Genomic DNA, 57,671 nt, shown 5'->3' on the forward strand with positions numbered 1-57,671 from the left:
AAAACTCTTGGAATTGGGAGTGAAATTATGTTCAACTAAGCAAATCAAAAATTATTTTGCTCACTGCTGTTACTGTACCTCTTAGTCACGCAAAGTGCTGTATCAAGGTCTTTAATTGTTTTCATTGTTTTTACCTCACTTTTGGACGGGATAACAACTTGTTAATCTGGGGAAAGTTTCACCTGAGCGGACGATCCAAGCTGCTATAATCAGAGATTCACCTACTTCGGTTTTCAGCAAGAATTTCATGTTATAATGTTTTCCGTATTCATTGTTTTTTTGAATAACAACATCTTCGTTGATAGCAGCTTCTTTTAAAGCCTGTTTGAGCATTTCAGCATTTTCTAGGGTAATGCCTAACTTACTGGCAAACAAAATAGCTTTATTTTTTCTTTCTTGGTGATTCAGATTTAGAGAATATTCTTCTATTTTATTGCCTAGATCTGCTAGATGACCATTGGGCAGTTTCACTATTAATAACTTTTTTTGAAGGACAAAATAGAATATTAGTCGGCTACAATAATCGACTTTTACTCAAATGTCAATTATATCGTCTTTGAGCTGGGTGGCTGGTTTATCAACATTATTGATGGGTGGCAAAATGGATCGGTGAATCTGCCCTTCCTTTCAATGCCCAATGCCCAATCCCCGATGCCCAATTCTCAATGCCAATAAAAAAGCCAGGGATGGATCTCCCCAGCTCGAAACATAGCACAATTAGTTTTGAGAGTTGGTAGGGCGATGTTTCAGAATCGACCCCACCCACTTTTACCCAAATTAAATCAGGGTAATGTCAGAAGCCGTAATGCCCGGTCTGCCATTCAGAATTGCCAGCGTAACTACTCCGCCAGCAGTACCAAAACCGTTAGAGTCATATCCTAGTCGTCCAGTTTCATTTTCATAAAAGACGAACGGCTCTGTCGCGCCCGCCCCGGCTGGACCAAAACTGCCGTTGTAAGTCCCACTCTCAAGCGGCAAGAACGCCTTCGAAGAAATTCGATTCGTATTATCCAGTACCCTCAAGTTGGGGAAGCCGTTGGAGCCATTGATTTGGAAGATAAACTTGTCTTGGCCACTCGTAAAATCGCCGATTTGGTCTGTGTCAGTACCCACGGCGCCCTCGCCGAAGTTGTTGTAGTAGAAGCTGTCATTACCCGATCCGCCAATCAGCGTGTCAGCACCAGGCCCCCCGCCGAGAGAGTCGTTACCGTCGCCGCCGATCAAATAGTCTTTTCCAAAGCCGCCCAGCATGGTGTCGTTCCCGCCACCGCCATTTAAGGTATCGTCCCCGGCTCCTCCGAGGGAGTCGGTAGCATTGAATGAGTCGCCGAACAGGATGTCATCCCCGTTACCAGTAGTGATCACATCAGTGCCGTTGCCACCAATAATGAAGTTGCTGCCTAAGGTATCGCTAATCAAGTTTGGCGCTGTAAGACCGGTAAAGCTGACGCCGCTAGCGTAGGAGATGAAGTCGTTACCCGCAACGTTGCCAATCACGCGATCGCGATTGCTGCCAAAGATGATGGTGTCACTTCCCTCGCCACCGTTCATGAGGTTGGTGACGGTGAAGCTGCTGCCAGTAGTAGGATTGGTGTAGCCAATTAACAGATCGCCGCCCAGACCGCCTTCGAGAGTAATCAAAGCAGTACCAGTACCAGCAAAAATGGCCTTGGTAGCATCGATAGTATCGTTGCCATCTCCACCGGCTGCGTTAGTAAAGGTACCGCTCAGGCTGTCGTTGCCTTCACCGCCGACCATTGTATCCGTCGCAAAAGCTGCAACGATCGTGTCATTGCCTACTCCGCCGTCGAGCAAGTTGCGACCCGCGAAGCCGGGAAATGAACTCTGGGCGCCTCCGCTCAAAGTTAGATTCGATACCCTGGATGACTCGATGAAGTCGTCGCCTGCACCTCCCAAAGCGGTATCCTGCGTGGCAAAAACCCTGATCGTGTCGTTGCCGTCGCCGCCCTCAAAGAAGTTTCTGCCGGCTTCAAACTCGCCGATCGCCCCGGTGATAGAATCGTTGCCGCCACCACCAATCAAGGTGGTTCTCTCAATGCCGATCGTAATGACGCTGCCCTGAGCAAACGGGCTTGTCTGGGTACGGTTGGTAATGAATAAGATGTCGTCGTCCAGATCGCCCGACAGGTAGCTGTTGCTGGCCACACCTCTTAGGGTGTCATTGCCTTTACCGCCAAAGAGACTGTCTCTTACATTGATACCTACAACCAAGTCGTCGCCCAAATCACCCCGCAAGTAGTTGCTGCCTTCATTGCCAGCGAAGCCTCCGGTTAGGGGAAGACCGAGGTTGTTGCCACCGCCTGCGATGAAGAAGCCGATCGAGTCATTGTCCTTACCGCCGTAGAGGGAATCTGCTCTCTGCGCCCCTCCCAGCATCGTATCTGCGCCCTCATTACCAAACATGAGGTTAGCTTCGACAGTACCTTGGATCAAGTCTTCTCCCAAACCGCCGTACAGGCTAGCGCGGGCTTCAGCGATCATGGTGTCATTGCCTGCATCGCCAAACAGCAAAGCCGGAGTCCGCTGAGATCTGATTGAATCTTCGTCCTCGCCGCCGTATATGGTATCGTTCGGGCCAACTGAAATCAGAGTATCGTTATCGCCTTGGCCAAATATTAAGCTGCCGCCCAGGGTGGAAGTTCTAACGAAATCCGCCCCGGCTCCGGCGAATACTGTATCCGGGCCTAGCCCCGGAAGGTTTAAATCTAGTTGATTAGAATTGTCATCTAACGTTGTCATAAAGCTTCACTCCTCTACTTGTTGGTCATCGCTGGTGCGACTACAGACACTGCCTAGAACACCGAATGTTTGGATTCCGCTGTAGTTTAACCTGTTTGCCAGCCGCAAGTCTAGCCTACTGGCGTTAACCCTGTCTAGACTTTCTCCCTCGCGGATTTTTTGCTTGTAAGCTTTTATTTTCAAAGTCTTCACCCTTTAATAATCCTGGTGCACTGTCTCAGGTGCTCACGCTCCATAAGACGCGGCTCATATTCTTAATGTTCCATTCTGGGTTTGCGGTCGGGGATCGCGTCCGGGGGAGGAAATTAAAGATTAAAAAAGGCAGATCTGGGTGATCGGGAAGACAAGGAAAATTGGGAGATTTTTACTTGGTAACAAGGCTTTGTGGCAATTTCCGGTTTTCCAGGCAGGGCCGTCATTTAATAATTCTGGCCCGGATTGAACTCGGTACCGCTCCGGGCTTTAAAAGTCTACGCCCCGCTTTAGTTCTACGCCCCGATCGCCGTAGTGTTTGTGACAGTATACCTCGGAGTGTACGCTTGCCAAGTCAAAGTAAGCGTGGGGTTTGTGGCAGCGCCCGGTGATAATGATTTCTGTATCCCGCGGCTTGCGTAGCAGGGCTTCGACGATCGGCTCTACCGGCAGCAGTTCTAAGTCTACTGTGGGATTGAGTTCGTCGAGAATAATCGTTTTGTACCAGCCGCTGGCGATCGCACATTTGGCGATTTCCCAGCCGCGTTCTGCTTCGATGCAGTCTAGCTCTTGCTGTTGCCCCCGCCAAACTATAGCATCTCGGCCACACCGCTGGTGATCTACTAGCTGCGGGTAGCTTTGGCGCAAAGCTGCGATCGCCGCATCTTCTGTATAACCCGTGCCACCTTTGAGCCATTGCACGATTAACACCCGGTGAGATTGGTCTTGACTGATACCCCTACCTATTGCCTGCAAAGCTTTGCCCAAAGCGCTCGTAGACTTGCCTTTCCCCGCTCCAGTGTATATTTCGATACCTGAAATATGATGCTCTGTCGCTGCGGGGTGATAGTGGGGCTTCATTTCTGAGTGTAAGTCGGCAATCTCCAGCAAAGCTTCGGGGGCCGCTCGGCCTGTGGCGATGACTTCTAAATATTCTGGTTTGTTTTTGAGGGTTTGGACTACTTCGTCAACTGGCAGCAAACCCAAGTCCAATACGGGGTTTAGTTCGTCTAGTACCACGACGGAATAGAGCTCGCTGGCGATCGCTCCTTTGGCGATATCCCAGCCTCGCTGAGCTTCGGCGCGATCGAAGCGGGTGATTGCTTCGGCCCCAAAATATTCGGCTCTGCCGGTACGCACTTGGTCGATCAAATGGGGAAATGCCCGTTGCAAGGCTTCTATTGCCCCGTCTTCGTCGTAGGAGCGGCCGGGGCCTTTGAGAAAGCGCAGCAACAAAACTCGCGTGGGCGAGTCAGAATTGATACCCAGCCCGATCGACCGCAACACTACTCCCAAAGCTGCCTGAGACTTGCCTTTACCAGCGCCGTCGTAGACGTGAATCTGACCCGCGGCGCGTTCCGACCGGGATGAGGCTGTCCGAATACCAATGCCATTCCTTACCATAATCAGCAGTTGTTTGAGTCTGTAGCGGGGTGGGTATTCGATCGCGCGCCTTGAATGTTTAATTTTTCCATTCTTTTGGCGGATCTCAACAGATTATACGATAACTTCTAACCCCCAATCTTTTAAGCAGCGATCAAACGCAATCAGGTGCTCAAACCTCCGGTTAAGATTATTCCGTTTGTGCTGTACAATTAAAATTTAACACGGACTGATATACCTAAAGGCTTATGATTGCGAGTGTTTTCCCATTTCGGACTGTTTTGGTGCAAATTTTAATTATGTTTTTGGCGATCGCGATCGAATCGTGGTTTTTGCAAAAACTACTTAAACTCGGCCCCAAAACCAGCATTGAATATACAGCCATCCTCAATCTATCTTGTACTTGCGTAGGCTGGTTAGTTTTCTTCGGCATTGAAAGCGTTCTTAGCAAAGAATTGCGGGAACAGCTTATCGGTTATATTTTATTAGGACGTGGGGATAATGTTTACGCTCCAATAACTATGATAGCACTCTCAGTATTAGCAGTAACATTTGTAGCTAAATGGCAGGGATTAGAATTCATAGAAAACATGGTTTCCGGCAATAAAAAAGCTTCCAAACCTCAGTTTTTAGGGCCACCAACCCTCACCCGCCGTCCTCCCAAAAAAACTTTTCAAGTAACTACCCAGTTTGGGGGAATTTTAATCGCCCACACTGTTAGCAATCTCGTTATTTTAACCGTGTTGTTTTTACAAAGCGTCTATTGAAATTTATGATGAAGCAATTTTTTGATGCCACTCAGCAACTCACTAAGCTGACGAACAACCTTTGGGAAACCAATAAAAAAATCCAAAAGGCGATGATTCCGCCTAAAGTTGTTCACTGGAAGACTCCTTTACTACTCAGCATCTTTTTAGCTTTGCTGACAGTGGCCGCAGTCACTGACTGGCGGACGAGAACTCTGCTTTTTGACATGAGCTGGTTATTATTTACACTTTCAATGGGTTTGCTGACCAGCCAGCAACCTTTTGTGATAAAAGGAGTAAGTCTGAGTCCGTGGGTGACAAGCATCTTAATTGGCTTGTGGTTACTGATAAGATTACCGTCGGATAGGAAGGAAATAGCATGGATATCCGGCCCACTTATAGCAGTAGCAGTTCTTGCTACAATAGAGATTTGGAATAGCGAGTCAAAACGGGAAGGTATCAGGTCGTTGGTGCGCCCTCAGTTTTTGATGATTACTCTAGTTCACCTGCTGTTTTCCTGTTGGTTTGCTTTTCACTTTTTAATTCAAGGTTGGATACAACAGTATCCGAGCGTTTTATCTCAAGATTTGAGGCAAAGCGATTATGTGGTGACATTTCAACAGCCAACTATTAATCGCTCCCGAGGAGTTGTCATCCTCAATGAAATGGAGCGATACCTGCGAAATGAAGCGGGCACAAAACCGTGGGCGCAAGTAGAGCAAATGTTAATAGATATTGACAACGAGCGATTTTTTCTGCGGAATCAAGCCTTAAAAACAACTGGGGTAGTCGCAGAAGATTCGAGGTGGGATGTCAAAACTTCGATCGTCCAAGGAGATTCCCGCTATCAGTTAGAGATGCAGGCAACTTGGCTGGGGCTGGTTTTTAGACCGGAAATATATTCGTTTACCAAATCTTGCGAGGTGTTCAATATAGGCAATAGGGCGACTGTAACCTGCGATGCGATCAAACGCTCTCAACCCGGACAGAAAAAAGATGGAACGGCGGGGGACAGCCAAGTTTGATTCTTTCTCTGTTAACTAATTGCGAGCGGTATAGCGGGAGAGTAGGAGAGTCTAAGAGTGGGAGCTTCTGAGAGGCGGAGATGGAAAAAATCCTCTTTCTTCCCTCTTCCCTCTTCCCTCTTCCTTACACTAAAGTATGGCGAAAGTTTCCAGTGGGTTAATAACTAGATGAATTTGAGAAGAATCTTGACAGTCGCGACCAATGTATTTTGGGAAGTAATTCGCGATCGCATCCTTTACTTAATTATTATTTTTGCTCTGTTGATGGGCGCCTCGGTACGGTTGATACCGGAATTGGCGGCGACAACCGAAAAGAAAATTATCTTAGATATCGGTTTAGCTGCTATGAGCATTCTCGGTCTAATTGCCACAGTTTTTGTGGCTACCGGATTGGTCAACAAAGAAATTGAAAAGCGCACTGTTTATCTGTTAGTTGCTAAGCCGATAAGTCGGGCTGAGTTAATTGTGGGCAAGCACTTAGGGCTGTCGGCGGTGCTGGCGGTGCTTGTAGGGGCAATGACGGTTATCTATCTGGCTATTCTGAGTTTGAGCCGCATTCCTTTCCCTTTGGAAAGCATTTTAATCGCTTCGTTGTGTGTCTGGTTTGAGCTGTGTCTGATGGCTGGTGTCGGGATTTTATTTGGGGTTTTTAGCAGTTCGCTGTTGGCAACTTTACTGACATTTGGCGTTTATTTGATGGGACATTCGACGCGGGATTTAGTGGCTTTGGGCAAGTTAACTAAAAATCCTGGCATTGAACAATTGATGATGGGACTTTATTTGGTTTTGCCGGATTTAGCCAGATTCAATTTGAGAAACGATGCTGTTTACGGACAAGTTCCTTACTTGGCAGGTTTGATTACAGATGCTGGCTACGGTTTGCTGTATGTGGTGCTGCTGCTGTCAATTGCGATCGCCATATTTTCCCGCCGGGAATTTTAAAGCGCGCATTCCGCACCTTGAGGGTAATGGTTTGTAGTGAAGACTAAAATCCTCACTACAAAGAATTTTATTATCGACTTAGAGCGCTAAGATATAGAGAGGGTTATCGCTCGCCAATTTCGACTAAAACTCAAACTTTTATTGGTAAAATGAGGTGACTTATGACTACTATAATTCATAAACCGATATCCCCGCTCAAGATTACTTGGCCACTGCTACCCGATGATTTCATCCTACCAGACGACCCTGTAGACGATATAGACCATCCCTTGCTAGCTAACGGTTTGCGCCAGTCTGTATTGGATTCCCCGGAACTAATGCAAGACGCACTAATAGTTTCTAATTTTGCTTTGTGTGCTGCTGTGGACGATCGCACTATTTGCAAAGCCCCAGACTGGATGTACGTGCAGCCGGTTCAAAAGAGGCCTCACAACTATCCCCGCCGCAGTTACACGCCTCATACCGAAGGAATAGTCCCTTTTGTAGTGATGGAATTTCTATCAGCTACTTACGGCGACGAATACTCTGTCAAACACACAGAAGAAATCGGCAAGTGGTTTTTTTACGAACAAGTAATCAAAGTTCCTCGCTATGTCATTTTTCGACCGCATACAGGCAGAATAGAAGTTTATGCGCTTGAATCCGAGCGTTATGAAAATCAAAATCCTGATGAAAACGGCCGTTATTTAATACCTGGATTAAATCTATTTTTGGGAGTGTGGCAGGGAACTCGCGAAGGTAGAACAGGATATTGCCTGCGCTGGTGGACGGAGGGCGGAAAACTGCTTTTGTGGCCGGAAGAAAGGGCAGAAAATGAACGCCAGCGAGCCGATCGCCAACAGCAAGACAAAGAGTTAGTCTAAACGCTGCTGGAACAGGAAAGACAGCGAAATCAAGAGCTTTTGGCTCGATTGGCAGCCCTCGGTCTCGATCCCGAATAGCATGAGAAGTCTGAGGGAAGTCGGAAGAATGAACAGGTTCGATGGAAGAAGAGAACCCGATAGAAATATGCTTTCTTCATCCTTCTTTCTTGAGTTTACTGTCTTACTTATATGTTGGTAAAACAAGGTAAAATTATGTTAATAGAAAAACTCGAAGAATTAAAAAATATTTTCGCACAAATGGAACGGGCTTTGATTGCCTACTCCGGCGGAATTGACAGCACTTTGGTAGCCAAGATCGCTTTTGACGTGTTGGGCGACCGCGCTTTGGCAGTGACGGCTGTTTCGCCGTCTTTACTGCCCGAGGATTTAGAAGATGCGCGCATTCAAGCAGCAGAAATTGGCATTGCCCATCAGGAAGTAGAAACTCAGGAAATGGGAAATCCCAATTACACTTCTAACCCAGTTAACCGCTGCTATTTCTGCAAAAGCGAACTGCATGATACTTTGAAACCTCTAGCACTAGCAAAGGGTTATCCTTATGTGGTTGATGGGGTTAATGCTGACGATTTAAAGGATTACCGTCCCGGAATTCAGGCTGCGAAGGAACGCGGCGCGCGATCGCCTTTAGCAGAAGTAGGCATGAGTAAATTGGAAGTGCGGCAGTTGGCCAAAGAATTGGGTTTGCCTTGGTGGGACAAACCGGCTCAACCTTGTTTGAGTTCGCGCTTTCCTTACGGCGAAGAAATCACCGTTGGAAAGTTGCAAAGAGTGGGGCGCGCCGAACGGTATTTGCGCCAGTTGGGACTGAAAAATTTGCGAGTGCGATCGGACGGAGATACGGCCCGCATTGAGTTACCAGCAGAGGAGATTAAGCAGTTTGTGTTAAATGCGGATTTGCCTGCATTAGTCGCGGTGTTTCAAGAGTTTGGTTTTGTTTACGCGACTTTGGATTTGGAGGGGTTTCGCAGTGGCAAATTAAATCAGGTTTTGCAGCCGCAGTTGTTGCAGGCAAAAGGTTGATTAATTTTCCCGAATACAAAAAATTTCTCATGATTGATGTAGTTTGGGAAATGGACAAAGGGGAACCATGGCAATCGAACCTTTATAGTGGCGTTGCTTAATCAGGGTATGAAAAAAATAACTTTAAAATCCCAAAGCTTTGTGGATACTCGTTTCTATGACGGTCATATTTAGCGTTTCATACCGTAAATCAGCAACGCCTAGGATGTTTGCCGTAGATTTGGGATGTGCCATGTAATAGCAAATCCGGTTTTAATACCCTCTTTATTTCTTAATCCCCCTTGATATCATTTCCGGTTACACTCATACATGATGTTGACTGTTGACGGTTGACTGTTGACGCCGTGAACAGTCAACCGTCAACCGTCAACAGTCAACTCGAATTTACTATTCCGATGCTAACGGATTTGATATGACTCGGAATTCGTTTGACAAGCGAATTTCTTGATAGTACAATCCCCCGAATTTATCCGTGGCGTCAATCCAAAATCTAAACTCTAAAATCTAAAATCGAATGACTCTATGCAGCGGTTTCAACCGCCGAGTCATAAAGAGGGTGGCTAACTTTCAACGCCCGATTCTTATCAAGGAGTAGTTGGCTGAATTTGCTGTGGCTGCATTTGCTGCTGCTGATTTTGGAGCTGAAGTTGCTGCTGCTGGATCTCAAGTTGCCGATTCTCAAGATCGATTTGTCGCTGTCTGTCTTCGAGTTGCAAGCGTCTGTCTTCAAGTTGCAGCAATCTGTCTTCAGCTTGCCGCTGTCTTTCTTCACGTTGTATGTCTCTTTCTAGCTGTCTGTCTTCACGTTGCTCTTGTCTGTCTTGACGTTGTTCGCGAATCTGTCTGAGCTGATTTCGCCGCTCGAAATCTCCTCCCAAAAATAAGTTTTGAAAAGCGTTGATAGTTGCTTGAAACCCAGTAAAAACGCCGCTAACAGCGCTGATCCCATTTGCAACTCCTGTTATTGGCTGCAAAAAACTGTTGATATTATCTCCTACCCTAGCATAGCCCGATCGCGCTACCAGAATCACATCGTCGTTCCGGAGAGTGGGGTTATTATTAGGATTCAACCCTTGAGCAAAATCCACCTCAATCGTGCGACGAGAAACAGTACCGTTGGGGTTCAAACGCAATAGTTCTACTCTGTCTTTTTTAGCCCGCAATTGATTGAAACTGCCTGCAGTCAGCAAAGCTTGGTGCAGGGATGTACTAGGCCGCACCTGCAAAGCCCCAGGCCTAATTACTTCTCCTACAATATTGATGCTAATCGCGTTCGGCGAAAAACTGCTATTTGCGACTTGAGAAACTTCAGCTAAGTCTACGGTAGCTGCTGTCGGGATAATTACGCTATCTCCTTCTTGCAGCAAAATATCTTGAGTTGCGTCGCCTTTTTGCAGCAAATCCCACAGATTTACCATGATAGTTTGTTCATTGCCACCTCTGACTCGGCGGCGGATTTGCACGCGGCGAATGTCAGCTTCTGTAGTGATACCACCAGCAATTTTCAATGCTCTAGTTATTGTTGGTAAGCCTACAACTGCTCCTTGCTGTTGGTCGATAGCTACAAAACTCAACTCTGTTTGTTGGTTGCTCGATCGCACATCCGAAGCAAATACAGTATAAGGCCCCGGCCGGTTTACTTCCCCGACAATTACCACACCAATTGGTTTAGTAATATCAGCGGAAAAATTAGCACTGGCTCTTTGACGAACTTCTTGAGTATTCAGGGCCCTTGCTGTCGGTACAAAAATTGTATCTCCATCTCGAATCGTGACATCTTGACGCAAATTTCCCGTGTCTAAAAAATCCTGCAAATCAACATTAGTAACTTGCTCCGGCCCACCTCTGTTGGAACGACGAATTTGGACATTTCGCATATCTCCTGCTGATGTCACCCCTTGTGCAAGTTGCAGCATTTCCATCAAAGTCGGGAATTTTACTCCTCCTCCTTCTCTAGTGGGATTAATCTTGTAGGAACCCGGGCGAGTAACTTCACCCGCAAGACCTATATTTAGGGGGCGAGCGACGATCACAGTCACGGTAACAACGGGAACATTGATGAAGGGTTCGTATCGCTGGGTAATCACATTAGCGGCTTGTTGCAGCGTCAACCCTTGAATTGAGACGCTGCGAATAATTGGCAAATTGAGCGTCCCATCAACTAACACTTGATATTCTCTGCTGAATTCAGGGACACCGAAGATATCTAAAGCAATGCGATCGCCCGGGCCTAAAGTATAAGCTGCTTCTGGTGTCAGCGAACCAGAATTGCCGATCGGCGGCAAACTCGAACCCGGAGGTGGCGGCGGTACTCTCGGTTGGTTTGGGTTCCTAGCGGGCGCAGGATTTCTGACGGCAGGTAACTGAGCTCTACTGGGCAGCGAACTCAATAGCACCAGGAGTGCTGACAAACTCAGACTTGTAGCGGTTTGAATGGTATGTTTCATCTTTCTTCCCTGGTTGCAGCCTGCCAATGAACAAGAGCAATTTAGCTAGTGGATTTTAGTTTATTTTCTCTGCTGTCCAGTGTAGCCTCGCTGTGCTGCAAAATCCACAGGTGCAAGCATAAAAATTGTGCGATCGTACTTAACTATTTTGTGCCTTGTTTGTAAAGAAAGTGTAAAGCCCGCCAACTGTTGTCAGGATTAATATCTCGTTTGAGCAAAATTATTCATACATAAGTCCGCATACAAATCAACCCGCCACAGAAAGGAGATAGGAAAAAACCACCCTGATTTGAGGTAAAATATTAGATAATTCTATCTGCAGGACAAAGACAAGTGTCACTAAAATTGGATAAAGTAATTCCCTGGGGGCGCTGCTTGGATGAATACATAGGAATGTTTAGCTTGACCTCAAGTGACCTCAAGCTAGCAATTCTTGATTGTGCGGGCGGCCCGGCGAGTTTCAATGCCGAAATGACTCGCCAAGGTAAAAAGGTAATTTCTTGCGATCCAGTTTATCAGTTTAGTGCGGTGGAAATTGGCGATCGCATCCAAGAAACATATCAAACTGTAATTGACGGTGTTAAAGCCAATTTAGATGGCTACCTGTGGAACAATTTTGAATCGCCGTACCAGCTAGGCGAAGTGCGAATGAAGGCGATGCAGGAATTTTTAGAAGATTTTCCATCAGGCTTACAGCAAGGTCGATACATTAATGCTGAGCTGCCAGTTTTGCCTTTCGAGAACGGTCAATTCGATTTAGCTTTGTGCAGCCATTTCTTATTTTCTTATTCTCACCTACTTTCCGAAGAATTTCATCTGGCATCAATTACAGAAATGTGTCGCGTGGCGAAGGAAGTCCGGGTATTCCCTCTATTGCAGAGTTTTAGCGGGGAGGAATCCGATCACTTAAACCCGATTATCACAGAATTGAAAAAGAGAAATTTTAGTGTAGAAATTCAAGAAGCTCCTTATGAGTTTCAAAAAGGCGGAAATAAGATGCTGCGAGTTAGCAAAAAAAGCTCAGCATAAAGCAAGCCTAACTTATTAGGCTGTTATGGAAACCAAATAACAGCCATTAATTCGCCAACTATTATCAAACTGTTTTTCCATGAGATAAATGGCTCGGATTGGGATGCCTTCCGAGTCCAGCAACAGCACCGGCTGAGCGGGAATTCCTTCTACAGTGGCGAGGTTTTCAAATAATACCGATCGCGGACGGTAGACAGCTTCATAGGCAATTTTTACCATCTGCATAAAGTTTTCTGCTGTGCGAAACTGCTGCTGAATGCCGGGAGTCGCGAAGGAAAAAGCCCCAGCAGCATCGTCTTTTTGAAATGCTTGCAGTTGCTGTTCTACGACTGAGCGAATGGTAGCGCGATCGCTGTCACTGATGACCATATTTTTAAGGATTTGTCAAGAGATGGGAGTGTCGAATAGTTACTATTATAGCGCTCCCACTTAAAGGCGATTTTGTGGCGGGATGGCTGGGAAGCTGTCAGGGCGAGAGAGGTTTATTCAAACCCCCAGCGGACTACAGACATTAGTGGTAAAATTGGTTAAAGACTTTAAGAATTGTCGAAATGTTAAGCAGCGCCGCATTGAGGAAAACAGGGTCGGGGTGGGAATTTGCAAATGAAGAAGCCTTAGAGGATTTTGTCGAAGTTCACTTGCAAAGTTTGCTCGGTTTGACAGTCATCAAGCGGCAATTCACTGTCAACGAGCAAAGATGCGATATTATAGCGGTGGACGAGAATAAACGGTTAGTTGTGGTGGAGTTGAAAAACGGCGAAGATAGATATGTCGTTCAGCAGTTAACCCGTTATTACGATGCTTTGTTGGAACACAAACCTTTTGCTGATCGCGTGGATTACCAGCGACCAGTTCGCTTAATAGCAATTGCGCCAAAATTTCACAGGGATAATTTTACAGACAGGAAGTATCACGGGCTATTTTTTCAGTTTTTGCAATTTGCTATCGTTCCTGACGGGGAAAAATTATATTTACAATTGAAAGATGTAGATGCCGAACATATTGCACGAGTAGAGATTACATATCGAGAACAATACAACAACGAAACTCTATCTGAACCGCCAAGGTTGCTTTTAAAATTTATCCAAGAATGTAATGAAACTGAACGCGAAGGAGTTTTGAGCGTTCGCAGACAGATTCTCGGCTGTGATAGACGGATCAAGGAACTTACTGATTCTAGTAGTATTAAGTATGGTTTCGGCAAAAATAAATTGATTGCTGAAGTTAGATTTGATGCCAGACGAAATAGCCCTGCAATGTTTTTATGGCTCCCACTTCCCAGAGGATACAACAATAATAAAATCCTAGCTAGAATGAGAATTTGGACGGATTGGGAAATAGTCACAGATACAGGTTATATTCGGAAGGGAATTGGCATAATGGTTAATGAGGATGAGTACAAACTAGGTAGGGTTTCTCCTTCAGCTAAGTTAATGCCTGATACCTCCTATAGGGCATTAGGTGCCAGGGAGAAATTTTTGAACGATCCAGCCTACAGAAAGAATTATGTTATGAATAATTTGGCATTTTATGTGAGCAAGTATGGACGAAACTACCGTCACGGTTCGCCCTTAGCGATGTCCATAACATACTATTTCAAGATAATTGGAAAAAGTGACGAAGCCACTTCTTTAGAAAGAATAGTTAATTTAGCTTTAGAATCAAGATTGGTAAAACTCTAAGGAAGAATTAACAAATCCGATGGCGCCCCATCACCCCTTACCCAATTCATCATCCATCTGCGTCTATCTGCGTGCATCTGCGGTTTAAAAAAATCTCATCAATAGATTCGCAACAAATCCAATTACCAAACTTTGATATAATCTTAAATCAAGAAGCCAAACTCAAACCAACTCATGCCACAAACAGTCTGGATCGCACGACACGGAAACCGCATCGACTTCGTTAACCGGGACTGGTTTCTCGCCGCAGAACGCCGCTACGATCCTCACCTTTCCGAAGACGGTCACGTTCAAGCCAAACAACTAGCCAATCGCCTCAAAGGTGAAGGAATTTCTCATATTTTTGCTTCCCCTTTTCTGCGAACTGTCCAAACAGCAAATCACGCGGCAGAAGCTCTCGATTTGTCAATTAAACTAGAGTGGGGATTGTGCGAATGGCTGAATCCGGAATGGATGACAGAAATGCCGGAAACTGAGTCCGTCGAAGCTTTGTGCAGGCGTTTTCCCAGGATTGATGATTCCTACAAAGGCGGTATTGCTAATTATCCCGAAACTGGGGAAGCTTGTCTCAAAAGGGCGGGGGAAACGGCTAAACGCCTCGTGGCTGAGTTTCCCGAGGATATGTTATTAGTAGGTCACGGTGCGTCGGTTTTAGGCACTGCGATCGGGCTGGCGGGCTGTGCAGAAACGGAAATTAACGCTTCTTTGTGCTGTTTGGTGAAAGTGGTGCGGGGTGAGGGAGAATGGTCGATCGCACTTAATGGCGATACTTCTCACCTGACTGACTCTGAAACCGTGATCCGCTTTAATTAAAGTTGAGATTCGTGCGAAAAACCGCATTTTATGCTATGTGTGTAAGGTGCGCGGCAGAAGAGAACCCTACGTTAATCTGATTAGTCCGAATCTGGGTGTTATTGTTTAATCTCGATCGCACATTTTAAATCGAAAATCTTAAATCGGTATGGCAGGACACAGTAAGTGGGCGAATATTAAACGCCAAAAAGCTAGAGTTGATGCCGTTAAAGGCAAGGTTTTTGCTAGAATATCTCGCGAAATTATTGTCGCGGCCCGCAGCGGAGTTCCCGATCCCGCTGGCAATTTTCAACTGCGGACGGCTATTGAAAAAGCCAAGGCGGCGGATATTCCTAATGAAAACATAGAAAGGGCGATCGCCAAAGGTGCTGGGTTGGCCGGGGGAAGTTCCGAATTAGAAGCTATTCGCTACGAAGGTTACGGCGTTGGCGGGGTTGCTATTCTAATTGAAGCGCTGACAGACAATCGCAACCGCACAGCGGCTGACTTGCGAGAAGCTTTTACTAAAAATGGCGGCAACTTGGGCGAAACTGGTTGTGTGGGCTGGATGTTTGACCACAAAGGAGTTTGTACGGTACGCGGGCCGATTGATGAGGAACAATTGTTTGAAGCGTCGCTAGAGGCGGCTGCGGAATCTTATAATTTGATATTAATTGATGAGGATACTGAAGGTGCAGAGGTATTTACAAGCGTCGCTAATTTGGAACAATTGGCTGATGTTTTGAAACAAAAAAATTTTGCAGTTTTGCAGTCGGAAACTCGCTGGATTCCCAGCAATACAGTGGAAATAGACACTCCTGAAAAAGCTCGATCGCTCCTTAAGTTAATGGATGCACTGGAAGATTTGGACGACGTGCAAAGTGTGACGGCGAATTTTGAAATGACAGATGAATTGATGTCTTTGAGTATGGTATAACGATCTAAATCACCAGATTTTTGCCATCCGCAAGACAAATCCCGGTAACTCTGGATCTGCGCTGACTGTTTCAGGATTATCCAAGATTTCAGGTTCGCGATGGGGACGGTAGATGTAGACTTTTCTGTTTTTGCGATCGAGCAAAAAGCCGAGTGATACACCGTTCTCAATATATTCTTCCATCTTGTTTTGCAATCCGTTGAGACTGTCACTAGCAGACCGCAATTCAATCACAAAGTCTGGACAAATCGGTGCGAATGAGGCTTTTTGTTCTTCTGTTAAGGCATTCCAGCGCTCTAGTTTAATCCATGAGGCATCGGGGGAGCGGGTTGCTCCATTCGGCAAGGTAAAGCCTGCACTGGAGTCAAACGTTTCACCTGTGCCATCTTGTTCTGCCCAGTTTGCAAGTTGCTGAGCAATTTTAATGTTGCGATTCCCTGTATCTGAAAACGCTGGTGACATAATGATAACTTCCCCACTGGCTGTACGCTCAATTCTCAAATCGCGATTAACTATACAGAATTCATAGAACTGTTCAACAGTCATCGATTGGATCGCAGGGAAATTGACCGTCAGTGGGACGCTTTCCGTTTGAATTAGCAGCGTCGTCATGGTTTTTCCTTTTTTTGGTGCAGGGGTGATAAAATGCCTTGAGCTTATCATATCTTAGCTTGGCGATCGCAAGTCTTAGTCGATCGGCGAATCGGAGGCTTGTATCCGTTTTTGGGCGGTGTCAATAATCTTTTTTCCCAGTCAGCAAATAAGTAACCATGTATCCCTTGCCCTTAATTTGAATGGCGCCGCGCTTCTGAAAAGTATATTTATGTTTTAATATCTCGTAGGTTTCGGCGGTGACTTGAATGCAGCCGGTAATCCCGTGGGATTCCATGCGCGAAGCAATATTTACTGTGTCGCCCCAGAGGTCGTAAATAAACTTTTTTAAGCCGATAACGCCGGCAACGACAGGGCCACTGCTAATCCCGATCCGAATGCTAAAAGGTTCCGAATGTTCTAAACTCAGGAGCCTAATTTCGTGCAGCATATCGATCGCCATGTTCGCAACCGCCTCGGCGTGATCGTCTCGGGCTGTAGGCAAACCGCCGACAACCATGTAAGCGTCACCAATAGTCTTAATTTTCTCCAAACCGTGGCGATCGGCCAAGTGGTCAAAAGCCGAAAAAATATCGTTGAGTACTTCCACCACTGCCGTCGCTGAAATTCTCGACGAAAGCTCTGTAAACCCCACAATGTCGGCAAACATCACAGTTACTTCCGCAAAACTTTCGGCGATATTGTGTTCATTGTCCTTCAAACGCAGGGCGATCGCTGCCGGCAAAACGTTTAGCAGCAGTTGCTCGGATTTAGCTTGTTCGAGTTCCAACTGTAGGTAAGCAGCCTGCAACTGTTCAGCTTGACGAATTCTTTCTCCGGCTAGCTTTTCGATTTGCGCGGTGCGACTCAAAGATGTCAGCATATATGTCACCGGAATCAGAGTCCACAGCATCCCCATCGTCAGAGTTCCCCAAGAGCGCCAGTGCTTGCGAAGCCGGCGAATTTCCGGCGTTGCCGACACGTACATAGACCACTGGCGGCCGCTAATTTTCAGCCGCCTTCTGCAAGCTGTATAGTTCGGGCCTGGATTGTCAAGAATCGGGCAGTTTTGCAGGAGAGAGGGTTTCGCAGCGGCTGATGCTGGAAGCACTTGTTGGCTGGCGGATTGGAACTGCACCGCAAATTGCTGAATTTGTCCGTTACCAGGCAGATTTTTGAGAACCGGATTCCCCGTTTGCGGTAACAGCGACCCTGCTTCCTGCTTGTCTGGAGCCTCGCTAACGAGATAAATATTGAGGTAGTCGGTATTGCGTCCTTTTAAAGAGGTTTGGAAAATATCTTTGCCTCGAAATACGCCCAGAACAAATCCTTGTAGCAGTTGGCGACGGGATTCCAGGGTAGTCGGTTTACTGCTGTTTTCGTAAATCGGAACTATAGCCAAAAGACCCTGTTCCGGGGAATTGCCCTGAGTTAAGCCGATGTAGTTGGTGACAATCATTTCTCCTGTATCGCGCCCTCGATCGAGCGCGGCGCGGATTTCTCGGTGGGAGGCGAGGTCAAAGCCTAATGCTGTCTCGTTTCCGGCTGGTGGTTCGACGTAGAAAGCCGGGAAGTATTCGGAACGCTGGAGGGCCTTGCGGAGTTCTCCTCGCGGGCCACGCTCTGTAATCTCGAAGCTGGGGTCGGTTTCGGTTCTAGCTTTGGTTTCGTAGTTGCGCCGCTCGGAATTGGGGACGCGGGGGGCCCAAGCCAAGAGTTGCAGGCTAGGGTGGACGGATAGGGGACGGGCGACAAACCGGGCAAAAGAGGAACGCTCGACGGTGCTGAAGGCTTTCATGTAGTCGCTGAGGGCGAGAACAGTATCTAAGTCGGAGTTGAGCTGGCGTTCGATGCCGATCGAAATATCGTCAATGCGGCGGTGCATTTCGTAGTCGCGGCGCTTGTCTTCCCAGTCCCAAACCAAGGCGAATGTCAAAACCGACAGCCCGACACCCAAAGCCAGCGTCAACCCGGCTGGAATGTAGCGAGACCAGGATAAAGGTAGTTTTTTCAGCATAATTGCCTAGCGAATAAGGGCAGCAGATTAGCACACCGCTGAGTGCGATTTGTTCCGGCCTCTGAGTGCGGTTAATTCAAAACCCTGATAACTCAAGCACCGACGGCAATTGGGAATTAAAAGTTAGATATTTAAACCTTTAGATTAATGGAAGATCGCTCAGCAGGGGATTTCAATCCAAAATTCCGCTCCCTGTCCGGGCGCTGAGATGCACCGCAGGCTTCCCTTATGTTTTTCTACCACAATTTGATGGCTGATGGATAATCCTAAACCAGTTCCAGAGCCTACGGGCTTGGTGGTGAAGAACGGGTCAAATAGCCGCTTGCGAACCTCTTCGCTCATTCCCGGGCCACTGTCGGCGATGCAAATTACCATGCGATCGCAATCACTGAGCTGGGTTTTACTGTGGCTTTTCAACCCAGCTTTTTTCATGAGGGTCCGAATCACGATCGTCCGAGGTTCCGGTTGGTTTTCTAGAGCATCGATCGCATTGCTGATAATATTGAGAAATACCTGGTTTAACTGCCCCGCACAACAGTAAATTTTTGATATTTTTCCGTATTCTTTAATAATTTCAATCCGGCTTTTTTTACTTGCCTGATGCAATCTGTGCTGCAAAATCAACAGTGTACTGTCAATTCCTTCATGAACGTCTACTAACTTCATTTCTGATTCATCCAGCCGCGAAAAGTTCCGCAGCGACAACACAATATTACTGATTCTTTCTACTCCTACTCTCATAGAATTTAGCATTTTTGGCAAATCTTCCTTCAGAAAATCTAACTCTAAGTCCTTAACTTTTTTAGCAATCTGAGGCCCTGGGGACGGATAGCATTCCTGGTAGAGACTTAACAGTTCAATTAAATCGTGAAAATAGTTGTAAGTATGAGAAATATTGCCGTTAATAAAAGTGGCAGGATTGTTGATTTCGTGGGCAATCCCAGCCACCATCTGACCGAGACTCGACATCTTTTCGGATTGAACTAATTGGATTTGAGCGTTTTGTAGTTGTTCGTAGGCTTCTTGCAATTGGGCGGCTTGTTTTCTTAATTGAGATTCGGAAGCTTGGAGTGCGGCGGCGGAAATTTTGCGGTTCGTTATATTTTCAATCATCCCTAAGTTGTAAATAGGTTTTCCTTCGCCGTCTCGAATCAAAGTAGCTGTCACATTTACCCAAACAATTTTACCTGTAGCGGTAATCTGGCGCAGTTCGATTTGATAGTGAGTAATTTCTCCCCGCTCAAGAGAATCAGCAACTTGGAGATTTTTTGGATAATCGTCGGGATGCCCAAGTTCTATAAATGTTTTGCTCAGCAATTCTTCGGCGGTATATCCCAGCATTTCGTAGTAAGTTTTATTAACTCGCACTAACTTGTTATCATCTAAATTAGCTAAGTAGATAGCGATGGGTGCATCTTCAAAAATTGTGCGAAATAGTTCCTCGCTGGCCCGGACTTTAGCTGCTAGGGAAAGCCTATCGGTGATGTCTTCAAACGTAGACAAAATACCGACAACATTGCCGGAATTGTCGTGTAAAGGTATTTTATTTGTATCCAGACAGCACTGGGTGCCGTCAGCTTGCATTTTGGATTCTATAATGTGATATTCTGGGGTGTTGGTTGCCATGATACGGCGGTCGCAGGCTCGAAAAAATTCTGTTTCTTCCGGCTTCCAAGGCATATCGAAGTCTGTGAGACCGGCGATTTCACTGGGGTGATTGAAACCTGCGACTTTGGCAAAGTTTTTGTTGCCTCCCAAGTAAACTAAATCTCGATCTTTCCAGGCGATTAACTGAGGGATGTTATTGATTACCAACCACAGCATTTTTTGGGATGTTTCCAAGGCTTCCGTGCGTTCTAGGACGCGCTTTTCAAGTTCTTGATTGGCTTGTTGCAGGGCGATTTTTGACTCGCTGAGGGCGATTTCTGCTAGCTTGCGATCGCTAATGTCGATTGTCACCCCCTCCCACAGTATATCGCCGCCCGGTTGCATTTCGGGGCGGGCAATGCCGCGAATCCATTTCACTTTTCCCGATCCGGTTACGATCCGCCCTTCATATATCCAAGGTTTGAGAGTTTGGCCGGAAGTTGCGATTGATTCTAATAGATTTTTTAGGTCTTCTGGATGCACCGTTGCCCAAATTAAATCCGAGTTTTGTTCAACTTTTTCTGGCTCTAATTCGTAGAGTTCCCAACAGCCGGAACTCACATAAATGAATTCATTTGAACCGTCGGGATGCAGCAAGTATTGATAAATCATTCCCGGCACGTTGGCGGCCATTTTTTGGAATCTGGCTTCGCTTTGGATCAGTGCTGATTCTGCAAGTTTGCGATCGCTAATGTCAATCAACAAGCCATCCCAAATAATGTTATCTTTTTCGCCAAGTTCTGGTCGCGAAGCCCCGCTAATCCACTTAATCCGATCGCCCGGAAAAACAAATCTGCCTTCCCACCGCAAAGGCTCTAAAGTTTTAGCTGAGATAGCAACAGATTCCTGGAAGCTTGGCGCATCGTCTGGATGAATCATTTCGAGCGCGGGAATAGCTGAGTTTTGGAGTACCTCTGGTTCTAATTCCCAGAGTTCGCGGCAGCCGGAACTGACGTAGGGGAATGACATAGTGCCGTCTGCTGCTAACTGAAATTGATAAATCATCCCGGGGACGTTGGCGGCTAGTTTTTGGAACCTCGCTTCGCTTTGCCGTAGTGCTGTTTCTGCTTCTAGGCGATCGGTAATATCGTAAAATGCCGATAAAATTGCGGCTTCGCCATTAAAATTAATTGCTCGCATCGACATTTTTACCCAAAACAAACTGCCATTTGCTTTCTTGAGGCAGATTTCTTCGCGGTCGCTAAAGCCGTTTTGTTTGACTAATTCTATCAATTGAATGTTGTCGTTGATATTGGCATAAAATTCAATTTGTTTTCCACCAACAATTTTTTTGTAACTCAAACCTAAACTTTCACCAAGAGCAGGATTTGCATACAAAATAACGCTGTCTTCGAGGCGCGTAATTAACATGGGAACGGGAGTCGTACTGGCGATAACGCGCAATCTTTCTTCGCTTTCTTCCCTGGCTGTTTCGGCTGCTACTCTTTTGCTAATATCGTTCTGAACTCCGATAAAATGAGTCAATTTTCCCTCATTGTCTAGGATGGGGGAAACCATTAATTCGTTCCAAAAAGGAGTTTTGTCTTTGCGATAATTTTTGAGAACTACCTGAATTTCCGTTCCCGCTTCCAAGCTGCGGCGGAGTTTATTTAATTCGGCATGATCGGTATCGGGGCCCTGCAAAAACCGGCAGTTGCGTCCAATAACTTCTTCGGCACTGTAACCTGTCAGTTTCTCAAAAGCAGGATTGCAGTAGATAATAGGTGTGTCAGGCTTAGTAGCATCCGCTATGAGGATGCTGTTGCTCGACGCTGCGATCGCCCGTTCTAGGAGAGACAGGTTGAAAGAGTCTGTTGTCATCTGTAGCAATATCCAAACTCCTTTGGAGCGGACAGAACAATAGAAAATTATAAATAGCTTGAGCCATTATTATTCTATAATTTTATTTTTAATTTAGCTTTTTTAACAAAGTCAGCAGCCCAAAAAAGCCGATGGGGGAGACGACTAATACCATTTTAGATTTTAGATTTTAGATTGGCAATGACTGATTCCATTATGGTTTGGGGCACGGGCATACAATTGCCTTTTTGCTTGAAAGTAAGTAGTATAACAGAAGGCATTCGGTACTTATCCAGAAAACAGAAGGTGAAAATACCGAAGGCGACAAGAAAACAGAAGGTGAAAACACTGATATGTTGAACTTTTTTTATTCTCCTCCTTCCATCCGGTTCATCAACCCTTTTAAATTGACAAGCTAATGCAAGAACCCTGAGCAGTTTTGCTTACTTCAATTCTGGCTTGAAAAGCTTCTTTGAGGTGCGGCATATGGGTAACGGTGAGGATGCAGGCGAAGTCGGAGGCGATCGCATTAATTGCAGCAATCAGCCGATCGCACCCTTCAGCATCCTGAGTCCCGAACCCCTCATCAATAATCAACATTTGCAAAGCCGTACCCGCCCGCTGAGACAGCAGTCTAGCCAACGCCAGCCGAATCGCAAAATTAATCCGAAAAGCTTCACCGCCAGAGTAAGTTTCGTAGGCGCGAGTACCGCGAGCATCAGCAATTAAAATGTCCAAAGTGTCAATCAATTTAGTTGCTTTTTTAGAAGCAGCAGCCCGCTGAGTAATAAATTGAACGTGCAATTGATTCGCGCTCAATCTCGACAATATCTGATTGGTTTCAGCTTCGAGTTGAGGCAAAACATTTTCAATCATTAAAGCTTGAATGCCGTTTTTACCAAATGCTTGACCCAACTCTTGATAAACTCGCTGCTGGCGTTTAGCAACTTGCATTTGCTCTTTTTGAGCTACTAGCTGAACTTGCAGATTTTCCAGATTTTGTTGCTGCTGCTGGAGGCGTCCGAGACTTCCCAAATGTTGGTCTAGCTGCTGGCGGCGGCGACTGATTTGCTGTTCGATCGCACTTATGCGAGCTGTGGGATCGGGATGTTCTTGCAATTGCTGGTTCATCGCGGCAGTTTGAGCGCTGACAGCTTGCAAATCTCGATCGCGGACTGCGATGGAATTTGCTATTTCATTAACCCGCTGCTGCACTTGCGGGTACTGCACAGTTGCCGAGCGCAATTTTTCGGCACGAGCTATCCAAAACTGCGATCGGCGCATTTCGCTGCGGACGTGTTCGTGCTGCTCCAAATTATAGCCAACTTCCGCAATGTATCTCTCTAAAGACAGAATTTGCTGCTGTATTTCCGAGCTATTTTTTTGCTGTTCTAACTGTTGCTGTACGGTGGCTAATTGAGTTTGCAAATCCGGGCGGCGGGCATTAATTTTATTCAGTTTCTGCTGAGCATCTTTGATTTGAGCTTGCTTAATTTCCGTCCACCGCAAGCGCTTTTCATCACTGCGGGCGAGGGAGTGGCTGCGATCGCTGTAATTGAGCTGTTGCAGTTGCTGTTCGATTTGCTGGAGTTCGCCCAAATCATCGGCTGCATACTCGCCGGTGCGTAGCAACCGCTCTATTTCGGCAGCGTCTTGACGCATACTTTGCAGTCGGTTTTCATCTTGGCTCAGGCTATCTAATTGTGCTTGCAAATGGCTGCGGCGTTCCCGCAATTCTTGGTAAGGCGCTAATTCCTCTTCTAGTTCGCGGTATTCATGTCTGAGAACTTGAATTTCGCGCTCGGAGACGGCTAACTGTTCGCGCACAACCCACAGTTGGTTCCAGATTTCCTGCTGTTGGGAGTGGTGTTTTGTGACTACCAAATTCCAGTAGTGTTCGTCTAAAGGTCGATCGCACAAAGGACAATTGCCAAAATTTGCATCTCGCACCATTAAAGGCGAATTCGATGGCTCGTTTTCCGCAAAATTCGACGCTTTACCTTCGCCGGCAGTTTTTTCTCCTTCATGTTTCCGCAGCAGTTGCAGTTTTTGGTCGATCTCGGCGAGTCTGGTTTGATAATCGCGGCTTTTGGCTTGCAGGTTTCCTAGAAAGTCGTGCCTTTCTTGACCTTTTTCGCGGACTCGCTGCTGATAAACTCGCTTGTTTTCCAACTGCAAAATTTGATTCGCAATTGCCGAGATTTCCTGCTGTAATTGCGGTTGTCGCTGCTGCTGCTGAACTTGCACCTGTCGGTTGATTTCGTCTAAGCGGGCGGTTAAACCGGCGCGGGCGCGATCGAGCTTTTGTTGCTTTTGCTGCTGCTGTTGTAACAGTGGCGAAACTTGCAGTTGCAGTTGCTCTAGTTCGTTGAGGCGCGATCGAACTGCTTGCAACTGTGCGAGTCCTTTATCAACCTCCGGCTGCTGTTTGAGAATCTCCAGAACATCTTTTTCATCCTGTTCTAAAACCTCTAATTGAGCTTGCAACTGCTGAATTTTGCTTTGCAAAAAGCTCAGTTCTTGCCGTTGCTGTTCTTGCAATTCCTGACGCTGATTTTGGGCTTGTTGGTTGGCTTTGAATTTGCCAGCCAGAGTCTCTTCTGTTGCTTGCAAGCTGTGGAAATACGCGATGCCTGCTGTTATTTCCTTTTCTTGTCCTAGGAGAGCTTGCAGCTCATTTTGCTGCTGTTTGGCTGCGCTGAGTTCTTGCTGCAAACGGCGGCATTCTTGAGTGATATTGTAGTGCTGTTGCTGGTGGCCGGCGAGGAGTTTTTGCCAAGTTTGACGGTTGTGGTGCTGGAGTTGCAGTTGCTGTAACTCGGTTGTGTCGGCTTGCTGCTGCTGCTGAAGCAAATCGGTTGCTTGCTGCAATTGAGTTTGTTCTGAGGCAAGAGCTTCTTTTTGTTGCAGTTGCTGTTGTACGGTTAGCAAACTCTGTTTGAGCACTTCGACTTGAGCTTTAAATTGTTTGGAAGTATCTTTGGCTTGTTCGGATAAAGTATCGTATTGATCCAGTTTGAGCAGGTTGGCTAAAACTTGTTTGCGTTCGATCGGCTTTTTGAGCATAAATTCATCAGCTCGCCCCTGTCGCAAATACGCCGAGTTGATGAAAGTATCGTAATCTAGTTTGATGTGTTCGAGGATTTTTTGCTGAGTTGTTCTCAGCCCCTTGTCTGTAAGCGTGCGAAAATTCACCCCCCCCGACCCCCCCTTACCAAGGGGGGGAGAAGAATTTAAGTTTTCTGGATCTTCATTAAGGGAAGAATTCACTTCTTCTGGCCCTCCCTTACCAAGGGGGGGAAAGGGGGGGTTTGTTGCTACTTGAAATTCCAAACTTCCCGATTGTCCGCGTCGGCGGTTGCGAATCACCCGGTATATTTGACCGCCGGTGGAGAAAGTGAAATCAACGCGCACATCTGTTTCGCCGATATGGATGATATCGTCTTCCGTATCGCTGCGACAACAGCCCCAAATTGCCCAGGATATGGCTTCTAAGAGGGAGGATTTGCCAGCACCGTTAGGCCCGCAAATGCAAGCTGTGTGCAAGCCGCGAAAGTCTAAAGCAGCTTCGCGATAGCTGAGAAAATTTTTAAGTGTAAGTTGTATGGGAATCATTTAGGCCGCCGCGCCGTACAATCTATTTATAATTAACACTATTTGTACGCTGTTGCCTAGTTATTCAATCTAGATCCAGAACAATTGTCAGTGCTTCTGCAATTTCTTCCATAATTGTATCGGACAGGGATCCGAGTTGTCGGACAAATCTTTGTTGCGAGAGGGAACGGACTTGAAAAGTATCGGCGGCGGAGAGTTTCGCCAAGCCATTTTCGCCACTCGGTTCTAGTCTAACCATCCAATTTCTCTCTGTGTATCGCTCTTTCCAGTCAGTGATGGGAACAATAACTTCAAGCAGCAAAATTCCCACCGTTTCATCGCTGACAATTACTACCGGACGGGTTTTGCCGATTTCGGCGCCCACAGTAGGTTCAAGCGTAACCAGCCAGATTTCACCTCTACGCATTAGTTTTTATCCCTGCGTTCAGGTATTCTTCCTCGGATTCAAAATAGGGTTCGCTGTCAGCCGACCACAAATCATGTAAAGCACCTCCCGGCATATAATCTTGGACTGCTGCTTCTGCTGCGGCTCTGAGTCTACGCTTTCTCTCAGCTTTGTGCTGGGCTTTTTCTTCTATTTCTTCGCGCATCATCCGCGAAGCTGTTTCGATGATTTCTAGGCGTTCTTCTGCTGTCAGATTTTTGAGTGCTGCTAAGATTTCTGTTTTGGTCACGGTTTTTTCGGGTGGTTGGTGAGAAAGTACGATCGATCCGGGAGCATCCCGATACTCGGCTACAAACGAGATTTGTGCAGTTTTTACTGTACGGGCTTGCGACCTTACGGGCAGTTGTTGGGATTTTCAACTATCAAACCCTCACTTGTTGCTGCTGCATTCAGCTCCCCGTCACCAGATACAAAAGTCATCGCAGGCAAACTGTTAGCTGTGCAAAGGTTATGATATGCCACAGCCTGTTGCTAGCTGCACAGCATCATAGCCTCGCAATCCGTAGGTTTCAGCTAATGCCATTGCAGAGTTAATAATGCTTTCGGTGAATTCTACAACCTGATACTCAGATTGTAGGTCACTCCTGAACTGATTGCACGCTGCTGTAGCATCTGTCGCGTTGATACTTATGCTGCTCGACCTTCTGGTAATTGCAGCAACAATTTCAACACTTGTAATAGCAGCAATCAATATATCGTTGTTAAGTGCAGGATCGCACAAACTCAAAACCCATGCCGAACCTATTTCATTAATGTAGCGTTTGACCAGCGCACTGCTATCTACAAAATAAATTGTCATCTAGCGGCGTTCGTCAATAATTGTCTCAGAAACAGACTGGCCCTGTACCTGAATTATTCGCCGTTCTGTTTGCTGACTCCCAGAAGAATGCTTGATTTTTTTTACTAAACCAGAAGTTAACAGTGCTTGGTGCAATTTTGTCCGTTGAGCAGTTTGTTCTTTCTGGGCCAGATATATCCCAATAGCCCGCTCTAGTTGCTGTAGTTCTAGCAGTTCCAGAGCGTCAAGCTGATTGAGGATTTTCTTGAAGATTCCCTGGGGCATAGGACTCTACTTTTTACGCTTGGCTAGTTTGTCTATTATACAACTATCAGACTTTCGCTTGCGTCACGGATATTCCGGGTTTCTGGACTTATATCGATCGCTGAAACGACCTATTATCCTTCATCAATGGGGCTTGTGCGTCCTAGACGAGTAAAGAAGCCCGGTTTCTACGAAGATTTCAAACCCTACATTACCGCTCTGTGCTTGTGGCGCACCCTACATTGATCGCATAGGCAGATTTTCCATCATCAAAAAGGGTTGACTGTATTCCTACAGTCAACCCCGCGCCTATTTATTTGTCCTGTGTTTGCTCAAACAGCAACACTACCTGACAAGATTCGGGAACGTATAGCCGACACCGACTAACAATCCCACGTCAGCTCCGTCAACAAAACCAATATTCAATCCTGCTGTTGCTGTTAAATTTGTCGTCAGCGGCACATCTACACCCCCAGAAATCAGGAAGCCAAAATTACCGTCATCCCCGGTAGTAACTATCACGCCAGCACCTGCATAGGGAGCAGCACTAATCACAAAATCCTCGCTGACTTCGACGGTCTCTTGAGATACAAAATCGAAGGTAACGGGAACTAGAAGAGTTAAGTTGTCGCGCAACAAAACAGTCGGTCTCACCGACAAATTGTTCGTCAAACCGATTTTGCTAATAATCGCAAATGAACCGTCGCCTAAAGCTGAATCTCCGCCAAAACCTACATTGCCACCAATGCCGATATAGCTGGGTCCAGAACGGGTAGCTCGGCCTGGTCGGATTTGAGTTCCCTGAGCCACTTTTTCAGTTGCTTCCGAGACAGTTGCAGGTTTTTCAGCAACTTTCGGTTGGTTTGTCAAAGCTGATGCGGAAGTGCTGACAGGATTGCTCAACAATTCTTGTGCTGTTTGGACTTCTTTTTCTTCCTTCGTTGCTGTTACTTCCAGATTATTGCTCTGGGCAACAATTGAGGTAGGTCGATCGCTCTTTTTGGCAGTCTCGACTGTTGACTGCACTTTGACACCATTATCAGCAATTTTAGCGGTTTCTTCCGACTTTTGGGTCTCAGCAGCAATGGATGTATTTTGCGCTGTTTCTGTCTCAGCAATTTCAGATGTTGCTGCTTCCGCTTTTTCGGGTGCAGCAATAGATACTTGCAAGTTGGTGGCCGGTTCAGAGGCTGCTGACTCTGCCGCTTCTGTTAGTTCGCTCCAACTGATCGAATCAATTTTTTTATTACTAGCCGTTGTTTCTGCGTCGGGTTTAACTGATGAAGTTGCCGTCGGCTCAGAAATTTGGTCAATATTTTGAGCTGCGATTGTTGCAGTTGTAGCGACATCGGGCAAGTTGCCAGTTTCAGCTTTCGCTGACATGGTACTGCAACAAACAGCTAAAGCTGCAAGATTTATTAACGCAAAAGTAGACTTGGAAAATAGACTATTCATAGAAACTCCTCAATGAAGGGTGTGTTAAAAGTGTAAGTGTTTGAGGGCGACCGTCGAGAGCTTTGCTAAAAAAAGACACAAATATGAGTTGTGTTGTTCCTAGATTGCCATTTTACCGTTGAATAGTCAACTCTCAAGCTGATTAGATTCAAGAACGGACGGTGGGTTTAGAGGCTAATTTTAATTTACAGATCGATCGGCTAAAAATCAATCCTAGGGATGATTTCACCCTTAATCCTGTTTAATTGAGGGGTCGATCGCGCGTTTCGCTTGGATTCTACAATACTGTACTTGGGGGCGCTGCACTCGCAGCCATGCCGAAAAAATCCGGTTTTTGAGGGCGCACCAGCTCGAAACCAAGAGACAACAAGCTTTCACAACTGTTTTGGCAGCCCCGCCGTCCACAGCAAGTACAGTTAATACAACGCGATCGGCTGCTGCACAGTCCATGACAATTAATGTAGAATAATACCACCGCTCCGAGAAATATTTGTGGGTCGATCGTGTCAAAATTACTGAATTTTATGAAAATTGTGTAAAATTTAGTGTTCTATTTGTAAAGTTTAGCCTTCGCTTTCGCTCAGGGTCTGACATCTCACAACAGCACGCAAGTAAACAAGTAAAAAAATACAAATTATTTGATCTCAACCTGACTTTATGAGCAAAGTTCTAGTCATATTAGGCGAATTGAGCGATCGCGACATCGATTGGATGCTCGCCAACGGCACCCGCACCCAAGTCCTCCCCGGCACAACTCTGATCACCGAAGGTAAGCCCTTAGACGCTCTGTACATAGTTCTGGAGGGAACTTTGAGCGTTGCTGTATCATCTTTGGGCGACAAAGAAATCGGAAAAATTATTTCCGGCGAAGTGTTAGGCGAAATGTCTTTTGTAGACGGGAGGCTTCCTTCTGCTAGCGTCACGGCAATTGAAGAGTGCCTCATCCTGTCAATTCCCCGGCGCCTACTAACTGAAAAACTTGAGCAAGACGTGCTTTTTTCCCTGCGGTTTTATCGGGCGATTACCAAATTTCTGTCATCGAGACTGCGGGGTACAGTCAAACGCTTCGGCGATGAGAGTGATTGTTTAATATATCAAGATCCCGACGACGAGGACTCCATCCCGCAAAATGTCGAAAATCCAGATTTGGCGGAATCGAGATTTCAATGGCTGTTGGAGCGTTTGAAGAGGAGTTGAAGGAAGAGGGAAGTTCGGCAACGGATTCGCTCGACGGATGTAACGGATTTCAGGAAGAAGGAAGAGGGAAGAGAAAGTAACACCTATTTCCAATTACCAATTCCCAATTAGAAAACATATTTTTCAGCGACGCGCCAATAGCGAGAAAAACGCTTCAAATCAATGTAACCATCGTAGCGGACAAAGGGTTCGGGTGGCAAAACTTCTACAGGGTGCGATCGCTTAATTTCCCGGCAAATATCCTGAAACCGAGGACTGGGACTTTCGGTAGTTACCACTTGATTGGCGCCGGATTCGATCGCAAAAGCGATAACTTCTGCAGCCACATCACCCCGCCGAATAACTACTGGCAACTCCAGCAAACATTCGTAAATAAACACCATTCGTTTGAGACTCAACTGCCATTCATCAATGAGCGCATCATCCCAAACCCAGATGGTCGGCGCCTCTGGGTGCGCTTGAAAAGCCGGGCCTTCAGGACTCAAGCAGTCACCGTGCAGCCAAATAATCGGATTGTTCATAAATTGCGAATTGTTGACTGTTGACTGTTGACTGTTGACAACTGACTACTGTTGACTACTGACTACTGACTAATAACTTTTTAATTTCTGCGACCTTTTTTAGGGCCTTGCCAACTTTTAGAACCGCCGCTACGATCGACCTTTTCTCCATGAGGAAACAACTGCCCTTCCAAATATTCGTAAGTCCCCTCAAAATCGCATTGCCCATACAGAGGACAATCGCGACAATAAACCGCCTTAGTGTAACGCTCCAAATTTTCGCGATTAAAAAAATAAGGTTTGTGACTAAAAGTGCTTGCTACCCACTGCCAAGAAAGATTATTGCTCGCCGGATCTCCATCTAGCAAATGTTGCAAAAACCAGCGAGCTCCGGCTTGCCAACGCACGCGGCGCCAGTGTACGAGATAAGCGGCAGTCCACATCCGCTGGTGATTGTGCAAATAACCAGTTTCTCGCAACTCCCGGCTGAAACTGTCGATGCAAACCAAACCAGTCGAGCCCTCGACGACATCCTGTGGCAGAGTTTCGCTGTAATCTTTAGCAGTGTAACCAGTTTTGTACGGTTCCCGGTCTTGCCAAATGCCGTTGCCCAATTCGGCGTACAGTCGCTGCCAATAATCCCGCCAACCCAACTCGTTGACAAGTTTCACAGCTTCTTCTGGATGCCGCACCTTCTCCAGCACGGCATCCCGGACTTCCGCAAGACTCAAAACGCCGTAGCGCAAATAGGGCGACAAGCGCGTTACCGCACCGTTGAGGAAATTGCGGGTTGAGGCGTATTTGCCGGGGTCAATTTGTTGCAGGGCTGTCTCGGCTGCTTTCCGCCCGCCTGGGGTTGGGGGTACGCTGCTGTCCCGGCCGGCGGCTTCGGGGAAATGTTCACGCACGTAGGCAATTAATTCATCGCGGCTGGCAAATTCCCGCTTCATGTCCTGACTCATTGTTTTCTCAAGCGCCTGCTATTCTTTACTCATGTTAAAGCTATTCGATCGGGCGTGCCGGATCGATGTCCTAAATTGCCCTTCACTCCTGGTAACGTACAGCTTGCCCCAGCCGTAATAGATCGTCGGATCGCAGCCAAAATTAGCATCAAAGTTCAGTACACTCAGGGATAGATATAATACCAAAATCTTATGGAAACTTTTCCGGCGCACGCTAAAGCGATCGCCAGCTTAACTAACGGACAGCTGCAAGGTACAAAACAACTGGAAAACAGCGAAGTTCAAGAGTTCGATCGAGCCATGATGCGCCGCTGCATAGAATTGGCTCGCCGTGCTCTCGGCAAAACCGCACCCAACCCCCTTGTCGGTTCTGTAATTGTCCGAGACGGCAAGATTGTCGGCGAAGGGTTTCATCCCGGTGCCGGTCAACCTCACGCCGAAGTTTTTGCGCTCCGGGAAGCGGGGGAACTCGCCGCAGGAGCGACCGTCTACGTGAACCTGGAACCATGCAACCACTACGGCCGGACTCCTCCCTGTTCCGAAGCTTTAGTTAAGGCCAAGGTGGCAAAAGTAGTGGCTGGCATGGTCGATCCGAATCCTTTGGTAGCTGGAAGTGGGCTAGCCCGGTTGCGAGAGGCTGGCATTGAAGTGGTGGCGGGAGTGGAAGGGGAAGCTTGCCAGAAACTCAACGAGGCTTTTGTGCACCGGATTTTGTACCGCCGGCCTTTTGGAATTTTGAAATATGCAATGACTTTGGACGGTAAAATTGCTACCAGTAGCGGCCACAGCGCTTGGGTGACAGGCGAGGAGGCTCGGAGCGAGGTACACCGGGTGCGCGTCGGCTGCGATGCTGTGATTGTTGGGGGAAACACGGTGCGTCTGGACAATCCCCTGCTGACGAGTCACAAGCCTGATAGGAATAATCCTTTGCGGGTGGTGATGAGCCGCACTTTGGATTTGCCGAAGTCGGCTTGGTTGTGGGAAACCTCTGTGGCGGCTACTTTGGTGCTGACTGAGCCTGGGGTTAACCCGGAATTTCAGGAATTTTTGATCGCCAAAGGGGTGGAAGTTGTGGAGCTCTCGCCTCTGACACCGACTAATGTTATGGCTTATTTGTACGATCGATCTTTTCTTTCTGTACTCTGGGAGTGCGGTGGCACTTTAGCCGCTCAGGCAATTGCTGAGGGTGCAGTTCAAAAAATTATGGCTTTTATTGCTCCTAAAATTGTCGGTGGCAAAGGTGCTCCAACTCCTGTAGGAGATTTGGGCTTTTCCGCAATGACTGATGCTTTGACTTTAGAGCGGGTTTCTTGGCGCACAGTTGGTGCAGATTGTGTGGTAGAAGGCTATTTAAAAGTTAAAGATTGAAAGTTAAAAGCGAGTCTTTTGAGTTTCTGATTTTTAACTTTTAACTCCTTTTATGGTTGAAATTCTGATTTGGAGTTTGATGATTGGCAGTCTCGGCTTGGAGGCTGCGCTTGTGGGTCTTTTGGTGAACCACGAGCAATTGGATGCGGGGCAAAAATGCGATGAGGAGGAGGAAGTTTTGACTCGGTACGAATCTCAAGAAGATAATTTTAATGCGCCTGAAAATGCGCGATCCAATGGCAATCCCCAGTCTGAACCAAATTCTGTTGATTTGACGGTTTGGGAGTACAAGATTGTGCGGGCTAGCAACGATTTGTTCCGCAATCCTGCGATTTTTCACAAGCTATGCCAGGAAGAGGCGGAAGTTGGCTGGGTTTTGCTCGAAAAGCTAGACGACAGGCGGGTGCGGTTCAAACGTCCGATCGCGCTGCGGGATGCCCCGATGCCTAATTTACCCATGTTTGACCCTTACCGCACTCATTACGGCCCGATCTCGAATGCGATGACTTGGGCTGCGACGATCGTGTTTATGAGTGCGATCGTGCTTCCTGCTATTTTGGGCTATGCTTTGGTGTCTACTACTCTAAGCAGAAGTCGCTCTAATTGGCCTCCGGCACCTGTTCAATCTTTGCCTTCTCCCAGCGGGCCAGCAACTAATAAGTGAAACCTGGGCAAATTGTCGCTCGCCCTTTTTGCAGCCTGTTTTATAGCAAGTCTAAATCATTTGTGAACCAGATGTTTCTTTACGAACCGCGAAGGCGCAAAGACCGCGAAGGAAGACAGGAGAAGTGAGGAGAAGTCGCGGTTTGTTTGAATGATTTAGGCTTGCTATATACGTTATTTTGATTTTATAATTGGGGCGGTATTACTGAGGGAGCGGCTAGCAATCTCAAGTCATAATTTGTATCGCCTTGAAATTGAGAAACGCGGACAAAATAAGTCCCCGCAGGTAAAGCCCCATTGCTGACAATTGTTTCTGAAGCCGTGCCTAAATTGTTAGACGAAGCAATAAGATCATCTAATCCAACTGCGCCGTTGCCGTTGAGATCTTGAATTAATTCAACATCAACATCTGCACTCAAACCGTCAACAGTTACACTGAAAAGGCTGGGAGTATTGAGGATGAAACTGTAAATGTCGGCTGGTTCCGCTGCTCCCACCAAATCGCTCGCCGTTTGAATTTCTGTGAGAATGCCCAGGCTTTTTGCTGCGTTCAAATTGTCGGCGGGATCGGGGAGAGTGCTCAACAGTCCTTCTTGTTGACCGAATTGAATGTAATGGTCGATCGCACTTTTAACTGCGCCGCTTTGGACTGCTGCTGCTACCAGCGGATATTTTTCTAGATAAAAGCTGGGATCGAAGAAAACGCTGGCTTTGCGGTTTTCTAATTGACCGGCTTTGAAGTAGTGTTCAAAAGGGGTAAATTGATTTGTTTGGACTGCTGTCTGAACATCTGGGTTGCTTGCTAAATAGAAACCAACATCGAAGAAAGGGTTGGGGTTGCGTCGTTCAAATTGACCGAATCTAATAAAGTGATCGGCTGCTGAAAAGCCATTGAGTTTGGCTGATACCGCTACATCTGTATTGGTGTCTAAATAATAGCTGGCGTCGAACAGGGCATTCGGGTCGCGATTTTCAAATTTGCCAATTTTTCGGTAGTGATCGAAGGGACTCGATACCGTGCCTCTGGCAACTGCTACGGCCACATCTGGGTTGTTTTCGAGATAAAATTTGCTGTCGAACAGTGTTCTGAGGGTTAGCATTATTAAAAAAATCTCTCTGGACTTTAGTCTGGAAATTGCACGATCGAGAATCCAGTTTACATCAAAGTTTTGTTTTGTGAGGATGTCTTAATTATGGCTAAATCTGGACTGATGGCAATGCTGCGCCGCGCTGCGAGTATTGCTCAGAAATCAAGGGAAACGGGCATTCCGGCTGATGAACTGCTGGGGATGCTGAGCGCTGGCATTCCCAATTCTCCCATATCTCGGCGCCGCTTGCTGCACGGAGGTTTAGCTGCTGCGGGGGCTGTGGCTGCTGCGACTTTTACCAGGGAGGGAGGGGGAGCTTTTGCTCAACAGGGCGGACGATCGCCGATTTTGGTTGTGGGTGCGGGGATTGCGGGTTTGACGGCGGCCTATCGCTTGCGCCAAGCGGGCGTGCGCGCCGATATAATCGAGGCAACTAACCGCGTGGGGGGGCGGATTCGCACTATTCCCAAGGTGGCTGGAACGCTGATTCCGGCGGATCTGGGGGGAGAATTTATTGACACCGGCCACACTAATTTAATCTCGCTGGCGACGGAATTGGGTTTGCGGGCGATCGACTTAGCCCAAGTGCAGAGTGGACTGGTGAAGGATACTTTTTTCTTTCAAGGGCGCCGCTTTTCTCTTGAGCAAATAATCGCAGATTTTGCGCCGCTAGCGAGTAAAATTACTGCTGATTTGGAGGCGGTTGGCGATGAAATTAGCTATCAAGATTTTACAGAAGCAGCGGAAAGATTGGACAATCTTTCGATCGCTGAATATGTAGATCAAGCTGAGACTAGCACGATTGTCCGGCAGCTACTCCGCATTGCTTATACGGGAGAATACGGTCGAGATCCTGAAGAACAGTCGGCGTTAAATCTGCTGTTTTTAATCGGTTCTGAACCGGGCAGTTTTGAATTGTACGGCAACAGCGATGAGCGTTATCAAATTGACGGGGGTAATAGTCAAATTATCAACCGTTTGGCGGGTCAATTGTCTGGTTCGATCGAGGCGGGGACGGTTTTGGAAGCGATTACTCTTTTGCCGGATGGCCGCTATCGGGTAAATTTGCGATCGGGACAAAGCGCCTTCGAGCGCACTTACGAGCGAGTTTTGTTAACTTTGCCGTTCAGCACTCTGCGAGACGTTAAAATTAACGTACCTTTGCCCCAACCGAAGCGTAGGGCGATCGAGCAATTGGGTTACGGTACTAATTCTAAGTTAATTACCGGCTACCGCAGCCGAATTTGGCGGGAACCTTATCGATCGACTGCTTCTGTTTATAGCGATTTAGGATTCCAGAGTACCTGGGAAGCTACGCCTTTTGTTGCTACTCCTAACGGTTTAGTTACTAATTTTACAGGAGGAAAGCAGGGTTTGTCGATCGGTGCCGGAACTCCCGAAGACCAAGCACAAAGATTTTTGAACCAATTTGAAAGAGTTTTTCCCGGAGTGAGAAATTTGCGATCGGGCAAAGCTGTGCGAGCTTATTGGCCGGGAGAACGCTTTTCTAAAGGTTCTTATTCCTGCTATTTAGTCGGACAGTGGACGCAAATGTACGGGGTTGAAGGCGAACGAGTTGGCAATTTATATTTTGCCGGGGAACACACTTCGCTGGAAAATCAAGGTTACATGGAAGGCGGTTGCGAAACTGGACAAAGGGCGGCTGTTGAAATTTTGCAAGACTTGGGTTTGATACCTTCTGCTGATGCTTTGAATGCTCGAACTGCGAGCAATTTGAACAATCGCCGTCCCAGCCGGAAAGTTCCCGGAGCGCAGAATCTTAGGAATAGGAAGCCGAGTATTAGATAATCTCCCAAGGTGCGTATTTAATGCTTGTTTGCCGTTGCTCCTAGCCCGTGCATCTAATTCTTGTGGGGTGGGCTTGTAGCCCGCCCAAAAATACAATTTAGATGCCCAACAGCTTAAAGCCATTTTACTGATTTTAAATCGGAACTTACCCCCTGCGGGGGTAGTTCTGTGGGCTGTATTCTTTGTCCCGTCTCGGTTTTAGCGACTTGACTGCCGACAAACCGTAGTCATGTATTTAAGATTTTCTCAATATTTAGGGCGAGAGTATTGTTCTATAGATGAATTTAAGCAAAAACCCAGCCACATAAGGGTTGTAAGAGATTGTAGTCATCTAAAAGACTTGGACGCTCCGGGCAAGTCTCACCTCGCAATGGTTTCACACGGAACTTACCCCGTGTGCGGGGTAAGTTCCGTTAAATCAGTAAAATTACTGATGTTTGAGATCTGTCATCTACCTTAAGATAGAAATCATGAAGTTATCCGAGCATCATTAGGGAAGTACCACGGGAGCATCACCCATACCAGGTGTCGCTGATGGACATGAATGATGAGAATTGCCCCATCCGCTACAGGTAGTTTCCACCAAAGCACAATTTTTCCTACCCATAAGAAAAGATGAATCAATTGAAGCAGTCGGTAAAGCAGTTTTGGTCGATCGCAAACCCCTACTTCTTTTCCAGAGAAAAATGGGGAGCTAGGGGGTTGTTCGCCCTCATAATGTTATTAATGCTAGGTTTCAATGCTGTGGGCATAGTCCAGAGCTATATTATGCGGGACTTGATGAATGCAGTCACGGGAAAGAATGTTTCAGACTTCTATAAGATGTGGCTGATGCTATTGGGTCTGTTTGCCATATTCACGCCCATTATGGTTTTCTTCTTATATTCGCAAAATGTACTGCAACTCTACTGGCGAAAGTGGCTAACGAATCACTTACTGAAGAAATATTTTAGCAATCAAAGTTTCTACAAAATTAAGTTCAATGATAAGGTTGATAATCCCGATCAGCGTTTAGCTGAAGACGTTAATTTGTTTGTTAAGCAAAATATTGATATTTGGGGATTATTATTCAACCAAGTTGTCACAATAATTTCTTTTCTCGGCGTTCTCTTTACAATTGACAAGGCACTGACTTTAGTTGTATTTATACTGGCTGTTTTTAGAACTGTTTTCACTATCTTTATAGGTAAGAGATTAAGTAGATTAAAGTTCAATCAGTTACAACGAGAAGCAAATTTTCGCTATAGTTTGGTTCATCTTCGAGATCACAGTGAATCCATTGCTTTTTACCGAGGTGAAGAGCGTGAATTTAGTGCAGTATCACAGCGATTTAATGAAGTATTGAATAATTTTAATAACCTGATTGTCTTGCAGCGTAACCTTGGTTTCTTTACCCAAGGAACAGGGATGATATTTACAAATTTACCTATAGTTTTTTTAGCTCATCGATACTTTGCGGGTCAGATAGATTTTGGGCAGGTAACGCAAGCTTCTGGAGCGTTTGTGTCTATTTTAAGTGCCCTGGGCTTTATTGCCGAGAATTTTGATATGCTAACTAACTTTACCACTCAGATTAATCGTTTAGGAACATTTGATCGGGTTCTGTCCGAGCAAATGGCAGCACCTCGAGCCGGCATGGCAACGATTGATGTTGTGGAACAGCACTATCTCGCTCTCCAACGAGTTACCTTAGAGACGCCTAACTATGAGCGAATCTTAGTTAGAGATTTATCTTTCAAGGTGGGGCAGGGTGAAAGCGTCTTGATTGTTGGACCTTCTGGCGCTGGCAAGAGTTCGTTAATGCGAGCGATCGCAGGATTGTGGAATGGGGGTACGGGTTGCATTGTCCGTCCTAAACCGGAGGAAACGCTGTTTTTGCCCCAACGGCCTTATATGCTGCTAGGGGACTTACGCAGCCAATTGCTATATCCCAACACCAGCGGTCAAGTTACTGATGAACAACTGCACGAAGTACTCGAACAAGTCAATCTTTCCCATTTGCCAGAACGGGTAGGTGGATTTGATGTGGAATTGGAATGGGCTGATGTTTTGTCACTAGGAGAACAACAACGGTTAGCATTTGCACGCCTACTGCTGACTAAACCTCGCTACGCTATTTTGGATGAATCAACGAGTGCATTGGATGTGGCTAACGAGAGACGGCTCTATCAGTTGCTCAAAGAAACAGGAACTGCCTTTATCAGTGTCGGTCACCGTCCGACTTTGGTACAGTATCACGAGCAGGTCTTAAGGCTAGTTGGTAATACCAATTGGCATCTGATATCGGCTCAAGATTACACCCCCGATCTCGCCGAGTTTGCTTGAAAAATGCAATTGCCGAACTGCAAGTAATGGTCTTTACCGTATCCGCCTCAAAATTCCAGGCGTGCGATCGGGTAGAACAGAGTAACTTTTGACCGTACCTGTCCATCACTTCCCTTTTAGGAGTTTTTCAATAGCGTCGCGTGTTGCCCTAGCATTGACATCACTTGAAAGCAGTTGATAAAGACTCCAACGCAGTATAGCAATCCTAAATCATTCAGATAAATTTGTAGGGGTAGTGCCCCCGTGCCTACCCCCTCTCTATCGGGGCAACCACGGGGGGATTGCCCCTACAATAATTACGCAAATCATTTAGGATTCCTATATACTGATAGCGATCGCCCTGTTTGAAAAGATGTAGTGGAGAAAGCAGTTATAGTTCTGCTGCCCTAGTGCTACACCAGCAGATGCAACCCGCTACTATCCGCAGGGTTCGCGTGAAGATAGCGACCCGTCGTCTCAATTTAGCTGTGTCCCAATGTTGCTTGCACCAAGTTGATGGGCACACCCCTATTCAATGCCTGACTGGCGGGAGAATGCCTTAGCCAGTGCGGCGAAACTTTCCCCTCAACCTCGACCCGCTTGCCGGCAGTCGCTAGAATTTTGAGAACGTGGGATGGGGTCAAGTGCTCTCCTTTCCTGCTCAAGAACACCACAATCAGTTCTAACGTTTTTGTCCTGGGTTATCTTGAGTAACGACCATGACTTTACTTTACTTTCTAAAGTTTGATGTCTTATTATAGCACAATGCAGCGTGAGTGCGACACCCCCTAAATATAGATATGCTAGCCTAAATTTTAGCTGTCTAGTATTGTAGAATTCATTTCCTAACTTGCCTAAAAAAGCATGATTTATTTACATTTAACAGTAGCTTTATCTAGTTTACTAATGTCCCCGATATCAGCTCGCCTTTTGATTGCAGACGCTACAAATACAATTGCCCAAAACTCCGAAATTGACGAGCCGTTTTGCTACATGAAAACCCCCGACGGCAAAACAATAGACTTAGGCAAGTTGTGCGAGAAACAGCCAGCTTTAGGAACTTCCCAAACTTGCATTCCCGGTTCCAACATTGCTGCGAAGGTGTCAATTGCGGCGACTAATTATGACGGCAAGTTTTTTAGCGGTCAAGTCCTTAATCAAGGCTGCAAAATAATCAAGAATGTCAAAGTCAATTATGAAGTTTTGGACGAGTCAGGCAATTTAATTGACAACGGATTTATCTACGCTGAACCAGTTACTCTTGCACCCGGACAGTCAGCCGCCTTTCGGGGTGCAGTTGTCGCGGGGGCTAAAGTACAGGCTACTCATGCCGACGGTCAGGAATGATTTTAGATTTTAGATTTTAGATTTTAGATTGAAGAATTGGATAGTTAACCCACGGATGAATCCGGGGGCTTTGTATCCCGGATGCTTTCGGTGAAGAATGATTGTGGAGATTTGCCCGATCGCTGTTATCATGTTTTGGCTCAGATATCTCTATGACTTACGCAGAGATCCCCCTAAATCCCCCTTCAAAAGGGGGACTTTGAATAATAATCTTGTCCCCCCCTTACTAAGGGGGGTTAGGGGGGATCGAAGTTTGAATATTCTTGCAGAGATCCCCAAAAACAGAATTTGCGAGGGCAAAATATCTTGAAAACTCGATCGACATACTGGCAAATCTTACCCTACCTCCGTCCCCAAAAACAAACCATCGGTAAAGCATTAGCTTGTACCGTAGTATTTACCGTATTTTGGCCGATTATAGCGTGGCTGGTTGGCGAAACAGCCAAATTTATAGGTAAAGGAGATTTACAAGGGTTCGCTCAAATTGCTGCACTCAGCGCCATTATATTTCTACTTCGCGGTACAGCCCAGTACGGTCAAGATACGCTGATGGCAAAAGCAGCTTTGACTATTGCTTTAGAAATTCGCAAAAAAGTCTACTCCCACCTGCAAAAACTCAATCTCGGCTACTTTGAAACTGCCAAAACCGGAGACTTATCCTACCGCCTCACCGAAGATATTGACCGCATTGGCGAAGTGATAAATAAATTTTTTCATCAGTTTATTCCTTGTATTTTGCAGCTAATTGCGGTCTTGGGATATATGATTTATCTCAACTGGCAATTAACCTTGGGTGCATTAATTATTGCACCGCTGATGGCTATTTTAATTGGTTGGTTTGGCGAGAGATTGCTGAGTTACTCGCGGCAAAGTCAAAATCGCATCTCTGATTTATCCGCTTTGCTGACAGAAGTATTTAGCGGCATTCGTTTAATCAAAGCATTTGTGGCTGAAGACTACGAAATTGCCCGCTTTGCAGAAGAAGCAGAACAAAACCGGCGCGCTAAGTATTTGTCAGAAAGAGTAAAAGCACTTCAGTTCGTTGTAGTAGGCTTTTTGGAAGCGATGAGCGTGATTTTGCTTTTTTTCCTGGGTGGTTGGCAAATTTCTCAAGGAAACCTCACAGGTACTCAATTTATCAGTTATATCGCAGGGGTGGCACTTTTAATTGACCCGATCGCTATTACAACTGCTAATTACGGGGATTTTAAGCAGGGAGAAGCTTCTAGCGATCGCATTTTTGAATTATTAGCAATTGAACCCGCTGTAGTCGAAAAGCCTGGGGCGATCGAACTTCCCCATGTTACCGGAAAAGTCGAATACCGCAATATTAATTTTGCCTACCCCCCTCAACCCCCCCTTGATAAGGGGGGGCAAGGGGGGGTTCCGATTCTGCAAAACATGAGTTTGTTGGTGCTTCCCGGAGAAATGATTGCTCTCGTGGGTGCATCCGGTGCGGGTAAAACTACTTTAGTAAACTTATTACCCAGATTCTACGATCCGCAAGCGGGACAGATTTTAATTGACGGTATTGATATTCAAGATGTTACCTTAAATACTCTGCGGCGACAAATTGGAATTGTACCGCAAGAAACGATTTTATTTTCTGGTACAATTGCTCAAAATATCGCTTTCGGTCAATCTTATTATGAACTGAAAGATGTTCAAAAAGCTGCGGAAATTGCCAACGCTCATCAATTCATTAGTCAGTTTCCCGACGGCTATCAAACTTGGGTAGGAGAAAGGGGTGTAAATTTGTCTGGGGGACAGAAACAAAGAATTGCGATCGCCCGTGCAGTTTTGCTTGATCCCAGAATATTGATTTTGGATGAAGCGACATCGGCGCTGGATTCGGAATCCGAAAGTTTAGTGCAGGAAGCGCTGGAAAGATTGATGCGCGATCGCACTGTGTTTATTATCGCGCACCGCTTGGCTACTGTGCGGAGAGCCGATCGCATTTTAGTTTTGGAAAAAGGCAGAATTGTGGAATCAGGGACGCACGAGGAGTTGCTGGAAAAGGGCGATCGATATGCTGGCTACTACGCTCAACAGTTTAGTCAGTAGGCTACGTTAGAAACCGGGTTTTTGGCCATTTCTGCTGGCCTCAACCAAGTATTCTGGAAAAAACCCGGTTTCTGACTACCCGTGCGTAAGTTCGACAAGAAACCGGGTTTTTGGCCGTTTCTGCTGGCCTCAACGAAGTATGCTCGAACAAACCCGGTTTCTGACCACCCGTGCGTAAGTCCTAATCTAGCAAAAATTTCATTCAAAAGCCTCTCTCGTCTCCAAAGACAATTGATCTCTGACTAGCATAAAGCCGTCAGAAAACATATTCAAACTATCAAAAAAAGTTTTCCAAGGCTTTTCTGGTATAATCACAAAAACTTCAACCTCTTCGCCCACAGATCCAAGTGGCACTTGAATTTCAAGTTTATTCCCTGCAAGAACTTTGGTTATAATCAGTATTGCTGACTGCATAGTTTCTCCTTTTTGATGATTAATTTTCAACAGCCCCTAAAGCTTTGAGCGTGGCTTTTTCTACTTCCGTTAAACCCGTAACTCCCGTGATATTCATATTTTCATAAGGTCGATCACTTTTGAGTATTTTGAGGCACCCACCGGTCTCAATCTCCCAAATCATAATTGTGCCATCCCGACTACAACTAGCAATAATTTGATCGTTTGATTTGAAGGCAACAGAGTTAATTCTATTGGTATGACCTTGCAAAATTTTTAGACATTGACCTGTACGGATATCCCATATTCTTACCGTTCCATCTACACTTCCACTAGCAACTATTTCCCCCGAATAACTAAAGGCAACTGAACGTATCCAATCAGTATGCCCTTGCAAGATTTTGAGGCATTCACCACTGCGAACATCCCATAATCTTACTGTTCGATCGACACTTCCAGTGGCAAGTATTTCACCGTTATTGCTAAAGGAGATTCCGGGTGCCCAATTCGTATGCGCCTGCAAGATTTGGAGGCATTCACCAGTATGGATATCCCACAGCCTCACCGTTCCGTCAAAACCTGCACTGGCAAATATTTCGCCCAAAGGACTGAAAGCAGCCGAGTGTACAGAATTGTTATGCCCGTCCAACGTTTTGAGGCATTCGCCAGTACCGATATCCCACAGCCTCACGGTTTGGTCATAACCTGTACTCGCAAGTATTTCACCATTTGAACTGAAGGCGATCGATCGTGTTTCATTGCCAAATTCTGGCAAAGTATGGAGGCATTCACCACTGCGAATATCCCACAGTTTCAGTGTTTGGTCGTAACTAGCGCTGGCAAGTATTTCACCCGAAGGATTGAAGGCAACTAAGTTTACCCGATCGAGGTGTCCGCGCAAGATTTGGGGGCATCCACCACTGCGGACATCCCACAGCTTGACTGTTTGGGCGTCATCGCCGCTGGCCAGCATTTCACCGTTGGGACTGAAGGCGATCGACCTTACTTGATTGCTATGCCCTTGCAGTGTATTCAAGCATTCACCGCTGTTGATATCCCACAGCTTCAGCGTTTTATCGTAACTGCCGCTAACAAGTATTTCACCCCCAGGATGGAAGGCGATTGACCCTACTCGATCGTTATGCCCTTGCAAAGTATTCAAGCATTCACCGCTGTTGATATCCCACAGTTTTGCTGTGCGATCGTGACTGCCACTTGCAAGTAGTTCGCCATTTGGGCTAAAGGCGATCGACTTTATTTGATCGAAATGTCCCTCCAAAGTTTTGAGACATTCACCGCTACCAATATTCCACAGCTTCACTGTTTTGTCGCCGCTGCCACTAGCAAGTATTTCACCAGCAGAATTGAAAGCAACTGAAAACACGTTTTTAGTATGACCGTGCAAAATTTTGATGCATTCACCAGTACCGACATTCCACAGCCTTACTGTATTGTCGCCGCTGCCACTGGCAAGCATCTCATCAACAGGATGGAAAGCGACTGACAATACAACTTTAGTATGGTCTAGCAAAATTTTGAGGCATTCACCCGTGCGGATATCCCATAACCTTATCGTGCGATCGAAACTCCCGCTAGCGAGTATATTTCCATCGGGATTGAAGGTGACAGACATTACTGATTCGGTATGTCCCTGGAAAACTTTTAAACATTCACCAGTCTTGACATCCCATAACTCGATCGTTTTGTCATAACTGGCGCTAGCAAGTATTTTGCCGTCAGGACTGAAGGCGACTGACTCCACCACGTTGGTATGTCCTTTACAGGTCAATATTTCTCTGAAACTGCTAGCTTCCCACAAGCGAACTACACCATCAGTATCACCTGTAGCTAACAGTTTCCCATCAGGGCTAAATATTACTGACCGAACACTGCTGAAGATTTTAGTAAAATCAGAATTAGCCAAATTAGCTTCAGCAAAGTTGACGCCACGCAGCGTCGCATTTGTAAAATCAGCACCTAAAATAACCGCACGAGAAAGGTCTTTTGTTTCTAACCCCGTGCGATCGATTTTCACCAACAGCGTCGCCGCATTCCCTCCCACATAACCTACCTCACTTTCAGTTTTTCCCCGCGTTGCTTCTATAATTTCCAATAATTCCTCCGTAGCTTCCCTTACATCGAGGCAGGGCCGGCACGAGGACACCGCCCCTACCATTGGTAACAACAAATCCATCACTGCTTTTGTCAGCGGTGCGTGTCCAAAACTCTGACGGAGTTGCCCTAAATCTTCAGCAACAAATCCTTTCAAAGGCGCGATCAGTTCGTTGTTATTTCTCTTCTGGGCCTGAAGCCGACAATAATTAGACCAAGTGTATTCTTGAGGCGCTGCATTAGCATCTAAACAAGACTGTTCAGGCGCAACTAATTCGGTAAAATCTGCCGCCAAAACTCCCAATTCTGCTGCAAATTTATAAGCGACAAAAAACTCTAATAACGAACGGTGCGCCGGAGTATAATCGCCATCAGCATTACGGATCAGCATTGTCTGACCCATCATATCGTAGTGCCAGTGGTCTAAGTCTTTTTCCTCTTGGACGACGGAACCAAACAGGTTGCGAATGCGATCGGGAAAACCGCGATAATTGAGACTCATTTGGTTGGTAGACAGCATTTCCCAAGACAGTTCGCACAAAAAGTAAAGCTTATCTGCTACAGACGTAAAAGTACGTTCTGCTTTGATATCTCTCTCTATCTTCCGCCGCACCGCATACAGATAAATCCGCGACATATCTACTGGTTTTCCAGCTTCAATATCGGGCAATGCTTCCAAAATTAACTCGGTCATCACCGGGCGACGCGCTAAATCCAATAACTGCGGGTTTCCCATCACTTTTTCTACAGTCGCGGCTTCTGTTTGAAATGACAGGGCTTGCCCAATTTGCTCGTCGTTAAATTTCTCTAATTCTAAGACTTCAAATTGGGGAGTTTCGCCTGTCAAAATGGTTGTTGATGCTTGCAGTTCTGCATTGAACAATGCCCGTCCTTCCTTGCCTTCAGGAAAGTGTTCGGTACGGCAAGTGAGGATGACTTTTGCACCGGGAACGACGGTTTTTGCTAGTTCCCAGAAGTTGTTGATGGTTTCTTGCCGATCGCACTTAGCGGCCATTTCATCAAAACCATCGAAAATCAGCAGAAATTTGCCCATGCGATTGAGTTGTTCAAAGGCCGAATAACCCGCCAAAGGTATCTCGTGCTTCCGAAAGAAAAACTCGGAAAATAGCGACTCGACACTAACTGCTTTGGCGTAATCTCGCAAAGGAATTACTAACGGCAAACGCGGACGTTCTAAGCCGCGCTTTTGAGCATCTCGGTAGCGTTGTAGCGCCATCCAAGCATAGTGCATCGCAAACCAAGTTTTCCCGGTTCCAAATTCTCCTAAAACTGAAATATGTTCTTTTACTGGGTCATTCAACCACAGGTCAATATAACCTTCGATCCAGCCATCTCGTCCGTCATAATGACTCACGCCTATCTTGCGGTGAGTATCGGGATCAATTTCTTCTTTCGTACAGGCTAGCGGCACATATTTGGTATCAATTTCTCGGCTAGTAATTTCTGTTTCTAGCCAATCCAGATAAGCGGTGAAATCGGCATCTTGGTCGAGTAATTCATCGAAGGTATAACAAGCTAAATCGCGATTTTCATCTTTTTCTACTTCATCCCGCGCCGCGCGACTGATGCGGCGGGCGGTGACTAACCACCCTTCATCGGTGCGCTGTTTTTCCACCGATTCGCGCAGGGCTGAGATGTCTCTGAGTCCCGCTTCTCCGGCAATTCCGCGCACTAAAATGCGATCGTACCGATTGCGTCTGACAGGAACATTGATAATCCACTCAAAATAGTTATCTTCCGAGATTTGATAGGTTTCAAACTTATAACTTAATGTTTCAAACCAACCACGAACTTGCTGTGATAAAATAAAAACTTGAGACTTTTGAATATTAGTTGATGCTGCTGCTGCGGGAAGTGCGGGATAATCTTCAGATTCCAACCGCGCAAATTCGGTGCGAATTCCTTCGATAGTGGGGAGGCGTTCGATGCGATCCATTACCATAGATAGGCGTTTTTGCAAAGACGCGATCGAATTTCCCATCATCACATCTCCCAGCGTCCGCGTCCGCTTTGCTACTTCCATAAACACGGCGGCAAATGCCATGAATTCCCGTCTGGGGTCAATGCCTAAATCTCGAATTTCTTTGCCTAAAGCACTCTCATTCAGATATTCATCGCCTGCTTGAATTAAAATGGCTGGGCTATCGGACTCAAAAGCTTTGCGAAATGCTGATTCAATTTCTTTTTGGCGAAACAGTTCTAAAATCTGCTTGGGTTTGCCTGCGCCGTATTCTACTAAAGTATAAACATAAACTCCGCTAAAATCTGCCGGCGGAGCATCGGGGTCAAGGTTAAATCTTTTTAATAATTTGATAACTGTTTCGTTGCGCTGAAACTTGTCTTTGATGGTGCCGAAGGGAATTGTCGTCAGGAGGCTGATAACTAAGTCGAGACTAATTAGCATGATTTAGGCTTTCCTGTTTTTCCGTGGAAGTAATGCTCAAATCTAGAATCGGTAGGCTGTGTCCCTGAAATGCGCTGCGCCAGCAAACGGCTGTAATTCTATGTTAACGCATCAGCCAACTGTCGCGCACTGACAATCCGAGATTCGTACAATCCGATATTTGCCCTATTCCCACAGTAATCTAACAATCCGATATTTGCCATTTTCCCACAGTAATCTAACAATCCGATATTTGCCATCTTCCCACAGTCCGCCAGGGGTTGAAACCCCTGGCGGACTGTCGGATTATGGGAATATTTTCACCCCTGCCGAAATGTCGGATTATGGGAATATTTTCACCCCTGCCGAAATGTCGGATTATGGGAATATTTTCACCCCTGCAGCAGCGTGAGAAGGTCGTAAAATATTACCACTTTTTACTAAAAATGACTACTATAATATCGAGAAAAAACCGACACATATTGTAGTAAAGATAGCTCTAGTATTAGTTGTCATCTCCGATTTCTAAAAGTTAAAATATAGATAACTAACAAATAAATCTTGCTAACTATGAAAATACAATCGTCTGTCTTAGTCCACCTGGGATTTGGCAAATATGTACGCTCCGATCGAGTAACAGCAGTAATACCAATTGAAGAAGAACGGGGGCCTGGTCGGCGCACTTTCGTACACGTAGACGGCGAAGCAGACCCGATCGTTGCTTCGCGAGCCGAAGACACCATCATCCGCGACCTCGTACAGGAACCGCGCGAAATAACTCAAGCTAGGCAGCAACAAGAAATCCTCCAAGATTTGCTGGCAGATTTGAGCAATGTTAACGTCACCGTGCGCCGCATCAGCCGCGATGAAGGCGGACTCGATCTCGAACGTTTGGAGCGCCGCATTCGCCAAATCTTAGACGCCTAAAAATAAAAGACCGCCCGCGCGATCTTTCTTATTGTTTGTATCGCTAAAAATTTTCATCTAAGGGTTTCAATGTAATTTCGATGTCCGCTAAACCGGTGAGTTTTTCTACCACGGGCTCTTCTTCAACTCGCGGTACAAAAATAGTTAAACCTCCCGGAACGCACTCAATAGAAACCGGAGTCATGCCGATGATTTCGCCGTCTACAACCACTTTTTGAGGCGGATCGGTAGTAATCTTTACTTTTTTTGCCCGCAAATAACCGATGTCGTCGCGATCCGTAGCATTGCCGCTCAAAGCTGTTTGTAATAGGTGATAAGAAGCTGCGATCGCCCCAGCTTTATTCTGAGGCGCCACCAGCGTCACGTCCAGCAAGCCGTCATCAAAAATAATTCCTGCCGGGCCTTGAGCTAAAATGGAAGTAGGTGGCGCTGCATTCGCCACGGTGACGGCCACAGCAGTAAGGCTGATAATTCTATCTTCGGTTTCGATTTCCGCTTCAAATCTTTCTAAATTGTTTAACTGTTTAATTCCTGAAAGAATGTAAGCCAGCATTCCCCAGCGATTCTTCATTTCGCGATCGGCAAGTTCGACGGTTTCCGCCTCAAAACCCACTCCAGCTAACAAAACCATCGGCATTTCACCGTTGCAAATCGCCGCATCCACCACCCGCGTTAACCCTCCCAAAATATTTTCGCAGGCGGTTTCAATTGTATTCGGAATCTCTAAAGCATTAGCAAAAGCATTAGCCGTTCCCCGCGAAATAATTCCTAAAGGAATATTTGTGCTCACAATCGCCCCAGCAACTGCGGATAATGTGCCGTCGCCACCGCAAGCAATAATTGCCTCAACTCCTCTATCAACTGCTTCGCGGGCGATTTGATCTGCGTCTAATTCTGGAGTTGTCAGCCGAATATCTAAGTCAATAAGAGGCTCTAAAAGTTCCTGAATTCTAGCTAAGTCTTGGTCAGGGTCGCTGTTACCGGCGACGGGATTGAAAATTAGGCAAGCTGAACGTTTCATCTTTGGTAATTGGTAAGGGGTAATTGATAATTGGTAATTGCTCATTGATAATATTATGTCCGGTCAATTGGCAACAATCAAATTGGTTTGTAGTGAGAACTCCAGTCCTCATCAAACTCGCTTAGACTTAAGTTCTCGCTACAAACCTAGAACGGTGCAGTATTTGTGCTAGAGGTTTAATTAAGACCTCACAAAAGTCCACTCTAAGACTTCGCGGGGAGCGTTGTGTAACGCTTCCTTGATTTCCTGGTTGCTGTCGAACTTGACTTTATTCAAAAGGCACGCTTCGACGTTCACAGTAAACTTATCGTCTTCAAAAGGCCAAGGAGTTACAGTCACGAGTTCGTTGCTGTGCTGTACAATATCGTAGCGCTTACCGTCGGGGCCGACAGTAATTTCTAAAGCTCGTTCTCCGGCGGGTAATTCTCGACTGCAAAGAATTAATGATAGCCGATCGCACCACTGGAAAAAAGCATAAGCTGCCTTAGCATCTTCCTCAGAAATATTCAACTCTTTTTGCCATTTTTTTTGATTTTCCAGTTGTTGGTCCAAAAACTCGTCGAGTTCCTTCGACTCTCCCCGCTTTCCTTCATTGAGATAGCTCATGTGCATAGAAATCAGCATGGCTACCCACCTACCGCGATATAGGGAATTCTCCGTCATGGCTTTAATTTTAGGCAGAGAAGTTTCGGTCTGCAAGGTAAAATCAAAGGGCGCGCCCGCTTCAGTCAAAATATTTTCTTCCCACTCTTTCTCCAAATCGTCGTGATGGGAAATAGCCGCTATGGTTTCATAGAGGCGAACCGGAGATTTCGAGCGCTTCCACTGTCCGCCAAGTTGGGCCGCGAGTAAAGCGTGGGCGCGGTGGTAAATAATTTCCCACCCGGTGGCGGTTAAATTAGCAATCATGGAATTTTTGTCCTGAATTAAGTTGATACAAGTATTTTGTGCGAGCATTCGGCTCTCGATCCCCCGTAGCCTTAAAAATGGGGAAACCGGAATCGGTCAAAGCCCAGGTTTTTAAAGGAGATCGAGACTTACAGAAAAACGAAAGTTAAATCACAAAAGGTTCGATCGAGATATCCTGCCATTTCCCCTCAAAGCGTTCGACAACCAAAGGTCGGATGCGGAACTTCGGGGGACACCCATCGAGAACATCAATCCGCAAACACGAATAAGGACGGCGTTTGTGGGAACCTTGACCGCTGCGGCCGACAAATAGCAAAGATTCCGCTACCCGTCGGCTGGCTGTTTCGGAACCAGACTGCCGCGCCAACCGATAAGCTTCAGGACTCAATGCTTCCTGCAACATCGGCCCTTCCGGGCGCTGGCGGCGGAGACTGTGGCCGCTTCCCCCGCAGACAATCCAATTAATCCCAGAGTCGCCGTGTCCAGTATCCCCAGTCCGCAGGTATTCCAAACAGTGAGCGTGGCCAGTCAGCACCAAATCTACTAGCGGACGCCCCCGCGCCACCTCCCCAACTGCATCGGCCACCCCATCGAGCACCTCGCGCAATCGCCACCGAACCGCCAAAGTTTGAGCTTGATTCCACTTTGTCGCCTCTGTCACGTAGGGGGGATGGTGCAGGTAAATTACCCGCCCCCGCACGTCGGAATCGTGCCAAGAGTCAATCAGTCTTTTTTTGAGCCATTCGAGCTGTTCAACGTCGGTGGAGGCTGTTTTGTCGGGCGACAGTTGTTTGTCAATATCCATCAACATTTCGTCAACTTGCTCTAACTTGGCACCCAAGTCGTCTAGCTGTTCGTCTTCCTCGGGAATTTGGGGGTTGAGCCGATCGCACATTTCGAGCATTACCAATTTTTCTTGTTCCAATTTCTGGCGATCAAGTTCCAAATTCTGGCGCCGAATGTCGCCCTGTTTGGTTTTCGGGATCGGTAACGGTTCGTTGAAGGTGTTGGAGTCGAGGGCGAAGAAGTCGATGCCGCCGCTGCGGAAGGTGTAGTAGCGGTTGGGTAAACGGGTAAAGCGTCCGGGTTGGTAGCGGAGGCAGCGGCCTGTGCTGGTGCTGGTGGTGTAGTGGGTGTCTAGGTGGCGATCGAGTTCTCCCGGCAATTTGTGAGCTTTGAGGTAGTCCAGAAACGCTTTGGCGTAGGTATTTCCGCGATCGGAACCGTGCCAGCCGACATCGAGATCCAACTTGGCACCCAACAGCCGCCGCAGCGGCAAAGCTGTCGCTGAGAGAAGGCCGTAGACTATCGGCAAGTCGTAATAGTCGTGGTTTCCTGGTACGGGCAAAAACGGAAAATTAAACACCATGCGATCGTAGGCAATCCGAGAGGGATGCTCGCCGCCGACTATAAATTCTCGGTAGGGACGAATAAAGTTTTGCAAGTAATATTCGCTGGAACCTACGAGATAAACTACATCGCCGGTGTGGAGGACGAAACGGCAAGTCTCGCGCTCGGAGACCATCTGTTCGGCAATCTGCCGCTGGGGATTGTAGCCGCGGTGATTGCCCGTGCCGCTGTCGCCTACGACTAAAAACGAAAACTCTGGAGAGTCGGTGGTTGGAGATTCCAAAACTATCCGAGTTTGGTCGATTCCCCGATCGACGATCGACTGTTCTTGCCACCGCACCCGCTCTTTCATTTTGCGGATTTTGACTTTTATTTGCGGGTCGGAAACGAATTTCAATTCACCTCTTCTCCAAAATTGCTGAGTTCCTAGTTAATAGTGTAGCGATCGGGGAAGTTTTTACATCTCTCTAAAAGCTGAAAATCGAGGCGCGGGTACTCAGAAACCGGGTTTTGGACGAGAATACTGCCTGACAACTGATATATTGCCCCTTTCTCCATAAGCCTGTTAAGCGAGAATGGTGCAATATGTGAGACGATCGGACTCTCCGACTCCAAGGGCGATCGATCCCTACACCCTGCCCCAAGTGGGCAACATCAGATAGAACGCAGTAAACAAATATAAAATGGAAGCAATACAACTGTCTTTATTCTCAAAAGAGGAAGAACCAATTCCTGCCAAAAAGCAGAAGAAAGCAAAATTAGGGCGTTACGAACGCATCCAACGCGAACTAGAAGCAAATGACTGCGACCCCTACAAGATATTCATTGATGTTGAATCTCAGTCACTGCCAAAATCAGACTATACATTTGTAGATATTTTTTGCGGTGCGGGCGGCATGACCCAAGGTTTATTGCAAGCTGGTTTTCGACCAGTAGCAAGCGTTGAAATTAATCCCATAGCCTCCGCAACTCATACAAAAAACTTTCCCGATTGCCATCACTTGTGCGACGATATAAAAAACTTAAATCCCCAAAAGTTGCTCGCTGAAATTGGTTCGCCAGAAGTTCATGTGGTTGTAGGCGGGCCGCCGTGTCAAGGCTTCTCAGTTGCAGGAAAACGCGACCCCAACGACCCTCGAAATCGCTTATTTAGAGAGTTTGTCCGAGTTGTCTCTGAAATACGTCCTTGGTATGTTGTCATGGAAAACGTACCGGGAATATTGACTATACAAAAAGGAGCTGTTAAGCAAGCCATTTGCGAGGCTTTTGAGGAAATTGGCTATCCCCATATGTCCGTTGCTGTTCTGGAATCAGCCGCCTATGGAGTCGCGCAAATCCGCCCGCGAGCTATTTTTATTGCCAATAGATTTGGGATGCAAAATCCCTATCCGAAGCCGCAATTTTTGCCCGAACAATACAAAGCGATTGAGTCAGCAATTGATGATTTACCAGAGTATACTCCCATACCCGAAATTAACCACGAATGGACTCGTCATTCTGTTGAGTACATGGAAAGACTTGCTCAAGTTCCACCAGGCGGTTCTTTGTATGAAAGCTACGCCGATGCTTTCAAGCGACAGTATCCGGGAAAACCGAGTATGACTGTTAAAGAAAATCACGGTGGCACTCATATTCACCCTTATCTCAACCGCGTTATTTCCGCTCGCGAAATGGCTAGATTGCAAAGTTTCCCGGATTCATTTATTTTTGAAGGTTCAATGAAAAAGGCAATGTGGCAAATTGGAAATGCCGTGCCGCTTGGCGGAGTGTATCGGTTTTGCACTTATTCCCTATTTGAATGATATTGCTTTGAACAAACCTAGTAAAGTTACTCTTCCAGGCAAAGCCTAAGAATTAGCAAATAAGATATTACTGATTTTCCTCGCGACGCTGAACTTTTAATAATATATTACTGGCAAACTTTGGTGTACTTGCTTTTTCACCTAAAAAATTAATTAATTCAGTAAAAGTCTTGGGGGGATTTTTGTACTTTTGAGACTGTTGCTGTAATAAATCAACTATTGAGTCCGGGTATTCGTCCAATAAATCGCTCAGAAACTCATCGGGCGACTGTGCTATAATGTTCCAAGGAGCTAGATCGTTTTCTCTAAAATCCTTGAGATTATTGGTGACAATGATATCAGCTCCAGCAGTTACGGCTGCGGCAAGAACGTGACGGTCTTTAGGGTCATTTGTCATTGCTTCCTCTAGCCCGACAGGCACTTCAACCATCGCTTCAGGAAAAGCTAATTTGATTTGATTTTCAAGATTCTTTGCTTTCTCCTGCGAAAGCTTTCCTCCACCGATCAGGTTGTCTATTGCCTCATCGAGGATTTTCTGAGACCAATATGGTAAATACAAACCTTCATCAGCAGTGGAAAGCAGAGTATCGCGCAAATACATCGGGAACAGGACACAAGCATCAAGTACAACACTAAGTTTAGTCATATTAGAGGTTAAATTAGTCCTATTCCTCGTACAAGCCAGCTTCCTCAGTCATCTCGATTAGCTCATCCAAGAGTTGGCGGCGCTTGACTTTCCGCTGTTCCTTATAAATCATTAAATCTTGGAAAAGTATGCGCCGATGGGAACCAACTTTGATATGGGGAATTTCTCCGTTTTCCAGTAATTTTACTAAAAATGGTCGCGATACATTCAGAATATTAGCAGCTTCCTGTGTTGTCAGTTCGCGATTGTGACGCACGATGGAAATAGCTTGACCTGATGCCATTGCTTGGACAACTTGACCGAGTAAACTGTAAACTGATTCGGGAATGAGAATTTCTTCTCCGTTACTTGCCACTAATTTTAGTTGTGAAGATTCGAGGCTGAGAATCTGCTTTAATTGCGCTATTGCTTCTTTTTCTTGATCTGGAGTCAAAACCGACTCTGGGGACTCTTTTTGCTTCAACATAGCAAGTCTCTCTTGTAGTGTTTTTTGTCTGATTTATGCAGTGTTGGACGCACTTCGAGCAAAGAAACCGGGTTTTCACGAAAATATTTCGTTGCAACCGACAGATTCGCGAAAAAATCCGGTTTCTGGCTGCCCGCGTGTAAGTCTCTGGCACATACTCAGTTGTTTTTACGATAACACTTTTCGCGCTGTAAACGCAATATCCGCAACAAGCGAAATATTCAAAATTGTATGAAGCAAGGTGTGCAGTGCACTTCCTTGCAGTAGCTTGGGAAAATTAGCTTTGTATTGGCTTACGATTCAGACTTTTTGAGTATTTTTACTATTTCTTCCAGCAGTTTATCTATAGCTTGTGAGCTGTTGACTTGAGTTGCGTTGGGGAGAGATTCGGTATTTCTAATGTGCTCATGCAGATAACCATCACTTATGTTTTTTTGGATACTATATAGTCCTTTCATTGCATTTTTAAAAGACTGGGTGCCCGAATAATTATTTGCTACTTTCTGGAAGTTGTCTATGCCTACTCCAAATATAGGAGGTACATGATCCATGATTGCACGAGTAAGCATGGCAGTCGCATAATAGTTTTCATGAGAATAGCTAGTGTTTAGTTCCTCACATAATTTGATAAGTTTTGAACAGTCAAACTTTGATGGTCTTGATGAAATATCTTTTAGTTCCTGTAGTCTTCCTTCATTAATAAAAAGGGGATTAGGTGACACAGTTAAAGTTTGAGAAACCTGATTTTTAGGTTCCTGTGTACTTTCGATTTCAGATATTCCTTTAGCTGTAATCCAAACAAGACCACAATTAGGATGCAGACCAAACAAGCTATCACAAACTATAAAACCTTTCTCTTCTAGTAAGTAAGTTGCGATACTTAAAACCTCTCCTTCAGATAAGTGTGTATCCTTAGTAACATCACTAAGATTAATAGAATTTTCTGTGTTAGCTCCAGTAGATTTATAAATACAACATAGGAGTTGAAAACGCTTCTTTTGTTGTTCTGCTGCGAGGCGCCTAGTTGAATTCAATAAATACTCCGTGGGATCGATATTATTTTGAGTTACCTGATTCTTTACTTCAGCTATTCCTTTAGGTGTAATCGAAACAGGGCAATCAATCTCATCCAGGTTATAATTATTAAATCCGTAACTATATATTTTTATGAAATCCTGCGCGTATAAGTATTTGGAAATACTTATAATTTCACTTTCCGATAAATTTAGAGACTTAGCAATATCACGAATAGAAATATTTTCCTCAGATATATTGCGCTCAGTCGCTTTACAAATACAATACAAAACTTCAAGATGCTTCGGGTTTAGTTGTTCAGTATCTTGGCTATCGACGTTCATAGTTAACCTCAATAAAAGCTTAGTGCGATCGCTGACACTAATTATAACTCAGCATTGTGTCAATATCCACTACAGTGGACAAAGAGACCAAGATTGAGGATTCTGCTATGACAAATGATACTTAAAAGGCTGGGAATGTATACATCCCATTTGGGATCTATACATTCCCTTCCGGCTTAATCGCCTACATCTCCCTCAATATTTTTTAATTCCGATAACTTCTTTTCCCAGCCTGTTTGATAGGCTAGCTCCACTGCCTCCTCAGAAGCAATTGAAAAAGCATCTTCCTCATCAGGATTCTCCTGATGCCGTAATAAATTTTCTTCATAAGCATTTTTGTAGGAATCTTCATTTCCGTCTGGATCAGTCTGGTTACAAGAGTAATAATGCTCCATACAATCCACCCATCCCTTTGCATGAGCAATAGCTTCCTTTGCTGTTGAGTAGTCTGGAGTGTTGTATTTCTGAGAGTTAGTTACAACTGTAGGATAATTTCCATCAGGCTTTACGAAGCCTGCTATTATTCGGGGTGTATAGGAAACCCTTACGCAGTATACCTCTAACCTAATTTTTTCAAGAACAAGCTCAGTGTTTCGATAGTATCGATTGCCATAATTACTCATAACGAATTACCTTAATAGATTTTTCAAGTTTGCGCTTTTATTATAGCAAATTTTATATAAGGTCGAGCTTGACAAATATTCCAATTTAGAATAAAGAGTCAAGGCAGTCTTGTCCGATCGTTGGAGAGTCGGAAACTTGACGCCCGATCGCCCGAAATTCCCCATCCCGACTCAAGACCGATGCCTCGCAGATGTACAATAGGGCGATCGCACTCCCCAACGACCACCGCGATAGGCCGCTACACTCTGCCCGAAATGGGTAACATCAGATAAAAAGCAGTAAAAAACTAGAAAAAGGTTTATTGCAAGCTGGTTTTCGGCCAGTAGCAAGTGTTGAAATCAATGGTGCTTTTGTTTCAAGATGAGCATCGATCGCCAAAGAATAACGGATAATGAGACTATCACCAACATTGAGGGGAACAAGATGACTTCTCAAACGATCGAACTTTTGGAAGATTTGCTAGGTAAGTTACAGCACTTACTCCCGGAAAATCAGCAGCTTTTGTTAACTTTTACAGAGTTTTTGCTGGAACGACAGATGCGATCGATCCCCGAAAACACTTCAGTTGAAGCTGCACCTCCTCCTCCGCAACAACGAGTTTTGGGTCTGCATCAAGGGATGGGCTGGATGAGTGAGGATTTTAACGAGCCACTTCCTGATGCGTTTTGGTTGGGTGAAGCATGAATATTTTGCTGGATACGCACGTCTTGATTTGGCTAGCGATCTCTCCCCAAAACTTATCGCAACAAGCGACGAATATTATCACCGATCCAACTCATACTTTGTTTACGAGCTTGGTTAGTATTTGGGAAATGCAAATTAAGCTTCAGCTTGGGAAGTTAACACTGAACGTGTCCTTAACTGAATTGATAGAACGGCCAGCAGCAAGTCAATGGATTGCAAATTTTGCCGATCGAGCTAGCTCATATTTTTACATTAGACACATTGCCAAATGCTCATCGCGATCCCTTCGATAGACTCTTAATTGCTCAAGCCGTTGTGACTCAAATGCCTGTCTTAAGTATTGATGCTGTATTCGACAGCTACCCAGTACAAAGATTATGGTAGAGCGATCGGTTGAATAAGCTTTAACTTATAATCGGCGATCAGTAAAGAATATCGCATTCAGAATCAGAAACCGGGTTTTTACCAAATCTGCGGGCTACAAAGAAGTATTATCGTAAAAAACCCGGTTTCTGGGCCAATGTGTAAGTCCATTGGCTCTTGCATCCCCTCGCAGAGGTACAATAGGACGATCGCATTCCCCAACTCCCACCGTGATAGAGCGCTACACTTTGCCCGAAATGGGCAACATCTGGACTGAAACCGCCAAGCTTAAAACCTGGCTGCAAGTAGAAATCGCTGTCTGCGAAGCTCAAGCCGAACTCGGCTACATCCCCGCCGCCGCAGTCGAAGAAATCAAAGCTAAGGCTAATTTTGACCCGAAACGAGTCCTCGAAATTGAAGCGGAAGTCCGCCACGACATGATCGCTTTCTTGACAAATGTCAACGAATATGTAGGCGATGCCGGCCGCTACATCCACCTCGGTTTAACCAGTTCCGATGTGCTCGATACTGCTTTGGCGCTGCAATTAGTCGCCAGCGTCAATATCTTGTTAGAACGTGTCGAAGAATTGAGTCAAGCTATTCGCTATCAGGCGCAACAGCATCGCAATACCGTCATGGTTGGCCGATCGCACGGAATTCACGCCGAACCCATCACCTTTGGCTTTAAACTAGCAGGATGGCTGGCAGAAGTTTTTCGCAACCGCGCCCGATTGGTGAATTTGCGATCGTCCATTGCAGTCGGCAAAATCTCCGGCGCAGTCGGAACCTATGCTAATATCGATCCGCGAATTGAAGCGATCGCCTGTCAAAACCTCGGACTCGAACCGGATACCGCATC

The 57,671-nt window shown here is 46.0% G+C and carries 50 protein-coding genes and 1 pseudogene (1 of these 51 running past the window's edge); 21 read left to right on the forward strand and 30 right to left on the reverse strand.

What is annotated here, in order from left to right; all coding sequences use genetic code 11:
* Positions 1-135: 135 nt before the first annotated feature.
* From QUA10_RS15015 to QUA10_RS15030, 4 genes are all read right to left on the reverse strand, one after another.
* Positions 136-471, reverse strand: coding sequence for a DUF6883 domain-containing protein (locus QUA10_RS15015; RefSeq protein ID WP_333083314.1), 336 nt, complete (start codon positions 469-471; stop codon positions 136-138).
* A 306-nt stretch (positions 472-777) separates the two neighbouring features.
* Entirely contained in the window at positions 778-2,760 is a 1,983-nt protein-coding gene (locus tag QUA10_RS15020) for a calcium-binding protein (protein WP_333083315.1), read from the reverse strand.
* Positions 2,761-2,766: 6 nt separating this feature from the next.
* Complete coding sequence (locus tag QUA10_RS15025; protein ID WP_333086295.1) at positions 2,767-2,952, reverse strand: hypothetical protein; 186 nt, start codon at positions 2,950-2,952, stop codon at positions 2,767-2,769.
* Between the two features lie 270 nt (positions 2,953-3,222).
* Positions 3,223-4,356, reverse strand: coding sequence for a cob(I)yrinic acid a,c-diamide adenosyltransferase (locus QUA10_RS15030; RefSeq protein WP_333083317.1), 1,134 nt, complete (start codon positions 4,354-4,356; stop codon positions 3,223-3,225).
* A gap of 227 nt (positions 4,357-4,583) precedes the next feature.
* On the opposite strand from QUA10_RS15030, the gene fraC reads away from it, so the two are divergent.
* From fraC to larE, 5 genes are all read left to right on the forward strand, one after another.
* Positions 4,584-5,102 carry a filament integrity protein FraC gene (gene fraC / locus QUA10_RS15035; protein ID WP_333083319.1) on the forward strand — a complete coding sequence of 173 codons (519 nt, stop codon included), beginning with the start codon at positions 4,584-4,586 and terminating at the stop codon, positions 5,100-5,102.
* A gap of 5 nt (positions 5,103-5,107) precedes the next feature.
* Entirely contained in the window at positions 5,108-6,106 is a 999-nt protein-coding gene (locus QUA10_RS15040; protein WP_333083320.1) for a DUF5357 family protein, read from the forward strand.
* 168 nt (positions 6,107-6,274) lie between these two features.
* Positions 6,275-7,048 carry an ABC transporter permease gene (locus tag QUA10_RS15045; RefSeq protein WP_333083321.1) on the forward strand — a complete coding sequence of 258 codons (774 nt, stop codon included), beginning with the start codon at positions 6,275-6,277 and terminating at the stop codon, positions 7,046-7,048.
* Positions 7,049-7,209: 161 nt separating this feature from the next.
* Entirely contained in the window at positions 7,210-7,911 is a 702-nt protein-coding gene (locus QUA10_RS15050) for a Uma2 family endonuclease (RefSeq protein WP_333083323.1), read from the forward strand.
* Between the two features lie 213 nt (positions 7,912-8,124).
* Positions 8,125-8,952 (forward strand): ATP-dependent sacrificial sulfur transferase LarE, encoded by an 828-nt coding sequence (larE, locus tag QUA10_RS15055; RefSeq protein WP_333083324.1) that lies wholly within the window; start codon positions 8,125-8,127, stop codon positions 8,950-8,952.
* A 584-nt stretch (positions 8,953-9,536) separates the two neighbouring features.
* Here larE and QUA10_RS15060 read toward each other — a convergent pair.
* Positions 9,537-11,399 carry a polysaccharide biosynthesis/export family protein gene (locus QUA10_RS15060; protein WP_333083325.1) on the reverse strand — a complete coding sequence of 621 codons (1,863 nt, stop codon included), beginning with the start codon at positions 11,397-11,399 and terminating at the stop codon, positions 9,537-9,539.
* Between the two features lie 333 nt (positions 11,400-11,732).
* Here QUA10_RS15060 and QUA10_RS15065 point away from each other — a divergent pair, with 333 nt between their 5' ends.
* Positions 11,733-12,428 (forward strand): class I SAM-dependent methyltransferase, encoded by a 696-nt coding sequence (locus tag QUA10_RS15065; protein WP_333083326.1) that lies wholly within the window; start codon positions 11,733-11,735, stop codon positions 12,426-12,428.
* A gap of 15 nt (positions 12,429-12,443) precedes the next feature.
* Here the strand turns inward: QUA10_RS15065 and QUA10_RS15070 are convergent, their stop codons facing one another.
* On the reverse strand, positions 12,444-12,797 hold the full coding sequence (locus tag QUA10_RS15070) for a DUF4864 domain-containing protein (RefSeq protein ID WP_333083327.1): 354 nt from the start codon (positions 12,795-12,797) through the stop codon (positions 12,444-12,446).
* Between the two features lie 182 nt (positions 12,798-12,979).
* Between QUA10_RS15070 and QUA10_RS15075 the strand changes: the two genes are divergently transcribed.
* The 3 genes from QUA10_RS15075 to QUA10_RS15085 all read left to right on the forward strand — a co-directional run bounded on the left by QUA10_RS15075 (position 12,980) and on the right by QUA10_RS15085 (position 15,839).
* On the forward strand, positions 12,980-14,110 hold the full coding sequence (locus QUA10_RS15075; RefSeq protein ID WP_333083328.1) for an endonuclease NucS domain-containing protein: 1,131 nt from the start codon (positions 12,980-12,982) through the stop codon (positions 14,108-14,110).
* Between the two features lie 174 nt (positions 14,111-14,284).
* Positions 14,285-14,923 (forward strand): histidine phosphatase family protein, encoded by a 639-nt coding sequence (locus QUA10_RS15080; RefSeq protein ID WP_333083330.1) that lies wholly within the window; start codon positions 14,285-14,287, stop codon positions 14,921-14,923.
* 148 nt (positions 14,924-15,071) lie between these two features.
* Positions 15,072-15,839 carry a YebC/PmpR family DNA-binding transcriptional regulator gene (locus QUA10_RS15085; RefSeq protein WP_333083332.1) on the forward strand — a complete coding sequence of 256 codons (768 nt, stop codon included), beginning with the start codon at positions 15,072-15,074 and terminating at the stop codon, positions 15,837-15,839.
* A gap of 9 nt (positions 15,840-15,848) precedes the next feature.
* Here the strand turns inward: QUA10_RS15085 and QUA10_RS15090 are convergent, their stop codons facing one another.
* The 10 genes from QUA10_RS15090 to QUA10_RS15135 all read right to left on the reverse strand — a co-directional run bounded on the left by QUA10_RS15090 (position 15,849) and on the right by QUA10_RS15135 (position 28,961).
* Positions 15,849-16,451 carry a Uma2 family endonuclease gene (locus QUA10_RS15090; protein WP_333083378.1) on the reverse strand — a complete coding sequence of 201 codons (603 nt, stop codon included), beginning with the start codon at positions 16,449-16,451 and terminating at the stop codon, positions 15,849-15,851.
* Between the two features lie 121 nt (positions 16,452-16,572).
* The gene (locus QUA10_RS15095) at positions 16,573-18,447 is read right to left on the reverse strand and encodes an adenylate/guanylate cyclase domain-containing protein (RefSeq protein WP_333083334.1); all 1,875 of its coding nucleotides are present in this window, start codon (positions 18,445-18,447) and stop codon (positions 16,573-16,575) included.
* Positions 18,448-18,606: 159 nt separating this feature from the next.
* Positions 18,607-21,915, reverse strand: coding sequence for a PAS domain S-box protein (locus QUA10_RS15100; RefSeq protein WP_333083335.1), 3,309 nt, complete (start codon positions 21,913-21,915; stop codon positions 18,607-18,609).
* A 381-nt stretch (positions 21,916-22,296) separates the two neighbouring features.
* Positions 22,297-25,509: an AAA family ATPase gene (locus QUA10_RS15105; RefSeq protein ID WP_333083336.1), complete on the reverse strand. Its 3,213-nt coding sequence runs from the start codon at positions 25,507-25,509 to the stop codon at positions 22,297-22,299.
* Between the two features lie 64 nt (positions 25,510-25,573).
* Entirely contained in the window at positions 25,574-25,915 is a 342-nt protein-coding gene (locus QUA10_RS15110) for a type II toxin-antitoxin system PemK/MazF family toxin (RefSeq protein WP_333083337.1), read from the reverse strand.
* On the reverse strand, positions 25,908-26,183 hold the full coding sequence (locus QUA10_RS15115; RefSeq protein WP_333083338.1) for a hypothetical protein: 276 nt from the start codon (positions 26,181-26,183) through the stop codon (positions 25,908-25,910). Before QUA10_RS15115 ends, QUA10_RS15110 begins: the two co-directional genes overlap by 8 nt.
* Positions 26,184-26,402: 219 nt before the next feature.
* Complete coding sequence (locus tag QUA10_RS15120) at positions 26,403-26,753, reverse strand: type II toxin-antitoxin system VapC family toxin (RefSeq protein WP_333083339.1); 351 nt, start codon at positions 26,751-26,753, stop codon at positions 26,403-26,405.
* Positions 26,754-27,017, reverse strand: coding sequence for a hypothetical protein (locus QUA10_RS15125; protein ID WP_333083340.1), 264 nt, complete (start codon positions 27,015-27,017; stop codon positions 26,754-26,756).
* A 324-nt stretch (positions 27,018-27,341) separates the two neighbouring features.
* The gene (locus QUA10_RS15130) at positions 27,342-28,451 is read right to left on the reverse strand and encodes a hypothetical protein (protein ID WP_333083341.1); all 1,110 of its coding nucleotides are present in this window, start codon (positions 28,449-28,451) and stop codon (positions 27,342-27,344) included.
* Positions 28,452-28,682: 231 nt separating this feature from the next.
* Positions 28,683-28,961: a hypothetical protein gene (locus QUA10_RS15135; RefSeq protein ID WP_333083342.1), complete on the reverse strand. Its 279-nt coding sequence runs from the start codon at positions 28,959-28,961 to the stop codon at positions 28,683-28,685.
* 147 nt (positions 28,962-29,108) lie between these two features.
* Between QUA10_RS15135 and QUA10_RS15140 the strand changes: the two genes are divergently transcribed.
* Positions 29,109-29,648, forward strand: a complete 540-nt coding sequence (locus QUA10_RS15140) for a cyclic nucleotide-binding domain-containing protein (RefSeq protein WP_333083343.1) — start codon at positions 29,109-29,111, stop codon at positions 29,646-29,648.
* A 107-nt stretch (positions 29,649-29,755) separates the two neighbouring features.
* On the opposite strand, the gene QUA10_RS15145 is transcribed toward QUA10_RS15140, so the two are convergent.
* Both QUA10_RS15145 and QUA10_RS15150 read right to left on the reverse strand, forming a co-directional pair.
* On the reverse strand, positions 29,756-30,169 hold the full coding sequence (locus QUA10_RS15145; RefSeq protein ID WP_333083344.1) for a hypothetical protein: 414 nt from the start codon (positions 30,167-30,169) through the stop codon (positions 29,756-29,758).
* 80 nt (positions 30,170-30,249) lie between these two features.
* Positions 30,250-31,110 carry an FAD-binding domain-containing protein gene (locus QUA10_RS15150; protein ID WP_333083345.1) on the reverse strand — a complete coding sequence of 287 codons (861 nt, stop codon included), beginning with the start codon at positions 31,108-31,110 and terminating at the stop codon, positions 30,250-30,252.
* A gap of 192 nt (positions 31,111-31,302) precedes the next feature.
* On the opposite strand from QUA10_RS15150, the gene ribD reads away from it, so the two are divergent.
* The gene (ribD, locus tag QUA10_RS15155) at positions 31,303-32,478 is read left to right on the forward strand and encodes a bifunctional diaminohydroxyphosphoribosylaminopyrimidine deaminase/5-amino-6-(5-phosphoribosylamino)uracil reductase RibD (RefSeq protein WP_333083346.1); all 1,176 of its coding nucleotides are present in this window, start codon (positions 31,303-31,305) and stop codon (positions 32,476-32,478) included.
* A gap of 52 nt (positions 32,479-32,530) precedes the next feature.
* Positions 32,531-33,142, forward strand: coding sequence for a hypothetical protein (locus tag QUA10_RS15160; protein WP_333083347.1), 612 nt, complete (start codon positions 32,531-32,533; stop codon positions 33,140-33,142).
* 184 nt (positions 33,143-33,326) lie between these two features.
* Here QUA10_RS15160 and QUA10_RS15165 read toward each other — a convergent pair whose 3' ends face one another.
* Entirely contained in the window at positions 33,327-34,241 is a 915-nt protein-coding gene (locus QUA10_RS15165) for a PPC domain-containing protein (RefSeq protein WP_333083348.1), read from the reverse strand.
* A 93-nt stretch (positions 34,242-34,334) separates the two neighbouring features.
* Here QUA10_RS15165 and QUA10_RS15170 point away from each other — a divergent pair, with 93 nt between their 5' ends.
* Positions 34,335-36,038, forward strand: coding sequence for an NAD(P)/FAD-dependent oxidoreductase (locus tag QUA10_RS15170; RefSeq protein WP_333039330.1), 1,704 nt, complete (start codon positions 34,335-34,337; stop codon positions 36,036-36,038).
* Positions 36,039-36,653: 615 nt separating this feature from the next.
* Positions 36,654-38,363 (forward strand): ABC transporter ATP-binding protein/permease, encoded by a 1,710-nt coding sequence (locus tag QUA10_RS15175; protein ID WP_333083349.1) that lies wholly within the window; start codon positions 36,654-36,656, stop codon positions 38,361-38,363.
* Between the two features lie 461 nt (positions 38,364-38,824).
* Here the strand turns inward: QUA10_RS15175 and QUA10_RS15180 are convergent, their stop codons facing one another.
* Entirely contained in the window at positions 38,825-39,016 is a 192-nt protein-coding gene (locus QUA10_RS15180) for a tyrosine-type recombinase/integrase (RefSeq protein WP_333083350.1), read from the reverse strand.
* Positions 39,017-39,206: 190 nt separating this feature from the next.
* Here QUA10_RS15180 and QUA10_RS15185 point away from each other — a divergent pair, with 190 nt between their 5' ends.
* The gene (locus QUA10_RS15185; RefSeq protein WP_333083351.1) at positions 39,207-39,689 is read left to right on the forward strand and encodes an FxLYD domain-containing protein; all 483 of its coding nucleotides are present in this window, start codon (positions 39,207-39,209) and stop codon (positions 39,687-39,689) included.
* 306 nt (positions 39,690-39,995) lie between these two features.
* Positions 39,996-41,753, forward strand: a complete 1,758-nt coding sequence (locus tag QUA10_RS15190; protein WP_333083352.1) for an ABC transporter ATP-binding protein — start codon at positions 39,996-39,998, stop codon at positions 41,751-41,753.
* 198 nt (positions 41,754-41,951) lie between these two features.
* Here the strand turns inward: QUA10_RS15190 and QUA10_RS15195 are convergent, their stop codons facing one another.
* The 3 genes from QUA10_RS15195 to QUA10_RS15205 all read right to left on the reverse strand — a co-directional run bounded on the left by QUA10_RS15195 (position 41,952) and on the right by QUA10_RS15205 (position 46,922).
* On the reverse strand, positions 41,952-42,167 hold the full coding sequence (locus tag QUA10_RS15195; protein WP_333083353.1) for an AbrB/MazE/SpoVT family DNA-binding domain-containing protein: 216 nt from the start codon (positions 42,165-42,167) through the stop codon (positions 41,952-41,954).
* 19 nt (positions 42,168-42,186) lie between these two features.
* The gene (locus tag QUA10_RS15200) at positions 42,187-46,683 is read right to left on the reverse strand and encodes a WD40 domain-containing protein (RefSeq protein ID WP_333083354.1); all 4,497 of its coding nucleotides are present in this window, start codon (positions 46,681-46,683) and stop codon (positions 42,187-42,189) included.
* Between the two features lie 98 nt (positions 46,684-46,781).
* Complete coding sequence (locus tag QUA10_RS15205; RefSeq protein ID WP_333086296.1) at positions 46,782-46,922, reverse strand: hypothetical protein; 141 nt, start codon at positions 46,920-46,922, stop codon at positions 46,782-46,784.
* A 310-nt stretch (positions 46,923-47,232) separates the two neighbouring features.
* Here QUA10_RS15205 and QUA10_RS15210 point away from each other — a divergent pair, with 310 nt between their 5' ends.
* A complete protein-coding gene (locus QUA10_RS15210; protein ID WP_333083356.1) occupies positions 47,233-47,589 on the forward strand; it encodes a hypothetical protein in 357 nt (118 codons plus the stop codon).
* 43 nt (positions 47,590-47,632) lie between these two features.
* Here QUA10_RS15210 and QUA10_RS15215 read toward each other — a convergent pair whose 3' ends face one another.
* The 3 genes from QUA10_RS15215 to QUA10_RS15225 form a co-directional block, all read right to left on the reverse strand.
* Complete coding sequence (locus tag QUA10_RS15215) at positions 47,633-48,655, reverse strand: YegS/Rv2252/BmrU family lipid kinase (protein WP_445251694.1); 1,023 nt, start codon at positions 48,653-48,655, stop codon at positions 47,633-47,635.
* Positions 48,656-48,790: 135 nt separating this feature from the next.
* Positions 48,791-49,519, reverse strand: a complete 729-nt coding sequence (locus tag QUA10_RS15220; RefSeq protein WP_333086297.1) for a DUF3891 family protein — start codon at positions 49,517-49,519, stop codon at positions 48,791-48,793.
* A gap of 145 nt (positions 49,520-49,664) precedes the next feature.
* Positions 49,665-51,266 carry a metallophosphoesterase gene (locus tag QUA10_RS15225; protein WP_333083359.1) on the reverse strand — a complete coding sequence of 534 codons (1,602 nt, stop codon included), beginning with the start codon at positions 51,264-51,266 and terminating at the stop codon, positions 49,665-49,667.
* Between the two features lie 286 nt (positions 51,267-51,552).
* Here QUA10_RS15225 and QUA10_RS15230 point away from each other — a divergent pair.
* Positions 51,553-52,720 (forward strand): annotated as a pseudogene (locus QUA10_RS15230) (DNA cytosine methyltransferase).
* 18 nt (positions 52,721-52,738) lie between these two features.
* Here the strand turns inward: QUA10_RS15230 and QUA10_RS15235 are convergent.
* The 4 genes from QUA10_RS15235 to QUA10_RS15250 form a co-directional block, all read right to left on the reverse strand.
* Positions 52,739-53,317: a PIN domain-containing protein gene (locus QUA10_RS15235; RefSeq protein ID WP_333083360.1), complete on the reverse strand. Its 579-nt coding sequence runs from the start codon at positions 53,315-53,317 to the stop codon at positions 52,739-52,741.
* A 19-nt stretch (positions 53,318-53,336) separates the two neighbouring features.
* Positions 53,337-53,783 (reverse strand): helix-turn-helix domain-containing protein, encoded by a 447-nt coding sequence (locus tag QUA10_RS15240; RefSeq protein ID WP_333083361.1) that lies wholly within the window; start codon positions 53,781-53,783, stop codon positions 53,337-53,339.
* 293 nt (positions 53,784-54,076) lie between these two features.
* Positions 54,077-55,141 (reverse strand): hypothetical protein, encoded by a 1,065-nt coding sequence (locus QUA10_RS15245; RefSeq protein ID WP_333083362.1) that lies wholly within the window; start codon positions 55,139-55,141, stop codon positions 54,077-54,079.
* A gap of 176 nt (positions 55,142-55,317) precedes the next feature.
* Entirely contained in the window at positions 55,318-55,764 is a 447-nt protein-coding gene (locus tag QUA10_RS15250) for a hypothetical protein (RefSeq protein ID WP_333083364.1), read from the reverse strand.
* A 424-nt stretch (positions 55,765-56,188) separates the two neighbouring features.
* On the opposite strand from QUA10_RS15250, the gene QUA10_RS15255 reads away from it, so the two are divergent.
* The 3 genes from QUA10_RS15255 to purB all read left to right on the forward strand — a co-directional run.
* Entirely contained in the window at positions 56,189-56,449 is a 261-nt protein-coding gene (locus QUA10_RS15255) for a DUF2281 domain-containing protein (protein ID WP_333083365.1), read from the forward strand.
* Positions 56,446-56,742: a type II toxin-antitoxin system VapC family toxin gene (locus QUA10_RS15260; RefSeq protein ID WP_333083366.1), complete on the forward strand. Its 297-nt coding sequence runs from the start codon at positions 56,446-56,448 to the stop codon at positions 56,740-56,742. Before QUA10_RS15255 ends, QUA10_RS15260 begins: the two co-directional genes overlap by 4 nt.
* Positions 56,743-57,042: 300 nt before the next feature.
* Positions 57,043-57,671, forward strand: partial view of an adenylosuccinate lyase gene (purB, locus tag QUA10_RS15265; RefSeq protein WP_242725653.1) — the 5' portion only. The gene runs 667 nt beyond the window's last position; only the first 629 of its 1,296 coding nucleotides appear in the window; it begins with the start codon at positions 57,043-57,045; its stop codon lies beyond the right edge, outside the window.

This window comes from Microcoleus sp. Pol8_D6 (genome assembly GCF_036700965.1).
Lineage (GTDB): Bacteria > Cyanobacteriota > Cyanobacteriia > Cyanobacteriales > Microcoleaceae > Microcoleus.

Coding starts and splice junctions, on each gene's coding strand:
- QUA10_RS15235 (WP_333083360.1), bottom strand. CDS start 53,317: ATGACTAAACTTAGTGTTGTACTTGATGCTTGTGTCCTGTTCCCGATG.
- QUA10_RS15210 (WP_333083356.1), top strand. CDS start 47,233: ATGAAAATACAATCGTCTGTCTTAGTCCACCTGGGATTTGGCAAATAT.
- QUA10_RS15050 (WP_333083323.1), top strand. CDS start 7,210: ATGACTACTATAATTCATAAACCGATATCCCCGCTCAAGATTACTTGG.
- QUA10_RS15090 (WP_333083378.1), bottom strand. CDS start 16,451: ATGACGACGCTGCTAATTCAAACGGAAAGCGTCCCACTGACGGTCAAT.
- QUA10_RS15170 (WP_333039330.1), top strand. CDS start 34,335: ATGGCTAAATCTGGACTGATGGCAATGCTGCGCCGCGCTGCGAGTATT.
- QUA10_RS15220 (WP_333086297.1), bottom strand. CDS start 49,519: ATGATTGCTAATTTAACCGCCACCGGGTGGGAAATTATTTACCACCGC.
- QUA10_RS15020 (WP_333083315.1), bottom strand. CDS start 2,760: ATGACAACGTTAGATGACAATTCTAATCAACTAGATTTAAACCTTCCG.
- QUA10_RS15240 (WP_333083361.1), bottom strand. CDS start 53,783: ATGTTGAAGCAAAAAGAGTCCCCAGAGTCGGTTTTGACTCCAGATCAA.
- QUA10_RS15060 (WP_333083325.1), bottom strand. CDS start 11,399: ATGAAACATACCATTCAAACCGCTACAAGTCTGAGTTTGTCAGCACTC.
- QUA10_RS15160 (WP_333083347.1), top strand. CDS start 32,531: ATGGTTGAAATTCTGATTTGGAGTTTGATGATTGGCAGTCTCGGCTTG.
- QUA10_RS15260 (WP_333083366.1), top strand. CDS start 56,446: ATGAATATTTTGCTGGATACGCACGTCTTGATTTGGCTAGCGATCTCT.
- QUA10_RS15125 (WP_333083340.1), bottom strand. CDS start 27,017: ATGCCCCAGGGAATCTTCAAGAAAATCCTCAATCAGCTTGACGCTCTG.
- QUA10_RS15200 (WP_333083354.1), bottom strand. CDS start 46,683: ATGCTAATTAGTCTCGACTTAGTTATCAGCCTCCTGACGACAATTCCC.
- QUA10_RS15070 (WP_333083327.1), bottom strand. CDS start 12,797: ATGGTCATCAGTGACAGCGATCGCGCTACCATTCGCTCAGTCGTAGAA.
- QUA10_RS15165 (WP_333083348.1), bottom strand. CDS start 34,241: ATGCTAACCCTCAGAACACTGTTCGACAGCAAATTTTATCTCGAAAAC.
- QUA10_RS15120 (WP_333083339.1), bottom strand. CDS start 26,753: ATGACAATTTATTTTGTAGATAGCAGTGCGCTGGTCAAACGCTACATT.
- fraC (WP_333083319.1), top strand. CDS start 4,584: ATGATTGCGAGTGTTTTCCCATTTCGGACTGTTTTGGTGCAAATTTTA.
- QUA10_RS15030 (WP_333083317.1), bottom strand. CDS start 4,356: ATGGTAAGGAATGGCATTGGTATTCGGACAGCCTCATCCCGGTCGGAA.
- QUA10_RS15175 (WP_333083349.1), top strand. CDS start 36,654: ATGAATCAATTGAAGCAGTCGGTAAAGCAGTTTTGGTCGATCGCAAAC.
- QUA10_RS15040 (WP_333083320.1), top strand. CDS start 5,108: ATGATGAAGCAATTTTTTGATGCCACTCAGCAACTCACTAAGCTGACG.
- QUA10_RS15185 (WP_333083351.1), top strand. CDS start 39,207: ATGATTTATTTACATTTAACAGTAGCTTTATCTAGTTTACTAATGTCC.
- QUA10_RS15080 (WP_333083330.1), top strand. CDS start 14,285: ATGCCACAAACAGTCTGGATCGCACGACACGGAAACCGCATCGACTTC.
- QUA10_RS15105 (WP_333083336.1), bottom strand. CDS start 25,509: ATGATTCCCATACAACTTACACTTAAAAATTTTCTCAGCTATCGCGAA.
- QUA10_RS15140 (WP_333083343.1), top strand. CDS start 29,109: ATGAGCAAAGTTCTAGTCATATTAGGCGAATTGAGCGATCGCGACATC.
- larE (WP_333083324.1), top strand. CDS start 8,125: ATGTTAATAGAAAAACTCGAAGAATTAAAAAATATTTTCGCACAAATG.
- QUA10_RS15110 (WP_333083337.1), bottom strand. CDS start 25,915: ATGCGTAGAGGTGAAATCTGGCTGGTTACGCTTGAACCTACTGTGGGC.
- QUA10_RS15150 (WP_333083345.1), bottom strand. CDS start 31,110: ATGAGTCAGGACATGAAGCGGGAATTTGCCAGCCGCGATGAATTAATT.
- QUA10_RS15145 (WP_333083344.1), bottom strand. CDS start 30,169: ATGAACAATCCGATTATTTGGCTGCACGGTGACTGCTTGAGTCCTGAA.
- QUA10_RS15205 (WP_333086296.1), bottom strand. CDS start 46,922: ATGGCAAATATCGGATTGTTAGATTACTGTGGGAAAATGGCAAATATC.
- QUA10_RS15195 (WP_333083353.1), bottom strand. CDS start 42,167: ATGCAGTCAGCAATACTGATTATAACCAAAGTTCTTGCAGGGAATAAA.
- QUA10_RS15250 (WP_333083364.1), bottom strand. CDS start 55,764: ATGAGTAATTATGGCAATCGATACTATCGAAACACTGAGCTTGTTCTT.
- QUA10_RS15215 (WP_445251694.1), bottom strand. CDS start 48,655: ATGAGCAATTACCAATTATCAATTACCCCTTACCAATTACCAAAGATG.
- QUA10_RS15085 (WP_333083332.1), top strand. CDS start 15,072: ATGGCAGGACACAGTAAGTGGGCGAATATTAAACGCCAAAAAGCTAGA.
- QUA10_RS15245 (WP_333083362.1), bottom strand. CDS start 55,141: ATGAACGTCGATAGCCAAGATACTGAACAACTAAACCCGAAGCATCTT.
- QUA10_RS15255 (WP_333083365.1), top strand. CDS start 56,189: ATGACTTCTCAAACGATCGAACTTTTGGAAGATTTGCTAGGTAAGTTA.
- ribD (WP_333083346.1), top strand. CDS start 31,303: ATGGAAACTTTTCCGGCGCACGCTAAAGCGATCGCCAGCTTAACTAAC.
- QUA10_RS15100 (WP_333083335.1), bottom strand. CDS start 21,915: ATGACAACAGACTCTTTCAACCTGTCTCTCCTAGAACGGGCGATCGCA.
- QUA10_RS15045 (WP_333083321.1), top strand. CDS start 6,275: ATGAATTTGAGAAGAATCTTGACAGTCGCGACCAATGTATTTTGGGAA.
- QUA10_RS15130 (WP_333083341.1), bottom strand. CDS start 28,451: ATGAATAGTCTATTTTCCAAGTCTACTTTTGCGTTAATAAATCTTGCA.
- QUA10_RS15095 (WP_333083334.1), bottom strand. CDS start 18,447: ATGCTGAAAAAACTACCTTTATCCTGGTCTCGCTACATTCCAGCCGGG.
- QUA10_RS15075 (WP_333083328.1), top strand. CDS start 12,980: ATGTTAAGCAGCGCCGCATTGAGGAAAACAGGGTCGGGGTGGGAATTT.